Here is a 57671-nt window from a genome sequence, read left to right on the forward strand (position 1 = left end):
ATGCAGCCTTAGTTTTAAGCGATTATGATAAGCAAAAGACAATTAAAGAGATCGTTAAGGGTGCTTATAGTTATTCTGGACAAAGATGTACTGCGATTAAAAGAGTCTTTGTTAAGAATGAAGATGCAGACGAATTTGTTCAACTATTAAAAAAAGAAGTAGAAAAACTACATCTAGGTAATCCATTTAATAATCCATCATTAGTTCCAGTAATCGATCAGCATGCTGCTAATTTTATTAAGGAATTATTTGATGATGCGGTGACTAAAAAAGCTATTGTTTTAACTGGTGGTGACTTTGAGAAAAACTGTGTTGAAGCAATCTTATTAGATCACGTAACAACTGATATGCGTGTTGCTTGAGAAGAACCATTTGGTCCAATTTTACCGATTATTCGTGTGAAAAATGAAGCAGAAATGGTTAAATTACACAACCAATCTGAGTATGGTTTACAAGCAAGTATCTTCACAAGTGATCAAACTAAATTTGACGAGTTAGCTAACCAATTAGAAGCTGGAACAATTAACTGAAACCGTTCATCTTCAAGAGGACCTGATTTCTTCCCGTTCATGGGAGTTAAAGATTCAGGTGTAGGGGTTCAAGGAATTAGGGATACGATCCTATCTGTAACCCGGTACAAAGGTTTTGTTTATAATCGCTAATTTTAATATATAATATTAGGGACTATTTTTAAAGCTATATTATAATTAAGGTTCAAGAAAATAATAATGAAAAAAGATATCCATCCAACATTAAATAAGGTTAGTTTCTTATGCTCTTCTTGTAATAATAAGTTCATTTTATTATCAGTAATTAAAGCTAAAGAAGTTCACATGGACGTTTGCAGTAAATGTCATAGCTTTTATATTGGAGAAACTACTCAACAAGTAGTAAAAGGACGCGCTGAAAAACTGTCTAGCAAGTTCAACCAAGGTAAAGCTCACATTAGTAAAAAAGCTGAAGCAAACTCTTCTAAACCTCAAGCTAAGACTACCAAGAGATCTAACGATAAAGCTAAATCACTAAAAGATTTATAAGACCTTAATTATTTAAATAACAAACAATACCAAATTTAGGATTTGGGTTGTTTGTTTTTATTTTATTAACAAATAATAACCATGGAATATAACAAACAGATGTATGAAACATTAGTAGCTATACGAGCTACTGCACAAAAGTTAAACAAAGAGTTAGAAAGTTTAACTAATGATTTCAAGCGAATTCATGCAATTAACAAAGAATTAAAACAAAAAAAGCAGTTACTAGAAGTTTTTGAACTTTATGACAAATTAGTTGTTAGCGGTCTAGAAGCTGAAAAGATCATTAATGATAATGCGATGAAAGAATTTCATGAATTGGCAATTCTTGATCTAGATGCTGCTAAAGAACAGATCCCTGATTTAGAAGAAAAACTAAAAGTTTTATTATTACCAGCCGATCCTAATGACGATAAGGAAGTTATTGTTGAAATGCGTCCAGCTGCTGGTGGTGATGAATCTTCGATCTTTGTGGGAAATATGTTTGATCTTTATAAGGAATATTGTTCTAAACATAATTGAAAGATCAATGTTATTGAAATGTTACCTACTTCTGTAGGTTACAGTTTTATTTCTTTTGAAATTAACGGTGAAGACGTTTATTCAAAGATGAAGTTTGAATCAGGCGTTCATCGAGTACAAAGAGTTCCAGCTACCGAAGCAAAAGGCCGCGTTCATACATCAACGATAACCATAGCAGTATTACCTCAACAAGATGATGTAGAAATCGAAATTAACCCAGCAGATTTAAGAATTGATACTTATCGTGCTTCAGGTGCAGGTGGTCAGCACGTTAATCGAACTGAGAGTGCTGTAAGAATTACTCATATCCCAACTGGAATTGTAGCAGCTTGTCAAGAAGGGAAATCACAGATCGCTAATCGAGAAACTGCAATGAAAATGCTTCGTTCTAAATTATGAGAAGCAGCTGAAAAAGAAAAAAACGACGCTTTATCTGCATTAAGAAAGAATCAAGTTGGTTCTGGTGACCGTGCTGAGAAGATCAGAACATACAACTATCCACAGAACCGTGTAACTGATCATAGAATCAATATGTCATTAAATAGTTTAGATCGATTTATGATGGGAGAAATCGATGAAATGATTGATGCATTACGTTCTAAAGAACAAGAAGAAAAAATGAAATTAATTATGAACGAATAGTTTTATGACTTTCCACGAACTAATTAATTACTTAACAAACAATTATTCAAAATATCAAGAGAAATACTCTTGATCATTTTTTTTATTAATAAAACGCTATTCTGAAAAAATTGAGAATAAAACAGATCTGATTACTTTGCGTAATGAAGAGATAGATTTTAATTTTGATCAGTTTATCAAAGATTGTAATCGCATCTATAAAGATGAATATCCAGTTGAATACATTATTAATCAAATCGAAATTAATGGATTAAAACTGTTTGTTGATGAAACTGTTTTAATCCCTAGAATAGATACAAATGCAGTAATTGAAAAGTTTTTAGAAGTTATTAATTCACGCAAAGATATTGTTAACGTTTTAGATATTTGTACAGGCACTGGATTAATTGCGTTAACAATTAAAAAACAATTTCCAAAATATCAAGTATTTGGGTCAGATATTTCAAAATCAGCGGTAAAAATAGCTAATTTTAATGCTGTAAATAATTTGTTAGATGCAAGGTTTTATGTAGCAGATTATCTTGAAGTTTTTGAACAAGTGAGTGAAGAGATAGATGCATTAATTATTAATCCGCCTTACCTAGATGAAGAACTAAAATCGAATTACATTAAAGAAATAAATTACGAACCATTCAATGCTTTGTTTGCTAAGAACGGCGGCACGTTTTTTTACGAAGAAATATTTAGATATCTAACTACGAATAAAACTAAGATTAAAGTGCTGTGTATGGAGTTTTCTGAGCGAATATATGAAAAGACGGTGCAGTTGTTAAAGAAGTATGGTTTGTACGACAAAACCACTTTTTTTAATGATGCTAACGATAAGTTAAGAGGGTTTATTATTGAATGAAAGTTCTAGAATTTGAAAAAGATTTTGACGAAATAGTTAAAGCCATTAATGATGATAAGCTAGTTATCTTACCAACTGATACAGTCTTTGGGGTAATCTGCAAATCTAAAAATAAAATATACGACTTCAAAAAAAGAGATCTAAATAAAAAATTAATTTACTTTTGTTCAGATGTAGAGCAAACTAATATAAACGATAAGTTGTTTCTAGATCTAGCTAATCGTTTCTGACCAGGTAAATTGACACTTATTTATAACAAGGAAAGTTATCGCATTCCAAACAGTCCTTATATTTTAAAAATCGCTAAAATATGCGGTAAAATTTACTCTTCTAGTGCTAATATAAGTGATTTAAATCCTTATAAAACTTGAGAACAGTATTATAATGATCCGTACTTTAATCAGAATAACGACGTTGTTGTGATAAAAGGTGAAACTACGTCTGAACAAGGATCAACAATTTATGACTTAGATTCAAACAAAATTCTAAGAGAAGGAGAATTGAGCCAATCTCTTAAAGAATTTTTAGCTAATCGCTCAAAATAATACACCTTTTTTTATATGAGTTCTAACAAACATTCAAAGGATTTATTTAACTAACATATAAAAATATATAAGAATATAATTAAATAGCAATTATGGACAAGAGAAAAATCATATTCGTAGCTGATCATACAGGTGTTTTCTTAAAACAAGAACTTATCAGTATGCTTAAAACTGAATACCATAATCAATATGAAGTTATTGATTTAGGTTCAGATGATGAAAAAAGTGCAGATGATTATCCTGACTTTGCTTTTATGCTTGAAGATTACTTTAAGGATGAAAACACAAGAAATATCGGTGTAGCGATCTGTGGTACTGGTGTTGGGATCTGTATAGCAGCTAACAAGATTAAAAATGTTCGTGCAGGATTAGTAACTGATGTTCAATATGCAGAACTTGCGATTCAACATGATAACTGCAACGTTTTAGTTCTTGGAGCTAGAACAACATCAATTGATGTTAATAAAGAGATCCTAAGAAAGTTCTTATCAGCACAATTTGAAGGTGGTAGACACCAAAGAAGAGTGGATAAAATTAGTAACTATGAAAAAAAACAAGATTAAAGATCCATTAAAGGCTAATTATTTTAAATTAGATCTAGTTCCAGCTGAATTTAAACCATCAAGAAAAAAATCATATATTTATTTAGGGATAGCAATAGCTGTACTTTTATTATCTTTAGTCTTTGTTGGTTTATCAGCTGCGCCTTATGTGGAAATTTTAAATAGAGGTGTAACTCAAGCTGAATTTGTTAATGCAGTTGAAACTAATGGATTCTTTACAAGAATCTATACTCCTGATAACTCTACAACCATTCAACCAGGCACAGTAGGTTTAGATATTACCCCACTAGTTAGATCAAGTAATGATCCTAATATCGTTGCCACTATTAGAATAGCAATTGGAGCTGTCTCTATCTTCTTATTTGTCCTTTTCATTATCTTAATCATTGTTTCTTACATGTATTTTTTAGGTTCAATTAAAGCTATTGATAAGCCAACTAAACCATACGTAACTGAACCAACTACCCAAACTAAAAAAGTTTAACTTTTATAAAAAACCGACATATATTGAATAAAGGACTATTCAGTATATGCATCAAAATAGAGGAATGTTTCTTGAAACATTAATCAATAATACAATTAAGCATAACGAATTAGCCCACAAAGGGCTAATTTTTAAACGTCACTTACCAATCAATGTTTATAATTTTGCTAACAGAAGAGTTACTGGGTGATTAAAAGAAAAGACACAAACCGATTATTATGGGCTTTATAAGGGTTATTTCTTTGATTTCGATGCAAAACAAAGCTCTAAAATTAATTATTCGCTTAAGAATATCAAGCAACACCAACTAGATCATTTAAGAAAGATTCACGAACAAGGAGGGATTGCTTTTATCTTATTGTTAATCGTTCCCAAAGAAGAGTTTTATATGATTCCAATTAAAAAAATTGATTCTTGGTTAAAAAACCAAGAATCAAACACCTTAAAGTATGAATGGATTCAGAAAAGCTCTTTTAAATTGGAACTATTTTATCCCGGAGTAATTGGGATCTTTGAAGCTCTTCAAGAATGGATCGACTTAATTACTCTTCGTCGTTCTAGCGGTTCTTAAAGAATCCAGTGGCTTTTCTTTTAGGTTGAAGCAATTCATCGTCTTCGCTTACGTATTTCCACTTGATTGTAGCTGTTACTTCTTTAAGTGGTTTAGCAGCTCTAAATTTTACCTTTGGTTTAGGCGGAATTCTAGTTTGTGCTCCTGTAATCGGGTTAACTGAAATTCTTTCACGACCAATAGTAACTCTAAAAGTACCAAGTTCAGGTAATCTTACTTGACCTTGAGATTTAATTTCTTTTTTTACTAAATCACTATAAACTTGGAAACAAGCCTTAACAAGTTTTGGACTTACTCCAGTACATTCAGCGATAATTTTGCAAATTTCAGATTTAGTTAGCATTTTTTATATGTATTTTTTAATAGATATATTTTAATATTTTCTTAATTAAACATTAAAAATATTAAAAAAATATTCAACAGTTTAATTATAATCTGATAATATTAATAAGATTTTTTAAAAGTCGCCAAATTTATACAATATGTCTCACAAATTGTCTGAAGAACAAAAGAAAGAAACAGAATATCAAGCAAATGTTGAAAAAGCAATAACAGCCTTTAATACATTATTTACTAAAGAAGCTAATAAATTCGATTTTATTAAATCTGTTTATGAGAACGATGGCGTTGCCAACATGGAGTACCCTCGTCAAAAATTAAATGAATTAATGGATTTAATTATTAACGAACCAACTAAGCATTATGCTAGAAATTTCTTCATCAATACTTGTTTAACAAAGATTACTGCTTATGAAGAAATTGAAGACGTTTTAAGTTTATTTAAAAAAAACAAACAGATCTTAGATAAATTTTGTTTGTATTACTTATTATTTAAACAATCATTTAATTTTGACGATTCAGAAAGATTTAAAATCACCAAAATTTTATCAAATATTGCCCGAGAACTTATTGAGGTTTTAGATTTAAATTAATCATGGCTAGAAGAGATAAGGGAATTAATTTGATTATCCTAATCGTTTTATTAATTTTAGGAATCGTTCCAGGGATTTTATACGCTTTATTTAAGTTTTTTGTTCCCCCGTTTAGTTGAGTGATCTTTGCAATCTTACTATTACTATTCGTGTTTCCTGCGATTATCTACTTACTGACATGTTCAGATGTAGTGGTGTTTAGTAGAATTTAAGTGAAGATAGCTAATTCCATAAGAATACTTTAAAAATAAAGTAAAGAATGATATACTATTAAAGCAATAACCAAAGACCATAACTGGTAAATCACTTGATTTCCTTAATTCGTTATGTAGGTTAGATAACCATATCTAATAACAATCTTTGTTATTGTTTTCACTTTACTAATTGAATTTTAAATACACAATGAAAGCAATTATTCAAAAAAAGATTGAACATGTAAATAAGATTGCTGGATTGTTAAAAGAAGCAAAATCGTTTGTCGTATTTGAATATTCAACAATGACAGCAAAAGCTATTACAGCACTTAGAAGAAAAGTAAAAACTAGTGCTAATCAGATGTTTGTTTTAAAAAACAACATCTTAAAAAGAGCAATTAAAGAAGCTGGCATTGATGGATTTGACGATGATATCAAAAACCAAATCGCAGTTGTGATTGGGTTAGAAGACGCTTTTTTACCAATCAAAGCAGTTCATGAATATGTTACAGCTAATGAAAAAGTTAAGTATGTTTGCGGATATTTAGAAAACGAGAAATTATCTGCAGCAGAACTAAGCGAAATAGCTGTTCTTCCATCAAGAGATGAACTATACAGCATGTTCTTATCAGTGCTTCAAGCTCCAGTACGCAAATTTATGTACGCGCTTAAAGCTGTAGCTGATACAAAACAACAATAATCAATTAATTTTTATTAAAAATCATAGGTAGTACTTACAATGGCAAAATTAACAAAAGAACAATTTATTGAAAGTCTAAAAGAAATGACTATCGTTGAAATCAACGATGTAATTAAAGCAATCGAAGAAGCATTCGGTGTTTCAGCTGCTGCTCCTATAGCTGCTGCTGCAGCTGCTCCAGCGGCTGCTGCTCCAACTGAAGCAACAGTTGTTTTAGTATCAGCTGGTGATAAGAAAGTTGAAGTTATTAAACTAGTAAGAGAAGTAACTGGTTTAGGTTTAATGGATGCTAAGAAAGCAGTTGACACTCCTCCTGCAACTATTAAAGAAAATATGAATATTGAAGAAGCTAAAGCATTAAAAGCTAAGTTCGAAGCTGTTGGTGCTAAAGTTGATCTTAAATAATCATAATCATCCACATTTATTAAATTTTTTATAGAATAATTAAAACATCATGGCAGTACAACAAAGAAGATCTTCGAAACACAGAAGAGATAAAAGACGTTCACATGATGCTTTAGCAGTTAACTTAATTAACGTATGTAAGCATTGTGGGAAATTCAAAAGAGCTCACAGAGCTTGCTCTTGCGGAATGTATAACGAATTAAGAATTACCAAAGCAAAATAATGAACGATAACTTATCACACAAATCTAAAGATTTAAATTTAACTTCAGTTAGTGAGGTATCTAAATACCAAAACAGCAAGATTAAAGCTGGTTTGGATTGGTTTAGTGCGACAGCAATTATCTTATTAACAGTAATTGGAGTTTGTCTAGGGATTTGTATGGCTTGTTTAGTTATTATTCACGCATCTTAATTAATAAGCAAATAGTTATTAAAAATAATAAAAGACCTATCTTAATTGATAGGTCTTTTATTTTAGTTATTTAGCCAGATTAAGGATTTTATCTGATCGTGGGTAATAAAAAATGGGCTCTTACCCATTTTTAGTTTGGTTAGAGCTTTATTGCGAATCCTTATTATTAAGTTCTTTCTTCATTAAGGTTTCGTATAAGTTTACTTCCTTATTTGGTTTAATGAACTCTTTAAGTTTAGTAATCTCTTGTTTAGAGTATTCACTAGGTCTTGCATAGTTGATTACAACGATTAGATCACCTTTTTGGTTGTAATTAGCACCATAAACCCGTGAGTCTAGTTTTAAGTTAATTCCACCATTAGCAATCGTGATGATATCACCATTTTTAGTTCCGGCTTTTAGATTAATTTCTTTGATCTCTTTTAAAGTCGGAATTAAGATTGTTCCACCAGTGATAGCCACCAATGGATCAACTAAAACGTTAACCACCACGTGGTTATCGCGTAATTCAAACACCCTAGAAGGTTCGATCTTCACTCTTAAGAAAAGATCCCCCACTAGATTCTTATAAATGTGTCCTTCCCCGCGAACGATTACAACATCTTGATAAAAGACATTTGAATCGATTGAGACTTTTCTTTCAACGACTTCATCAACCATTCTACGTGATTTACATTTCTTACATTTATTTTTGATCGTTTGACCTTCACCTTTACAAGAAGGACAGGTCTTTTTGGTTTGGAACATTCCTAGTAATGTTCTTCTTTGTTCAACAAGAAACCCTTCGCCATTACAATCACTACATGTAATTACATCACCATCAGCTGAACCTGACCCGTTACAATCCGGACAAGTAACTTGTCTGGTATACTTAACGTTTTTAATACAACCATTGGCTGCTTCTAAGAAGTTGATCTTAATCTCATGAACTAAATTAACATCAACTTCTTCAATGTATTCTTGGTTGTGAAAACCACTGCCTCCACCACCAAAGAATTGTGAAAAAACATCACCAAACCCACCTTCGAAATCAAACCCGCTAAATACAGAGTTAAACACGTCATAAGGATTGAATCCACCTTGGTGGAATCCAGACGCGTTTAAACCTTCATGACCATAAGTGTCATAAAGTTTTCTTTTCTCTTCATCGCTTAGTACCTCGTAAGCTTCATTAACTTCTTTGAACTTCTCTTCAGCATCTGAATCTTTATTGCGATCAGGGTGATATTTCATAGCCAGTTTTCTAAAGGCTTTTTTAATATCTTGCTGTGTAGCTGAACGGGATACTTCTAATATTTCGTAATAATCTCTTTTTGAAGACATATAATATTTATTTAATTATTGATTGATTAGGTTTGGTAGTTAAAGCAATAATATTAATATTTTAGCACTCTAAGAGCTAAAGTGATAAAAAAGTTAAACAAATTAATTTCAGTATAAAAAAGAAATAAGCTCTTAATTGGTTACTGTTTGTGAAAAACTAATCGGATTTAACTTTGATCTGATCAAGCAGTTTTAACAAGAAGTTTTTGGTTTTTTTTGTTTGTAAACTGGTTTTTTGAGCAAATCAATTAGATATAACCCTATTATTACACTTACTTATTATAATTAAGTTATAATTAAGGTATAATTTTTATCGAGAATTCGATAGATTAACTTTTCTATAATAAGGACAGAATGCTTAAAAATAAGGACAGAATGCTTAAAAAAATATTGAAATGGTTTTTACTAGCTTCTTTTGTAGCGGTGCCATTATCTTCTTGTACAAACAAGAATAAGAAAGAGATGGTTAGTAATTCACCTCCTAATATGGATCCAGGTAATACCTCAGGTACTAATGAAAATAATAACCCAAGAGAACCTTTACCCCCTATAAATCGATCTGAAGGGATGAAGTCAGAAGATAAAAGTGGGAAGATGGAAGCAGATCGTTCTAGTGATAGTAGTAATGAAACAAAAAGTTTACAATTAAGTCTAAAGTCTAAAGCTGTTATAGCATCTGATCTAGTAACTCAAGCAAGCGGTGGTTATAGTCTTAACTGGTCAAAGTTTATGACCAATCTTAATTCAGAAGAACAGACAAACTCAAGATTGTTAAACTTAATTGTTGACGATCGTGAAGGGCAAATCTCATTTGATTTACAAGTAGGTGGAAATCAAAAGCTAAGCTTTAAAGAAAAAGTCGATTTTGATTTTCAGTTCTTAAAAGCTTTAACTTTAAATTGGACTGATACTAAACCCACAACAACCAATAGTTCATTAACCCAACTTCAAAAGGTGACTAACGCCCAAGGATTATCTGAATTTGCTACCCCCGTTTTATCAGTAGCATCTGATGATTCAACCAATTACTTCACTTATCTAAGTGATTGGTTCGATGTTAATCTAACATATGTAAGTGTTGATAAGAAATTAGAACAAAACGATCTTACTTTTGATTATCAACTAACAATAAATCCAAATAAAAGATCGTTTTATCAGATTGAGAATAATTCTAAACAACCTCAACTTTGACACAGCGATGAAGATAGAACAGTTTTAAGCTATCCGTCAGATTTATCTAAAGCTGCAGCTGATGTAATCATCAACAAGACAAGTGAATTGTTTGATAAACCAATCGATTATTTCTATGATATAACAAATCATACAGTTAAAACTGATCAATTAGAAGTAACTGCTAGAAACAATGGGCTAATTAAGTTTTCTAACAGTAAATACAATGATCAGTTTGCAATTACTTTAGTGCAAAACTCAGCTAGTTTCAATACTGATAGGAACGAACTAACATTTACTGTCGAAATCAAACCAAAAGATAGTAACGAATTTAATAGTATGGGGGGGATTGGAAGAACTTTCACAATAACAACCTACAGATGGACCATATCGACCTTACCAACGAACTAACATTTAGTGTCTGAATCAAACTAAAAGATAGTGACGAATCTAATAGTATGGGAATTGGACAAACTTTCACAATTCCACTTGGTAGATCAAACCAACAATAATTTTTAAGGGGAATAATTAATAACTAAATATTTGTGAATACAGGATATAGCCAAATTGATAAACAAGAAAAAGCTAATAAACTCTTTGGGAAAACAGCAATTGCTAAAGCAATTTGAATTGTTTGTTTACCAGGTTTATTAGCTGCTTTCTTTGCAGGTTTGTATAGTTTTTATGATCAGATCTTAATTCAAAAATTAGTGCCAGAAGTTTGGAAACTAAATGATGTTTACAACGGTTTGCACTTTTCAAATATTAACGTTTATCAACGGGTATTTGATCAGATCTTTGTTAATGACGCAATCGTTAGAGTTCCCAATATCTATTTTTTTGATAATGGTTATTATCAAGCTTCAGTTTCTCAACCCGTACCGATTGGTTATTTTAATAGTGACTTTATTAAGATTTTTGGTGAGCAAGTAAGATCTCAACCAATCATCACCTTAGATAAGAATGTACTTGCTCAATCAATTAATAATTACCAAATCTTAGATAATATCGTTTTATTATTTAAAAACGTTTATAATTCCCAGATCGGTGCTGTTGGTGATAATACATCACAGCTATCTAATGTTTCAATTATAGCTAGACAAGCAGTAAACTCGTTTCAAAATATCCTTTTAATTGGGAATGCAGCAATCTATTTAGTACCGATTGGGGCTGGGGTTTATTACACCAAATCAATTAGTTATAAATATGAAAAAACTGGTCGAGATATCTGAGTGATGTCATTTTGAACAACATTAATCTTATGTTTAATTGCTAGTTTAATCTGTTTTATTATTGTTGGTGCTGGAGTTCAACGTAGTTTAATTGGAACGGCCAATTTAAGTCCTAGAGTAATCAGCTTACTAGATCATAATAATGCTAACGAGATTGTTAGCCGGATTAATAATGTTGATCTTGATTCGCTTAATGGCGTTAATTTTGTCAACTACCCTAAAGTGATCTTAACTTATGATGATGCGATGGCTGATATCTCAGCCCTTTGAGCTGATCAATATAGTTGGATTTATGCTAGTGGGTTCTTTTTTATTGGTTTGTTTTCATTATTATCTTTCATGATTCGCTCTGAAGGAAGAAATATCTTTGTTACGGTTGCTTCAATCATAGCAAACGTAACTAATGTTTTATTAGACTTTATCTTTATTAAATACTTTAGTCTTGGTTTGATTGGTGGAGCAACGGCTTCTGTAATTAGCTGAGTTGTTAACTTAATTTTATACGTTGGCTTTGTCATGTATTTTAATAAGAAGCAAGCTACATGATTAAGTTTTCACGATCTCTTTAAGGTTAAATTTAATATCAAGATCATTATCCCGATCATGATCTTGGGGTTATCATCGTTCATTCGGATTGTGGGTTTAACTGTAATGTTCTTGGTTTACAATTTATTGTTAATCAGGGTCTCTGGACAAGATTTTCAAAACTACCACGCAGGGTCCACCCCGTTGTTGATCTTATTTTTTGTCGCCTTATTCGGGATCTCAGATGGTGGTCGACCATTAATTGGTTATAACTATACGAACCGTCATTACAAGCGAGTACACTCAGCTTTCTGATGATCGTTGTTTGTTACTTTCACGTATGCAATTATCTCCTATATCGTCGTCTTTTTTGTTGCCAAAACTGTTTTAGTTAACTTATTTAACTTTAAAGATCCAAGCACAACACCAATGGTGCAACCAATTGATAATGCTGATATGGCGACAAGTTATATCAGAATTACAATGTTAAGAATTGTGATGTTCTCAATTACGATCTGTGGAATGATGTTGTTCCAAGGAACAAATGATGTAATTCGTTCATACATCTCTTCAGCGATTGAAGGATCATTCATCTCTTATCTAGTGTTTGGTACGGTTTATGGTCTATCAACAGTTTTACCAAAAACTGATAATCTAAATATCTGGGTTTATGTTTCAGGCTATGCGATCTCACCATTTATTACTTCTGTGGTGGTATTGATCTTATCAATCTTGTTCTTAAGAAGAAATCTAAATGTTAAGAACGAAACAATCGAACGTAAGATGAACCGATTAGATTTAATGCAATATAATTTCTTTATTAATGAAGCAAAGAAATACAATCTCTTAACACCACAACAACAACACGAGTTGGTTAAATTAAAAAAAGAAAAACAAGAATTAAATACGAACCAAAATTAAGTTCTGGGATGAGAAAAAATGTAGCACTGGACCGTGCTACATTTTTATTTTTGTTTAACCAACTAATTATTTAGTTGGTTCTTTTGCTTGTTCCTTAGTGGGTTCTTTTGGTGATTGTTTAGATGATTCCTTAGCTTTTTTATCTTTAACCTCTTTTGTTTTTGTTTCTTGTTGTTCTAGAGGTTTTAGATTAACGTTTGGATCGGTCACATCAAGTTTTTGGAACAATTTTTTTGACTTATTAATCTTATGATTCAACAGTTGTTCAAAATTATTAATGTTTTTTAATTGTGTTTGTTCTGGTGTGAAATTCATCTGTTCATAAACTTCTTTTGATTTAGTCGTTAAGATTGGTTCAAGAAGAACAAAAACAGTTCTAATCGCACAAGTACCAGCAAACAAAACGTTAGCCAATTCTTGAGTTTTGTTATTTTTATAAAGTTCTCAAGGTTTTCTTACTTCAATAACGCTTGAATATTCTTTTGAAATATTAAGCACTAATTTAATCGCAGAACGAATGTCGTTTTCTTCAACTAGTTTCTCAAATTCAGCCGGTAGTTTTTGTAGATCAGCTAAATATTTATCTTCTACTTCATTACCCGCAAGATAAGGTAAGATCGTAGATTCTTGTCTTGATTCAAGCATCGGAATTAATCTGTGAACTAAATTACCCAGATTATTAATTAGATCAGAGTTAATCGTTTCTTGGATTAAGCGTTTACCATCTTCACTTAAACTCAACTCTTTAAGTAAATAATAATCAACGGTGTAGCTTCGATGATTTATCGCGTGACAGCAACCAATGGATCAACTAGAACGTTAACCAACATGTGGTTATCACCTAGTTCAAACACCCTAGAAGGTTGCATCTTCACTCTTAAGAAAAGATTTCCCACTAGATTCTTATAAATGTGTCCTTCCCCGCGAACGATTACAACATCTTGATAAAACACATTTGAATCGATTGAGACCTTTCTTTCAACCACTTCATCAACCATTCTACGTGATTTACATTTATTACATTTATTTTTGATCGTTTGACCTTCACCTTTACAAGAAGGACAGGTCTTTTTGGTTTGGAACATTCCTAGTAATGTTCTTCTTTGTTCAACAAGAAACCCTTCGCCATTACAATCACTACATGTAATTACATCACCATCAGCTGAACCTGACCCGTTACAATCAGGACAAGTAACTTGTCTGGTGTACTTAACGTTTTTAATACAACCATTGGTTGCTTCTAAGAAGCTGATCTTAATTTCATGAACTAAATTAACATCAACTCTTCAATGTATTCTTGGTTGTGAAAACCACTGCCTCCCCCACCAAAGAATTGTGAGAAGACATCACCAAACCCACCTTCAAAATCAAACCCGCTAAATACAGAGTTAAACACGTCATAAGGATTGAATCCACCTTGGTGGAATCCAGACGCGTTTAAACCTTCATGACCATAAGTGTCATAAAGTTTTCTTTTCTCTTCATCGCTTAGTACCTCGTAAGCTTCATTAACTTCTTTGAACTTCTCTTCAGCATCTGAATCTTTATTGCGATCAGGGTGATATTTCATAGCAAGTTTTCTAAAGGTTTTTTTAATATCTTGTTGGGTAGCTGATCGGGATACTCCTAATATTTCGTAATAATCTCTTTTTGAAGACATATAATATTTATTTAATTATTGATTAATCAGGTTTGGTAGTTAAAGCAATAATATTAATATTTTGGCACTCCAAGAGTCAAAGTGACAAAAAAAGCTAAACAAATTCCATTCATTGGGTTGTGAATTAAATTTTTTTTAATGACGTTTGAACCGTCATATCTTCATGAATTAATGGTCCAAAATCAATATTACTTACTAAATGTATAAAATAAATATAATTATTTTACTTATTTATTATAATTAAGGTATATTCTTATTTATATAAAATAAGATTTAATTAATAACTATTAGAGAATTTAAATAGATTATTCTGATAGTTTATTCTATTAATTTAAGCGAATGAGAAAAAAGATATTTAAATTGCTTGCACTAAGTTCAGTTTTAGCTGTGCCATTGAGTTCTTGTATGGATAAAGAGTCTAAAAGCGGAACAAAAGACGAAGGAAGTGAGTCTAATAATAAAAAAGAAGATGATTCATCATCTGATGATAAGAAGGATTCAGGAGGAGGTGAAACAGGTGACTCTGGTGATAAATCAGGTTCAGGCGATTCAAATTTAAATGAAGATCAAAAACCACCTGCTACAGATGAATCTAATGATAATGCAGCTATTGAATTAACTTTAAAATCTACAGCTGTTGTTGCTTCAGATTTAATTAATCAACAAAACGGAACTTACAGTCTTAATTGAACAAAGTTTAATACGAATATTAGCGAACAAAAACAAGCAAGCGCAACACTATCTAATTTAACGGTTAATGATAGGGAAGGCACGATATCTTTTAATTTAGCAACAAACGACAATAGAACATTTAGTTTCAACCAAACAGTAGATTTTAGTTTTGAAAATTTAAAAAGTTTGAATTTTAACTGAACTGATGTTAAACAAACGACTAATGATGCTTCGTTAGAACAGATTAAAGCAGTTACTAATAGCGAACAATTATCTGAATTTGCAATGCCAGCATTATACACTTCTTCAAATGATCACACCAATTATTTCCCTTATTTGAGTAAATGGTTTATTGTTAATTTAACCCATCAGAGGCACTCTAAGAAATTAGAAGAAAACGAAATTACTTTTCAGTATCAACTATCTAATCATCAAAAAACCGATTTCTACAATATAAAAAATGGTAATTCGGAAAGGCAAATTTGATTTAGTAACGAAAATACATCATTTTTAGTTTATCCTTCTGATTTATCTAGAGCTGCAAACAGTTTGGTTGTAAATACTAGTAGCGAATTGTTTAATAAACCAATAGATAATTTTTACGATACAACAGACGGCGCCGTTAAAACTGACGAATTGGAACGATCAGTTAAAAACGGCGGATTCGTTAAATTTACTAATAATGATTATGGAACTAAATTTGATATATCATTAGTTAATAGCACAGCTTCATACAATGCAGATACAAGAGAATTATCATTTACTGTTCAAGTAAGATCAGTAAATGATGATTATCACAATAGTCGTTCAATACAAAAGATATTTAGGGTAACATTAGGTAAAAACGCAGATGAATAATAATTTTTAGTGCGATAATAAATAATCATTAACAAATATGAATGCAGGCTATAGCCACGTTGATAAACAAGAAAAAGCTAATAAGCTATTTGGTAAAACAGCAATTGCAAAAGCAATTTGAATTGTTTGTTTACTTGGCTTATTGGCCGCTTTTTTGCGAGTCTATACAGTTTTTTTGATCAAATTTTAATTCAAAAATTAGTTCCAGAAGTTTGAAAACTAAACGATGTTTATAATGGTCAGCACTTTTCAAATATAAGTGTTTATCAAAGGGTTTTTAATGAAATCTTTATAAATGATAGTATTGTTAAAATTCCTAATATTTATTTCTTTGATAACCATTATTACCAAGCATCTGTTTCTCAGCCTGTACCGATTGGTTATTTTAATCCGGACTTTATCAAGATTTTTGGTGAACAAATTTGATCTGAAACAATAATCACTTTAGATCGCAATTTTTTATCTAACTCAATAAATAATTATCAGATTCTTGATAATATCGTTTTATTATTCAAAAACGTTTATAACGCTCAGATGAGTGGTTTAAGCGACAACACCTCGCAGCTATCTAATGTGTCGATTATTGCTAGACAAGCAGTTAATTCTCTTCAGAACGTTTTATTAATTGGTAATGCTGCTATATACTTGGTACCAATTGGTGCTGGTGTGTATTATACAAAAGCAATTAGTTATAAATACGAAAAAACTGGTCGAGATATCTGAGTAATGTCGTTTTGATCAACATTAATTTTGTGTTTAATAGCCAGTTTGGTTTGCTTTATTATTGTTGGTGCTGAATTTCAACGACACCTAATTGGTACAACCAATCTAAGTCCTAATATTATTAGTTTATTGCGAACTAATAACACTCAACAAATTGTTAGCAATATCAACAATGTTGACAATCAATCGCTTAATGGTATTAATTTTACGATTTATCCTAAAGTGATTTTAGCTTATGATAATGCAATGGCTGATATTTCAGCGCATTGAGCAGATCAGCATAGCTGAATTTATGCAAGCGGTTTCTTCATTATTGGTTTGTTTTCGTTGTTATCATTTATGATTCGTTCTGAAACGCGAAACATCTTTGTAACAGTTGCATCAATTGTTGCTAATCTAACAAACGTTTTATTGGACTTTATTTTTATTAAATATTTCAGTCTTCGTTTAATTGGTGGTGCAGCAGCTTCAGTTATTAGTTGAGTTGTCAACTTGTTGTTATATGTTGGTTTTCTAATGTATTTCAATAAGAAACAATCAACTTGATTAAGTTTTGCTGATCTATTTAAGGTTAAATTTAATATTAAGATTATCATTCAGATCATGATCTTAGGATTATCGTCATTTATTCGAATAGTTAGTTTAACCGTAATGTTCTTGGTTTATAACTTATTATTAATCAAGGTTTCAGGACAAGATTTCCAAAATTATCATGCGGGGTCTGTACCGTTAATTATTTTATTCTTTGTTGCGCTATTTGGGATATCAGACGGCGGTAGGCCGTTGATTGGTTATAACTATACCAATCGACATTACAAACGCGTTCATTCCGCGTTTTGGTGGTCGTTGTTTGTAACGTTTAGCTATGCTATTATTTCTTACATCATCGTCTTTTTTGTTGCCAAAACTGTTTTAGTTAACTTATTTAACTTTAAAGATCCAAGCACAACACCAATGGTGCAACCAATTGATAATGCTGATATGGCGCAAGTTATATCAGAATCACAATGTTAAGAATTGTGATGTTCTCAATTACGATCTGTGGAATGATGTTGTTCCAAGGAACAAATGATGTGATTCGCTCATACATCTCTTCAGCGATTGAAGGATCATTCATCTCTTATCTAGTGTTTGGTACGGTTTATGGTCTATCAACAGTTTTACTAAAAACTGATAATCTAAATATCTGGGTTTATGTTTCAGGTTATGCTATCCCACCATTTATTACTTCTATGGTGGTATTGATCTTATCAATCTTGTTCTTAAGAAGAAATCTAAATGTTAAGAAGGAAACAATCGAACGTAAGATGAACCGATTAGATTTAATGCAATACAATTTCTTTGTTAATGAAGCAAAGAAATACAATCTCTTAACACCACAACAACAACACGAGTTGGTTAAATTAGAAAAAGAAAAACAAGAATTAAATACGAACCAAAATTAAGTTGTGGGATGAAAAAAAGGTAGCACTAGATCGTGCTACATTTTTATATTTTTGTTTAACCAACTAATTATTTAGTTGGTTCTTTTGTTTGTTCCTTAGTGGGTTGTTTTGGCGATTGTTTAGATAATTCTTTATTAGCTTTTTTATCTTTAACCTCTTTTGTTTTTGTTTCTTGTTGTTCTAGAGGTTTTAGATTAACGTTTGGATCGGTAACATCAAGTTTTTGGAACAATTTTTTTGACTTATTAATCTTATGATTGAACAGTTGTTCAAAATTATTAATGTTTTTTAATTGTGTTTGTTCTGGTGTGAAATTCATCTGTTCATAAACTTCTTTTGATTTAGTCGTTAAGATTGGTTCAAGAAGAACAAAAACAGTTCTAATCGCACAAGCACCAGCAAACAAAATGTTAGCCAATTCTTGAGTTTTGTTATTTTTATAAAGTTCTCAAGGTTTTCTTACTTCAATAACGCTTGAATATTCTTTTGAAATATTAAGCACTAATTTAATCGCAGAACGAATGTCGTTTTCTTCAACTAGTTTCTCAAATTCAGCTGGTAATTTTTGTAGATCAGCTAAATACTTATCTTCTACTTCATTACCCGCAAGATAAGGTAAGATCGTAGATTCTTGTCTTGATTCAAGCATCGGAATTAATCTGTGAACTAAATTACCCAGATTATTAATTAGATCAGAGTTAATCGTTTCTTGGATTAAGCGTTTACCAACTTTACCATCTTCACTTAAACTTAACTCTTTAAGTAAATAATAACGTAATTGATCAACACCAAATAGTTCGGCTAACTCGATTGGGTCAATTATATTATTAAGTGATTTAGACATTTTATTGCCATTTTCATCCAAGATTCATCCGTGCGAGATCATTCTTGTGGGTTGTTTGATCCCTAGCATTTTTAAGAAGATAACCCAATAGATGCGGTGGAATCTAGTAATCTCTTTAGCTATCAGATGGATTCTTTCACTACTATCGTTGTTTCAAAACTCTTGATATAACTTATCATCTTCTGAACCAAAGCCCATTGATGTTAAATAAGAAAATAAAGCATCCAACCAAACATAGATCCTGTGACTCTTATTAAGAGGGGTTTCAATCCCCCAACTAATACTAGTTCGACTAATAGATAGATCTTTAAGTCCGACATTAACAAAGTTATTTAACATCTCTTTATTACGAGATGTCGGAAACACACTTGGGACATTATCAGTTAATGATTCTTTAATAAAATCACTAAACTCAGATAACTTAATAAAATAAGAAGGTTCGTTGATCGAACTAATCTTATGACCAACATGACAATATAGTTGGTCATCAGGATCCATTGATAGATCAAGATTAGTTTTTTCTACTAGATCAGCTTTTTTTAGCACACTTGAGGTTGTGTAATTTTCTTCACAATCAACACAATACAACCCTTGCCATTCATCTAGATAGATATATTTCTTAAGATAAAACAAACCAAAGATCTTTTTTACTACCTCTTGGTGTTTTGGTTCAGTTGTTCTAACAAATCTGGTTAGTTCAATATTTAAAAGATCAAACAGTTCCTTAAATTTACTTGAGTATTGATCAACCATCTTTTGCGGAGTTAAATTTAAGGATTTAGCTTTGGTTTCAATTTTTTTACCAAACTCATCAGTCCCTGATAAGAAGAAAACATCATAACCCCTTTGCTTCTTAAAACGGGCTAGGAAATCTCCAAGAATCGTCGTGTAAGCATGCCCAATGTGAGGGTTACCTGAAGCATAATAAATTGGAGTTGAAATATAACATTTTTTGTTCTTTAACATCGTTTGCTCATCCTTATTAATTTTATTCAAATAAAATTAGATTTTTTAGTTATTCAAGATCATAACCAGTTTGTTTAAACTTAACATCTTTAGATAGTTTTCTGTTTCTTGCATTCTTAGATTTGAAATATAAGGTAATTGGGACATAACTAAGCCCAAATGCTTCGCGAATCTTATTTTCCAAATACCTTGCATACGAGAAGTGTAAATAATCAGGGTTGTTACAAAATAAGACAAAGGTGGGAATCTGCCCTTGGGCTTGGGTGGTGTAGGTGATGGACAACCGGTTCCCATTAAAGATGGGTGGTTGGTTGATCATATGTGCTTTTTGAACAACATCATTCAATAATGATGTTGAGATCTTAATCTTAAGTTGGGCTTGAATTAGTTTAATCGTTTGAAAGATCGTGTCAATCCTTAAATTAGCTTTAGCACTAATAAAGATGATTGGCGATGATGGTAAGTATTTGAATTTAGATCGAATCTGTTTTTTAAACAGTTCCATCGTCTTATCATCTTTTTTAACTAGATCTCATTTATTAACCACAATGATCGTGGGAAGATTGGCTTCATAACACAATCCACCAATCACCTCATCTTGTTCGGATAGGTCCACCGAACCATCTAACATTAGCAAGATCATCTTTGATCTTGAGATTGCTTGTTGAGTTCTTTGGACTGAAAACTTCTCAATTCTAGTTGCGATCTTACCTTTTCTTCTGATCCCAGCAGTATCAATCACTTTATATAGTTCTTTGTTGTAACTAAAAGTGGCATCGATCGCATCACGGGTTGTTCCGGGGATATCTGAAACCAACACCCGTTCTTTTTTAAGTAGTTGGTTTAACAAACTTGATTTACCAACGTTTGGTTTACCAATGATACAAAATGTGGCTACTAACTCTTGTTCCTTTTTATTACCAAACTGGTCTTTAAGTCCAATTATCTCGTCTAAGAGATCCCCAATTCCGATCGCATGTTCAGCTGAGATGATCATTGGTTTACCAAAACCTAAACTGAAATAACTACTTAAATTTAATTGATCCTTGTTTTGATTCTCAATCTTATTAAGAACAAAAATGATCTTTTTGTTCTTATGTTTTTTTAAGAGTTTAGCCGCATAATGATCATCAGCATTGATTCCTTCTTTATAAGAACAGACAAATAAAATGATATCAGCCTCATCAATTGCGAATTGAACTTGTTGTTCAATTGCGCGTTGAAAAACATCACTCTCTGTGGTTAATCCACCTGTGTCAATGATCTGAAATCGTTTGGTTAATCATTCAACATCCCCAAAAATTCGGTCACGGGTGATCCCGGGTGTATCATCAACGATTGCGATTCTATTTTTAATCAAACGGTTAAAAAGTGTTGATTTGCCCACGTTTGGTTTCCCAACAATAGCAACCTTAAGCATAATTAACTCCTAACCGTTGTTTGTATAAACTAATGATTTTATCAACAACTTGTTCGATCGATAATTGATCAGAATCAATTACGATTGCATCTTTAACGATCATAAGTGGTGCTAATTTACGATTAGTATCATTATCATCACGTTGTTGGATCTCATTAGTAAATTGTTCTAAAGTAGCTTTGTTTAGTTCTAGATTTAATTGTTTGATTCTTCTGATTGCTCGTTGTTGAGCAGAAGCTGTTAAAAACACCTTTAAGATCGCATTAGGTAAAACTACACTAGTAATATCTCGACCATCCATTACTACTGGTTTTTTATTTGCATAATCTTGTTGCAAACTTAGAGCATACGCTCTAATCTTAGGATCTTGAGCGATCTCACTAGCACCTTTTGAGATTGTGGGATCATTAAGTAATTGTGAGATATTTTCTTTGTTGATTACAACCTGATCACCATTAAAAGCACATTCATACTTGTTAAAGTTGCTAATCAATTGATCAATTGATCAATTATTTTCTTTAATTAAATAATAAAAAGCTCGAAAGATCTTGCCAGTTGATAAATAATCAAAACCAAGACGTTGAGCTACTAGTTTTGCTACGGTTGATTTACCACTCCCAGCTGGTCCATCAATTGCGATCTGTTGGCTATTAATTTGTTTGGTCATGATTATGCAACTTTAAATATCCCTATGATGATAAATAAAAAAAATATACTGATACCGATCAAACCGATTAAAAAACCCAATAAGATCTTAAAGTGTTTGGCTTTTTTTCGGTTAGTGCCGATCTTAATTTTTTCAACAGGTTTGAAAAAATCAGGATCATTAATCTTTTCTTTGGCTAACTCGATGATCTTTTTAAGTTTGTCAAGATCAGTGTGAGAGTTAGTTACAAAGTTACTAGATAAAGCTTTAATATTTTCGAAGTTTTCTTCAATCTTGTTAATATCAGCTAACCCTGGGTCGTTAAGGATCCAACTTTTTTTTTGATTATTAGTAGTTAGATCGCTTGAGTAGTTGTTTAAAAACCGTGCTTGGTCAATAATGTTGATTAGGTCATTCGAATCAAATGAACTAAGAAGATCTTTTAGTTCATTAATATGTTTTAAATTCGTATCAGAATAATTTACTTTTAGATCTAATAGTCTTGGTTTATTAGTTTGATAATCAATCAGAATATTTGAGCTAATTTTATCTAGTTCTTGCTTGTATTTAACGATCGATTCATCTTCTTTATTAAAAATCTTATTTAATTGAGCTTGCTTCTTTTTAGTTTCGCGAATGATCTTATTTTGGGATAATCTGCTCATAATAAAAAAGTGTGTATTTTGCTACACGATACCTTATTTTAAAATAAAATAATTAGAGAATATTAAATATCAAAAAGAAAGGCTAAAACGTTGAAATTACTTGTATTAACTATTAAAGAATTCCAAGATATTGAATTAGTAAGCTTTGCTTCAATCTTAACTGCAAGTGGTAAGTTTAGTAAAATAGATTATTATTCACCAGAAGAAAAAGATAGTGTTGTGGGACAATTTAATGTAGCACACATTAAAACGATCAAATCATTTAATGTTAATGATTATGATGCGATCTACGTTCCAGGTGGGATGGGAGCAATCCACTTAAGAACTAACCAAAAAGGTCTTGCGGCTGTTCATGAATTTGTTAAAGCTAATAAGTGAGTGATTGCGATCTGTGACTCACCAAACGCGTTAAGTGAAAACAAGATTTTAAACCCAGAAGATAAGTACATTTCTTGAAGCGATGGGACAATGAATCATCCTAACCGAATCAAGGATTTCAACGTTCAATTAAATCGTTCTAATAAATTAATTACGGGAAGATGTTCACTAACTACTTTAGAATTAGCATTCTATACATTAGAAGTATTGTTCTCTAAAGAATTTAGTGAAGAGTTAAGAGCAAAACTAACAGGTGTTGCTTAATTAAGTGAATTAATAAGAATTTTTTTGGTATAATTTATAAGGTACTTGGTGCCTTAGTCAAGTGGTAAGGCTTGGAGCTGCAACCTCCACATCGTCAGTTCGATTCTGACAGGCACCTCCACGTGTGTCCGGGGTGGGAATTAAATCTTTTGGTTCGACTCCAAAAACATACACCAACCTAATAAATTATATCGATCGCGGGAAGTAGCTTAGCTTGGTAGAGCACTTGGTTTGGGACCAAGGGGTCGCAGGTTCAAATCCTGTCTTCCCGACCAGTTATGGCTGGATACCTCAGTTGGTTAGAGGGCTCGGTTCATACCCGAGTTGTCGTGAGTTCGAGTCTCACTCCAGCCACCATGTTGGATCTATAGCTCAATGGTTAGAGCCCCCGACTCATAATCGGTTGGTTACAGGTTCAAGTCCTGTTAGATCCACCAATAATAATTTAGAATTTTTTAGTATAGTACTTAATGTTTAAAATTTAATAAATAGCAAGTATTATTGCTAAATAAGTACTATCTAATATTTGAGGATGCTTACCCAAGTGGCTGAAGGGTTCGGTCTTGAAAACCGAGAGTGGCTTAACGGTCAGCGGGGGTTCGAATCCCTCAGCATCCGCCATTAATAATTTAATAAGACTAATGATTTTACACATTGTTATTATATGATAATAATGTGTAACACATCGCGGGATAGAGCAGTTCGGTAGCTCGTCAGGCTCATAATCTGAAGGTCGTTGGTTCAAATCCAGCTCCCGCAACCATGGTTCCTTGGTGTAGTGATAACATACCTCCCTGTCACGGAGGGGTTGCGGGTTTGATTCCCGTAGGAACCGCCACGGTCTTGTAGCTCAGTCGGTAGAGCAATGGTCTGAAGAACCATGTGTCGGCAGTTCGATTCTGCCCGAGACCACCATTATTATTTTCAATTCCCATTAGGTTGTTAATAGATTTTTAACAACCCTTACTTCTATAAAGTTTAAAAATTACGCAACTAATGCGTAATTTTTCTATACTTATAAATCATTCGCGTTGTCGGCATAGCTCAACTGGATAGAGAATCAGTTTGCGGAACTGAAGGTTACAGGTTCAAGTCCTGTTGTCGACGCCATTAGTTTTTTTGTAGTACATAACCCTTACGATACTCCGTAAGGGTTATCTTTAATCTTGTTTAATTCTTATGAATTTAAAACAAAAACTGAATCGCTAAAAGTTTAGCTCTAAGAATAGATTATTTAGCTTGTTATAATGCGTATTCTACTAATTGACAACGCTTATTTGAAAAAACTTGTTATTTATGCAAAATTGTTGTTAATAACTTTTTTAAAAAAATATAGCAATAATGATCAACTTGATCCTAATATATGTTAGATTAAAACTAAACAAACTTATTTAAAAATTAAAAGTATAGAAGATAAATAATTTGTTTGGGTTATGAGTCTTTTAGTTTATTCATAATTCTGAATAATTCTGAGAGTTTAGATAGCCGTTGAATTCATTGAATGAAGCGATCAGAGATGATAATTATTCAATTTTTCAAGGAGTAAAAAAGTGAGAATCAAAAATTTAATCAGTTTTATTTCATTAGGAATAATAACTACTGCTGTTCCGTTTTCTGCTATTTTAAATAACAATAAAAGTAAAGTGGATCATTCTAAGGATCTACCTAGCAATCAAAATTCTGTTTTAGTAAATAATAATGTAGAAATTGCTAAACAAGCTAAGGATGTTTCAGAAGAGTCTTTTGTTGAATCTAATAATTCGCTTTACGACTTTGAAAATAATGATTATTACGATGGTTTTATTACTTTTAATGGTAATGTGTCTATCTATGATAAAAACAGTATTCTAGAGCTTATTAAAAAACAACCTCAGGTTTTAGATGCTAAAAAAAGCTTAGCATTAGATAATTATTATTTAGTGAATTTCTTTTTTAGAAAAGGTTCTAACGACAAGGAGCGATTCGATAGCTTCTTAAAAAAATATGACCTTATAGGTGATTTTTATATTATAGACGAAAATAAAAATGATAAAAATGATCTAGAAAATAACGCTATATTTAACAGAAATCATACTATCAACAACTCATCAGAAAAATACGAAAATAAATATAATAGAAATTTTTCTTCTAACGGATATACCGACGATGAAAGAAACAAAGCGATTGCTTTTACTAGAAATCAAATAACATATGGTAGAGAAAAAAGAATAGGTGTGGCTGTATTAGAAGTTGGAGAGTCGTATGATATGAGAAAAGCATTAATTGATGCTAATGACTCTTATTACTTTAATCCAAAAGTTACTAACGTATGAAATCGTTTTGATCCTTATGTTTTTGCAATATTTCCAATTTGACCATTACACGGACAACACGCCACTGAAGTTGGTTCTGTAATTTCAGGTACTAATGGTGTTAATCCTTATCACGATTTATATGGTGTAAAGGTAAACACTGAAGATTTTCATGCAATTAATGGTCTAGGAGCTGCTCGTTCAGGATTGGAAAATGAAATAGCATATATTAAAGGTCTAAACAATGTAAAAGTTGTAAATAATTCATGAGCTAAAAAAGTTTCATGAAATAATAACCCAAATTTGTTTAAATACAATTACTATTCAAGATATCTAGACCTATTAACCGCAAATGAAAATGAAATGATATATGTATTTGCAGCTGGTAATGAAGGAAACAATAAAAACGAAAAATTCAGACATTTATATGCATATCAACTTTCATATAACAGCATAATTGTAGGTTCTAATACAAATTATGGTTACAGAAGCAGTTTTACAACGCTTGGCTCAGATACTCATTCACCATTTATTTTAGCTAACGGTAGTGAATATCCTTTCTATAAAGGTACAGGGTACGGAACTAGCTTTGCTTCTCCTTTCGTTTCAGGAGTTTTGGCCAACACTTTACACCAATATAGAGAAAAATACAAATTAGGAATTAACTCTATAATTGCTAAAGCAGTTCTTGGTGTATCTTCTTCAGATGTTTCAGGTTATCCAAACACAAATCAAGCAGGATTACATCGTGATTATGGTGTTGGTTTATTAGACTATAAGAAAATAAACTCTGCATTTAACAATCTTAATTATATTAGATGAAATCACTCGAGCCAGGTTATTCTTAATAATCGATGAACTCATAAAAACGGTGGAGATGGTTCTTTAATAGTAAAAAGTGTTCCTCTCAAAAAAGGTGATAAATTACGAATCGGATTATCTTGATTATTTAAACCATCTAATTCAATTTCTTATAATAATAACAATAAAGAAAACGCTGATTTAACAACCACTATAGACTTTACCGATCAGGATTTTAATTTGTATCTGAAAAAAGATGGAAAAGTTATCTACTTTTCAAAAACAAAAAATAATTTTGAATTTATAAAATATGGGGTTGTTGAAGATGGTAATTATGAAATTGTTGTATCTAAATACACTCAAATTTTACCGAATTATTCTGACACACAATTAGCTTTATCTTGAACGGTGGAATAAAAATAATCACAATAACTTAATATGAAAAAATACTTAAAAATTATCAATGTAACTAGAAGGCAATTGTCTCTATTCATAGCTTATTTACTAACAACCATATTTGCTAGTATTGGAATTTTGACTTTGATGAACCAATCGGTCTTAAATAATGGATATTGATACATAATTTATGATCAAACAAAATTTAATATTTCATTAATTTTGCCGTTAGTTTTCTTTATCCTATTTTTTGCAATTACTCTGGTTATTTTATTAACTGGTAAGGAACGTTACTGGTTTGAAGAAAAGTTATTAAACAAACCTAAAAGAGTAAAAGCAATTTTCTCACTTGCTGAAACTATTCAATTAATTCTGTGAGCGTTTTTCCTTATAATTTTAATCACTTATTTTTATCCGATTAATCAATCTACCGATCAAATTTATCAAACCAAAATATCGACAGCTGATTTTAATAACGACCAAATTCATTCAGGGTTATTATCATTTGTAAAGATCAACAATAACTTCTTTGCTGATCTTAAAGTATCAATTATTAACTATGCTGTTATCGTTCCTTATTTTTATAACAAGAGTGCGTTAATTTTTTGAAACGTTGTTTATTTAGTTTCATACTTAAGTTTGTTTTTAGTTTATCTAAAGCTAAGTGTGTTTAAACAAAAACAAAGAGTGTTAGCATTGATTCCTTTTATAGGGTTATTTTCTTATCTAAGATCAAATCTAAGATCAACCAATAAATTAATTCAACAACCATTATTTAATCAAGAAGAAGCCAACCTAAAATGATACCAAAAGATCTTACAATCGAATGAGACTGTATTTCAGATTAAATTAACTTCAACCATAACTTACTTATCATTAGTTTATTTATTTTCTATCTTAGGTTTTGCTATTTTTGCAATATCAACTGCGTTTATTGATGCAAACGGTTATCAACTTAGATCAACAAACGATAATAACGCTTATGTAATTGATTTAAGTTCTACAGCTTCTGCGAATGAAGAATCATGAGTAAGAATTATTGGAACTAGTTTATTACTAATACCAATAGTAACACTAATTGGATTTACTATTGGGATTTTATTAGATAAAAGCCCATATCTTCTAAGCCAAAAAGTTAGAAGAAATAAATTGATTTTATCATTAACTTTAATAATTATTGAGATCACTCAATTACTATCTTTGATAGTATTACTTTATTTCTTTATTTTTATTCCTAATATCTTATTTGTTTCTAGTGTTAGTTCTGCTGTTGTTCAAGTTGAAGCTAGAGGGATAATGCTTTCAAAACTAGATCTATTTATGATCGGCATTTCGTTTATGCTTGTCTTGTATCTAAGTTGATTCTTAATCTATGTTAAAGCAGGAATCTTTTCAAAAGAGTCAAGAATCTTAGCACTTATTCCTTTTTCTTCTTTATTTTTCATAAAAAAGAAAGTTGTTGAAAGTCAAGAAAAGATCAATGGCACTTACAAATCCAATATTGCTTAATCAGAACGATTAAATAAATAATCAACATGAAATTTGAGCTTATCATCATTTCATGTTGATTTTTTTGTTCAGTTAACGATTCTAAATGCGTAATTTTTATATGATGATACAATTATATGCGATGTCGGCATAGCTCAACTGGATAGAGCATCAGTTTGCGGAACTGAAGGTTACAGGTTCAAGTCCTGTTGTCGACGCCATTAGTTTCTTTGTAGTATGTAACCCTTACGAGATTTCGTAAGGGTTTTTTCTTGTTTGTTTTATGAAAAACGCTAAGTGGAGCTATTAAAAACACTTAAGATCTGATTCACGTTGTTCTTAAATTTACTAAACGACTTTATCATTTTTACCAAAGAAGATTATCTGACTAAGATCTTTGCGCCATAACTATTAAAATATCAATAAAAAATTATTGACGATGTAAAAGTTTTGAGTTATAAATAACCATTAAGAAGATGCTTTATTTAAAAGCAAATTTTACCTTTATAAATAAAGGGGTTCTTAATAAGTATGATTGAAAATTAAGTAGTTGAAGTGCTTAACTAATTGTTAATCGATTATTCAATTATTAGAAATTTTGAATTTAGTTAAATTTATTTAATTTTTTAGAGGAGAATTAATGATGGATCAAAAACGATATTTCAAAATCATTAATGTTTCTAGAAGACAGTTAGCACTCTTTCTAGTTTATCTAGCAACGATTCTTTTTGCAACAGCTGGAATCGTTAGTGTGATGTCTTATGCACTTGTATCTCCTGGAGGAAATAACTTCACGGTTTATAGTGAAAAGCTATTTAAGACCTCGCTAGTTTTACCGCTAATTTTCTTTATTTCATTTGCAATCAGTGGTTTGGTTATTCTACTAACTGGTAAAGAAGGATATAGATTTAGTGATCAACTACTTAGACAAAGATTTAAATTTAGAATCTTATTAACTTTGATCGAAATTATTCAAGTAGTTGCGTGAGCATTTTTCTTGGTAATTCTAATCGGTTACTTTTATCCGATTAATAAATCTCTTAGTCAAGTTTACCAAGACCAACTAGCTAGTCTAAACTTTGGTAATGGCAGCATCAAAACTGGTCTATTACCATACATTCATATTAATAATAATTTCTTTGCTGACCTTAAGTTATCAATTTTAAACTACGCAGCAACAGTTCCTTTCTTCTTTAATAAGGATATGTTTAGTTTTGCAAATATTATTTACTTTGCTTTATACATTGCTTTATTCATTCCTTATTTAAAACTGAGTTTATTTAAAAAAGAGGTAACGAAGCTAATTTTGTGTAATTGGATTTTTTCGAACTTTTAGTTTTTCTTAAGTAAGTTCGGAAATACATCCATTAACTCTTCATATATTCTATATCAATTTCTCACTCTATTACTTTTCTGATTTAGTTTTTTATATCTTGGATTGTAACCAAAATGTACATATAGGTCTAATAACAGCTGGTTTATGTTATTAAAAGACTTTTTAGCAGCTAGGAAACTCCCAATTACTGAATTATAGTTTTCAACTATGTTGCTGGTATAAACTAATGTCCGTAAAGCTTTAGAAAAGCTAAAGAGTTTTTCTATGTTGTCCATCGCTCTTTCCACAACTTCAACTGCGCGCTTGTTAGAACCGCCTCACTTATTTTTTAAATATTCAAAGTTGTGTTTTGCACTTTCTCAATTGTCTGCTCCATATATGTTTTTTAAGTCTCTTAAAAAATCGGACTTCATAGAATGAGATACATATTTTGCAGCATTTCTAATCATATGAACCGTGCAAGTAATATGCATTGCTTTTGGATAAACGTTTTCAATCGCTTCTTTCAAACCCTTTAAACCATCTGAAACAATAATATATGTTTCAGACAAGCCGCGTTCTTTCAAATTATCAAGAATGTTAATTCATTCTGTAGCAGATTCGGTGTTGCTTACGTATAGCGCTATAAGCTCTTTTTGACCATCCGCATTGATTCCTACCACGACATAAAGCGTTTTATTTACGTACTTTGACCGTCCGCTTTCTTCAGTTTTGATCTTAAAGACTTTACCGTCAATCATTATGATTGGGTAGTTGTTTTCTAGCGGTCTTTCGTGCCAATCGCGCATCTCATCTTGAACAGTTTGGATACAATTTGAAATTACGCTAGGACTTACTTTGAATCCATATATTGACGTTATTTGATCAGCGATTTCATTGTTTGACAAACGAGTAGAAGCTAAAGAAAGAACATCTAAGATAAACTTATCATGGATAATTCTTTGATATTTCGGGATAATTTGAGAGTCTTGATTTTCACCACGAATTCTTTTCATTTTTATGGGAATTTCTTCTTGCCCTCACTTAACATTTCTAGTGTATGAGCCGTTTTGATACACATTCTCATCATTATCAGCATTTTCTCTCAATAATTCTAGTTTGCCAACATGTTCACCATCAACCAGAGCCTGTAAAACAGGCTTAGCAATATAATCAGTGATGTTTAATAGTTGTTTTCCACTACTAGGACCAAATTGTTTTACAAATTCAACAATTAATTTTTGAATCTGTTTCATTTGTTCGTCTTTTGAATTCATTTTTATTACCGTTTATAAAATTATATTAACCTTTCTTTTTTTGAGTTAATTAATTGTTTTACACAAAATTGAATTCGGTGCCAAAAAAGAAGAAAGAATTTTATCATTAGTTCCTTTTAGTGGTCTATTAATTAGTTTGAGATTATTTTATTCAGAAAATGGTGATGAGACGTTATTAAAGCATAACGATGCAGGATTAAGATGATACCAAAAGATCTTATTGTCTAATAGAACAGTATTTCAGATTAAATTAACTTCAACAGTTGTTTATTTATCATTCTTCTTTTTAATTGCTGTTTTAGCATTTGTGGCTACAGCAATAACCCTTATTATAAGAACTAACGAAAACGGATACACGCTGATCTTATCTGAGAGATTTATTAATGCTTATTCAATTAATTTTTTAGCAATTCCTAGCTCAGAAGAATATTTACTAAGATATTTTAGATTATCATCTTTCATCATAATGATGATCATTTTCATCGTATTCAGTATGGGAATCATTCTAGATGATAATCCTTATGTCTTTCCTAAAACAATTAGAAAAAGTAAGATCGGATTATCATTAAGTTTAATAGGTATTGAAATAGCACAATGATCGTTCCTAATCTTATTTTGAGGATTTTTCGTTGCAAACGCTGAACTACAACTTGTAGACCTAAGAGATGGGTATCGCATTCTGCCAGCGATATTCCCATATCCAATAAGAACTAATCCAGATTACACTTATTTATTGTATTCAAGTTCTGATCTGTTCTCAACTACAAATTTATTCTTTTTAGCTTTATATTTTAGTTGATTCTTAATTTATGCAAAAGCTGGTATGTTTTCTAAGAAAACGCGTTTATTAATGTACATTCCTTTTGCTTCGTTGTTTTTTGTTAAACATCACGCACTTAATACAGAAACAGAAACAAAAAATTCTTATAGATGTCAGATGCTTTAATTAAATAAAAATCTTTTTAAACAATAACACAAGGTTTAATCAATAGTCTTGTGTTTTTTTTTATTTAAGAAAGCTTAAGATGATCTAAGAAAGAATTGCTTAGCTTTCATTGCTCTAATGGTGAATGATCTTTTTGCAGAAATTTACTTCTAATATTGTTTGAACAACATTAGAAAAAATGAACAAGAGATTTGAACTTTTATCCAAATCTTTTGTTCATGTTTATGCTTTTTATAAGCTGCGTTTTAGAGTCTACGACTTAAGGTAGATATATAAATATATAGTAATTAGTTTCTTGTATAGATACCAGCTAGGAATGTTGAAAAACTATCATCGATAGTTAAATCATGATTACTAGGTTGGCTGTTATCAATAGAAGCTGATTTTAATGCTAAAGATTGTCTAACGCTGCTTGCAGTGCTAGGGGTAGCTGGAGTTGGTGAGGCGCTTGTAGAACCCATGTAAAAATGAGGAGTAATTTTACCAGTACCGTCATTGCTGAACGCAATGTTAATTATTTTAGTTGTACCGTCTGTACGATTTAATCATCCACTTGTTTCAGTCGGGTATGTTTTAATAATAAAGTCAACAATATCACGGTATTGGACAGCTGATTGATCGTTTCTAGCGAATCCAGTCCCGCTTGTAGCTCTAGAAAAAGGGTTTAATTGATTTGAAGGTGCTCTTTGGTTATCAAACAGATCTCAATACAATAAGAAAAGAATACCTGTATCATAATTAGGGTTAGTTCTGTCTTGCTGTCATCTTTCAACGGCTCTAGCATAAGGACCGTTTCAATTTGCTCCAGTACTTAAATCACCACCATTAATAAAGTAGTTTTGTTCTGGATCAGTGTTTGTTAATACAGTAAGTACGTAATTTCCGTTATTAACTAAATTAGTACCATAAATAGCAGTTTGGATCGGAGATGTTAATTCATCTGTAATTGTTGAATATGCTTTTTTACTGCTAACATCAGCAGCTGTAATAACTTTAAATAACCCTGAATTAGTAATTACTGTACAACTTGTTAAAGCAAAACTAATACCAAAGCCTAGCGATGCTAGACCGGTTAGTTTTGAAACAATTTTGTTTTTATTCATATATATTTATTTAGTACACAGTTTATATTATATAAAAAGATAATAATAATGTCTTTCGTATGATTTATTCAAAACGATTAATTTTAGTTGTAGGTCCTACCGGAACTAAAAAATCATATTTAGCAAACATGTTGGCCAAGAAATTAAATGTGCCAATAATTTCTGCTGATGCTTATCAGGTTTACAAGGAGTTAAACGCTGGAGTGAATAAACCATCAGAAAAAACATTATCAGAGATTAAATATCATTTCATATCCAATATTTCGATTTTTGATGAATGATCAATTGCACACTTTAACAAAAGAGCCAAAGAAATTTTAGAACAAGCTCCTGATTGAACAATTGTGTGTGGAGGTAGTCATCTTTATGTTAATAGTTTGATAAACGATTATCAGTTAGAAAAACAAGAGCTAGATACTGACTTGTTTGATGCACTAGATAAATTAGATAATCAAGAGATCTTTAATCAATTATGTGAATACGATTTTCAAGAAGCAATTAAGATTGGTAAAAACAATCGAAAAAGATTATTACGAGCGTTATATTTGTTTAAAAAATACGGTAAAAAAGCGAAAAATGATAGTAAAAAATTTGATTACGTAGTAGTTAAATGTATGTCAGATAAAGAAAAACTTTTTCCTTATTTAAGTAAGCGTTTAGACGAAATGATTCACGACTTAAATTGAACTAAAGAAATTGAGTATCTGGATAAGATAATTACTGATAAGAAACTAGATAAAGAACTGATTGCAATGAAGGCGCTAGGCTATAAAGAAATTTATGATGCCTGAAAAAATAACCAACCCATTGATAAAGAGATAATTAACAAGAAATTCAAAAGACTAGTAAAACATCAATTAACTTGAACTAGGAATAAATTTAACGATGGTATGAAGCAGTTTACTTTTAATTTCTTTGAAGACGATGCAAACAGAACTTGTGATGAAATAATTGAATACATAAAAAGCAACCATGACTAAACATTTATATATCCACCTTCCCCTTTGTCAAAAGATCTGTACCTTTTGTGATTTTAAACGAGAACTAATTGATCGACACAATCCCAAAAAAGTTGTTCAAGATTTAATTGATGAAATCGAAAGAAAACAATTTAGTGATGAACAATTTTCGAGTATTTATTTAGGAGGTGGAACACCTAATGTTTTTGATGATGAACTTTTGGATTATTTTTTATCAAAAATTAAAAAATATGCGGCAAAAAAGTGTGAATTTACTATTGAATGCAATCCAGATTTAGTAACTAAATCACAAGCGCAAATACTAAAGAAAAATTTAGTAAATCGTGCATCAGTTGGTATTCAAATCGTTAATAATAAAATTCTCAAATACCTTAATAGAACTCATGATATAAATCACTGCTATGAAGCAATGCAAAACTTATATGATGCTGGCATTACTAACATTAATATAGATCTAATGTATGCGTTGCCTCATATGAAAAAAGAAGACGTTCTAGAAAATATCAAATTTATTAAAAAAACAAAACCTAACCACATTTCTTTTTATGGCTTAGATCTAAAACCAGGAGCTTATCTAACCAAAACGCCTTATAAGATTGATTTAGATCAAGAAGCTATGCAACTAAGAGTGATGAAAGCTGAATTAAATAAGATTAATTATAAGCGTTATGAAGTTGCTAATTGATGTAGATTAAAGAAATATCAATCTGTTCACAATAAAGCATATTGATTAACTAAAGATTATGCAGCAATAGGTTGGGGTGCTCATGGTTTTGAAAACAAAGTGGAATACTATTATGACGGATCAATTCAGAACTGACAAATCAAAAAAAATCGATTAACTGACGATCAATTTTATCAACGTGTTTTAATCATGGGTTTAAGATTAAAAGACGGTGTTGATATCACTAAAGAACCATACAAAACTGCTTATGAAAAATACCAAAATAAATTGAAGTTTATAACGGTTAAAAATAACCATTTAAGAGCTGATAATATCGACCTTTTAAACAATTCAATCATCGACATCTTGGAATAAAATATTAGTAATAATACTAATAAAAAGAAAGAGACTTTTTGGCTGTTTATTTTCTATATAATTTTTATACTTACTAACTTTGTGAGATATTTAAAGGTCATATGATATGTTATTTCTAAAAAAATTTCATGCCCAAGGGTTCAAATCTTATGCTGATAACATTAGTTTCACATTTGATGAACATGTAACAGGAATTGTCGGTCCTAATGGGTCTGGTAAATCTAATGTTGTTGACGCCTTAAAGTGAGTGCTTGGGGAGCGTTCAATGAAGAACTTAAGAGGGAAAACGAGTGATGACGTTATCTTTTTTGGTTCCCAAGAAAAACCAGCATCTAAGTTTGCTGAAGTCAGCTTAACATTTGATAACTCTCAAGGTTATTTACATGATAAGCGCAAAGAGATTACAGTTACTAGAAGGGTGTATCGTGGTAGCGGGGTATCTGAATACTTAATTAATAACGAACCATCATCACTTAAAGAAATTAACGATATTTTTCTTGATTCAGGTCTAACTAAAGGTTCGTTATGTATTATTTCACAAAACACCGTTTCTAGTTTTATTGAAGCTAAACCAGAAGACCGAAGACAGATCTTTGAAGATGCTGCAGGGATTGGGCGTTATGCTAAGAAAAAACAAGACGCAATCAGACAAATTGCACGAACCAACGATAATTTAAAAGAAATAACAACAATCGTTAACGAATTAAATCGTGATCTGAAAAAATTAAATCAACAAGCAGAAAAAGCCATACTATATGCTGAAACAAAAGAAAAACTAAAAGATCTTGAAATAACACTATCAGTTAACGAATATTTAATCTCACAAAAAGAGATTGAAGCACTATCAGAACAGATTGCAGAAATAGATGAACGCTTACTAAAAAACGATCCCCAATTACAGATCAATCAAGAAAAGTTAGAAGCATTTAAAAAACGCTACAACAGTGCAGACCAAAATGTACAAAAAATACAAGATGAATTACAAAAAATTTATGACGAAATCGTCCTATTAGAAAAACGTAATGTCTTTAATGATTTACAACTAAAATCAGATTTAGATTCTAATGATAAAAATAAGAAGATTAATGCGTTAGAACAACTACTAAAATCATCAGAAGAGCAATTAAAAAAATACTTTGAATTAATCTCGACTTGAGAAGAAGAATTAAAAGAAAAAGATGTCGATAAAACTGATCTAGCTAACGAATTAGAAAATCTAAAAAAATCATTAGCCACTTTTCAAGTTAAGCGCTACGAAGCTAACTTGCAAGTTCAGTTTTATCAAAATCAAAAGATTAACCAGTTTGCCCAAGATGCTGGTGTGCGTACAGTATTAAATAATAAGGATGCCATTGGTGGTGTGCATGGGATTGTACAAGACTTCATTAAGGTTGAACCTGAATATGAGTTGGCAATCTCAACTGCTTTAAATAAAGCTGCTAAAAACATTATTGTAGATTCAAATCAAGATGCTATTAATGCTGTTAATTTCTTAAAAGCAAATAAAGCTGGAAGAGCAACATTTTTACCACTAGCTAACCTAAAAGATCGTGATGTTAAACCAGAACATTTAGAAGTGTTAGAGCAAGTGGAAGGTTATCTAGGGATTGCTGCTAACTTAGTTAACTACCACGATCAATATGATCCAGCAATCCGCGCTTTATTAGGTCAGATTATTATTGCTAGTGATCTTGAAGCTGCTACCAAAATCTCTAAATTTACATACCAACTTTATCGGGTGATCTCACTTGGTGGGGATATTGTTAATGCTGGTGGGGCGATTACTGGTGGCGCTGAATCAAAACAAACACATAGTTTATTTAATCTTGATGAAAAGATTGATACGCTTAAAAACGAACTTTTAGTTGCCGAAAAAAATATTAATGAACTAAATAAAAAACTTGAATTCTTAACAGCTGATTACACTAAGAAAGATAAAGAATTTAACGAACAAAAGATCGCAATCCAACGTTACCAAGACTTAATTGTGATCGAACAAAAAAAGCTTGACGATTACAAGATTCAATACGAACAATTAACTGATAAAACCTTTGATGGTGAAGATGTTAAATGAGATGATAAAAAGATCAAAGATAAACTGTTTAGTTTAGAAACTAAGAAAGCTACTTTAGTTCAAGATCTTAAGATCAATCAAGAAGCTAAAGATATGTATCAAAAACAAGTTAACCAACTTGAAAAAGACGTTACGCTCTTTTATAAAGAGATCGATGAAGATAAGAACGATAAATTAAAACGTCGTGAACAACTAACTAAACATGAAAACACGATCTATTTAGCCAAATCAAAGATTAATGAATCTTATAATATGGCAATTGAGTTTGCAATTGAAAACTACAATAAGCCATTACCGATCTCTTTATCTCAAGCAAGAAGTGAAGTGGTAAAACTTCAAAGCACCCTAAATAATTTAGGGGCAATTAATATGGAAGCAATCCAAGAGCTTGATATTAAAAAAGAGCGTTATGAAAAGCTTTATAGCCAACAACAAGAATTAATTAATGCTCGTGAACGGATTAATCAAGCAATAATTAGATTAGATGAAAAAGCAATCTTTGAATTTGATCAATTAATTAATAACCTTAATAAGGAGTTACCTAAGACATTCTATTACCTATTTGGTGGTGGTAATTGTGAGATTAGATATTCTAATCCTGAAGAAAAACTAACCAGTGGGATTGAAGTGTTTGCTTCACCTCCTGGTAAGAATATTGGAAACTTAAATTTACTATCAGGTGGTGAAAAAGCTTTAGTTGCTTTATCAGTTTTATTTAGTATTCTTAAAGTGTCTTCATTCCCACTGGTTGTTTTAGATGAAGCTGAGAGTGCTTTAGATTTAGCTAACGTAGAACGATTTGCTAATATCATTAAGAATTCATCTGATCAGACCCAATTCTTAATCATCACCCACCGTGAAGGAACGATGGTTAAATGTGATAAGTTAATTGGGGCAACGATGCAAACTAAGGGTGTGACTAAGATGTTATCAGTATCTTTACACCAAGCTAAAGATATGGCTGAAGAGATTGAGAGTCAATAATGAGCTTTATTAAAAGATTATTTAGTAAGTTTAAGAAAAAGCCTGACACTGTTGAAGAGATCAAAAAGAAGAATCAAGAGAATTCTTTATTTGAAACAACCCAAGAAAAGTTTGATGATGGTTTGAAAAAGAGCTCGAACTCTTTTTCAGATATCATCAACCAACTATCCACTAAATACGTTAGTTTAAACGAAGCATTTTATGAAGATCTGTTTGATGCATTTGTCCAATTAGATATTGGCTATAATGCGACTAAAAAAATCGTTGATGCGATCGTAGAAGAGATCAAATACCAAAAGGTAGTTGATCCAACTTTAATCAAACAGATCATTATTGATAAACTGTTTGTTTATTACATTCAAGATAGTGAAGTTAATATTGATCTGAACTATCAAGATCATCGTCAAAATGTCTTTTTAGTTGTTGGGGTGAATGGGGTTGGTAAAACCACATCGATTGCTAAATTAGCTAACTATTATAAAAAGCTTAATAAGAAGGTTTTGTTAATAGCAGCTGACACATTTAGAGCAGGAGCAATCCAACAACTAAATATCTGAGCTGAACGACTGGAAGTTGATATCTATAAAGATGAATCCAAGAAAGACCCAGCAGCAGTAATCTATGAAGGGTTAAACTTTGCTAAACAACGTGATTATGATCTAGTGATCTGTGACACTTCAGGACGGTTACAAAATAAAGTTAACCTAATGAACGAACTAAAAAAGATTAACAATGTGATTGAAAAGTTCATTGGTCGTAATGTTGATGAAACATTATTAGTATTAGATGCTACTACTGGTCAATCAGGTCTGATCCAAGCTAAGGTCTTTCATGAAGTTAGTAAGATTACAGGGATCATCTTAAGTAAGATGGATTCATCTTCTAAAGGGGGGATTATTCTTGGGATTAAAGATCTGTTTAATATCCCTGTCAAACTAATTGGTTTGGGAGAACAATTAGATGATCTAGTTAGTTTTGATCTACAAAAATACCTAATCTCGTTAACTGCCAACCTAAATCTTGATTATGAAAAAACAAGTAATTAGTTTTGAACAGTGAAATCTGTTAAATGAACTGTTCTCTTATTATCACAAGTTGTTGTCAGATAAGATTAAACTTTATTTGGAAGAGTTTTTAATTAACAACTTGTCATATAACGAGATTGCTACTAACTATCAGATCTCAAAATATGCTGTTTATGATCAGATCCAAAAAGGGATCGAACAACTAAAAAACTATGAACAGTTATTATTGTTAAACCAACTATCAAAACAAAGACTTAAACTGTACGAACAGATTAGTGATCCTAACTTAAAACAAGCATTACTAATTCTTGAACAAAAATAACTTATTTAAAAATATTAAAATTAATAAATTAAATAGCAACATTAAGGTAAACAAACAAAGATATGTCATCAAAATTAAAATTAATTAAACCAATCGATTACTCAAAAGAAATAAAGATTACCCAATTTTTCATTGATCCAGCAATGATGGAACAACAACGCCAAAGAATTAAGGCGGCGCTTCCTAAAGAAATGAACGATGAAACGATGATGCAATATGAGTTATTGCAACTAAGTATTAAGGATAATGTGTTTTCAGCTATCATGAACTATTTAGCTGAACATTTTGAGTTTGAAATCGACCAAGCTGAAGTAAAAAAACTAATCGAACAACTAAAAGCAAGTGGGCTTGGTGCACAAAGAGAAGAGTTGTTAGCAAACATGGCTGATAAGATCATTAAAAAAGGCTTAATGTTTGATTACTTATCTGAACAATGAAAAGTTAAAGTGTCAGATAACGAAGTTAAAAACATGTTGGATATCTATTATGAAAAAACTAACCAATCAATCCATGATGTTTTAAACGACCGACAAAAATTTGAATCAGTACGTTCATCAATCTTTGAAGAAAAGATGGTACTAAAAACAATTAGTATGTTCTTGATTCGGTTTAATATGCAAAATCCCAACTACGTGGAAGAATCAGAAACAGATAAATCATCAGAATCAAAGAGTGTTAATTAATGCTTAATACTGTTTTATTGGAAGGTTTAATTGATAGCTATAAGTGATCTAAGAATAAAACAGGTTTTTATGTAACAATCACACAAAAACGGAAATTTGGTAACCAAACCTTTACTGATTATTATGTTATTTATGCTAATGATCAACTTGGTTTGGAATTAGAAAAGTACGTACTTGAACACGAATATCTTGCAGTTAAAGGTTCTTTAACTACTTACCAAGATAAGAAAAGTAAAGTTTGAAAAACACAAATCTTAGCTGAGAAAATTTTAGTCAGAAAATAACAATATCAATATATGCTTAACTATTTTAATACTGCTTTATTAATGGTCCAAATGATCTTGAAAAAACAAGATCCTTCAATCAAGTTTGGTCAGATGTCAGTTAACGATCAAGGGTTTTATCTTGATTATTTATCACAAACACTAAATATTAACCCTGAAGATTTTAATAAGCTAATTAAATCATTAGCTAAACTGTGTTCATCAGCTCAACCAATCTCACTTAAAACAGTTGATCTAAAGATAGCTAATCAACTATTAAGTGATCAACCATACTTATTAGAACTAATTAATGAAGCTAAAGAAAAAACAGTTAACTTAGCAACTGTAGATAACCATCATTATTATCTACCAATGGCTCAACTAGTTGATAATACTAAACTAGTTAAAGCTTTTAACTTTCAATCAGTTGGTGGTGCATATTTTAAGGGTGATAAAGATAATCTAGTGATGGTGCGACTAAACGGGTTTGGGTTTGAGAATGATAAGGTGATGCAAGACTATTTGGAGATCATTGAAGAACAAAAACAACGTGATCACCGTCGTATCAATAAGATCTTAGAACTATTTACTTTTAACCAATTAGCTGGACCTGGGATGCCGATCTGATTACCTAATGGTCAGATCGTACGCCAACTAATTGGGGATTATGTGCACAGTGTGCAAAAGAAGTTTGGCTTTATGGCGGTCAACACCCCAATTTTAGGTAATGTTGATCTTTATAAAAAATCAGGACATTACAATCACTATGCTAAAGATATGTTCCCTGAGTTAGCTTTACTTGATGGGGACAAGATGATGTTAAGACCAATGACATGTCCACATCACTGTTTAGTTTACCTTAATAAACCACGTAATTATTACGATCTACCAATGCGTTTATCTGAAGACGCATTGTTACACCGTTATGAAGCTAGTGGGGGTTTAACTGGGCTTGAACGGGTTAGAGCCATGACCTTATTGGACAATCATATCTTTTGTCGATTAGATCAGATTAAAACTGAGATCTTAAATGCTTATCAAGTAATTAAGGAAGTGATTGGCACTTTTAATCTCAAGTTTCACCGAATTGACTTATCATTACATGATCCTAATGATAAACAATCGTTTATTGATAATGAACAGATGTGAGCTAGATCTGAAAACCAATTAGAAGATGCGTTAAAAGATCTTGGGTTAGAATACACCAAACAAGTTGGTGAAGCAGCCTTTTATGGTCCTAAGATCGACTTCCAAGTAAAAACCGCTTTAAATAAGATTATTACGGTTTCAACGATCCAATTAGATTTCTCATTACCAAGTGAAGAAAAATTCGACATTAAATATAAAACTAAGGATAACACCTATGAACAAGGGGTGATTATCCACTTAGGGATCATTGGTACGTATGAACGATTTGTGGCAACCTTATTAGAACAAACTAAGGGCGCTCTTGATCTATGGTTAGCGCCCAAACAAGCAGTAATTATCCCAGTGAATAACTCAGTTCACTTAGAAGGTTGTAACCAGTTACTAGAAAAACTACTAGCTAGAGATCTAAGAGTAACTGTTGATAGTCGTGATGAACGACTAAATAAAAAGATCCGTGATCACCAAGTTAACAAGATCCCTGTTCAAATCATTATCGGGGACAATGAATTAAAAAACCCTGATCTGATCACGTATCGCTTATATGGTCAAGAAGATTCTAACCAACTAGAGCTAACTAAGTTCATTGAGTTATTTAAAAAACCTTAATTAGTTATTCAATGGGTAAAAATAAACTATTGATTATTGATGTTGACCAACACCTTGTTTATGATCAAGGTTATGATATCGATCAATTAACCAAAACGATCCAAGAATTAAAAGCACATTTTGAGATCTTAATTAGCTCATCTAGTTGGTTTGAAAACATAATTAACTTTAATAACCTAATTAAATTAGGTTTAAATGATATTAGTTATCTAGCAGCTAATGGGGCTTGCTTAAGAAAAAAGAGTGATCGTAAGTTTTATTATGAATCGTTCTTTAAGAAGAACGATTATGACTTAATTAACCATTTAGCTTTAATTAAGCAATCTGGGATATTACTTAAGGGCGCATCCAGTATTGATAGTTATGACAACTTACTAGCCACCTACTTTTTAAACTACAACACGATCAAACAAGCACGGATGCGCTGGAAAGATCAGATCTATTGGAACAACGACTATAAGAGTTTTAATCAAGCAATCCAAAAGATGTTAATTAACCAGATCTATCTCTTTAATATCAAAGAATGGATTAACTCTTCATATTTTAACCAAACGATCCTAAATCATGATCGGTTTAACTTTATCCAACTAAATGAAACTGATGGACTGTTTATTAATAAAGAAGTAAACAAGTTTGTCACGATTAAAAAACACTTTCCCAACACCTTTTTAATCTACTTGTCCTTACATAATCAAATTGATCCTAAAGCTAACGAACGATTTGATTATCTTGTTGTTCCAGATAATGTAAATGAAGCCGTTTTACAAAGCGCCCATTTTGTCTTTAAACCAAACGAACTAAATCTTTTAATTGACAACTTAAAATCGATTATTTAGCAATTTTTTTATTATTTAATAATAAGTAAAACTCTTTAACCTTAATCCTTAAAAATAATTTAATATAAAGATATATATTGAATTTAAAACTTGTGTTTAAATAAATGAGTGACAAATGATAATGAATCCAAAGATACATAACAAAATCCTGAAGAATTTAGCAAAGTTAAAAAAGAAAGTATTCACTAAATATGCGGCTTATGATTTTAACTTTGCTTATGATAAGAACGGTAACGTCTATCTTGTTGGGGTAGATAATGTTACCAACCAAACGTTTAATCTGATTAAACCAGTCTTTAAATTCTTAAAAAAACCATTACCAGCTGAGCTGTATGGGATGGATCAACAACCCTTTTATTTTGTTAATAACCATCATTATATTGATGCGCTTAATAGTGATACGGGTGAACAAGAACTATTAAGATATAATGTGATCGACCAATCATTAGTTAACGCTCAAACTAATGATCTTGTTGATCCGGCTTTTTATACTGATCTAGAAGGTTATGAACTAGATCTAAGTCAGTATACTGGTTCATTATTAGATTTAAGTAATGAAGTGATTTCAGTTGAACAACAACCTGTTGAACAAGAAGTAAATCTTACACCAGAACAAGTTGAAGAAGCTGAACAAGTAGAACAACAACCAGTTGATCAACAACAAGTTCAACAGGTTGATCCTAATCTTAATGAACAACCAGTAGAAGGAGATAATCAAAACTTCACTCAACAGTATTATGATCAACAGCTAGGTTATGCTGATCAAAATGTTGATTATGGTTATGATCCACAACAGTACACTCAAGAACAAGATTATGTTGATAACACCCAACAATATGACCAAGTACAAGATTATGTTGATCCTAACCAACAATACTATGATGATCAACAGCAATACGACCAACAGGGTTATGATCAAGGATACGATCAACAATATGACCAACAAGGATACGACCAACAGGGTTATGATCAAGGGTATGACCAACAATATGATCAACAATATTATGATGATCAACAACAATATGATGAACAACCAGATCAACAGGTAAAAGCTGTTGTTGAACAAGTTGTTGATGAAGTTGTAGAAGAACAACAACCAGTTGAAGTAGCTAAACCAGCGCCTACTAAACCAGTTGGACCAAAACCACAACCTGGTAAGAAAGCTACTAAGTATGTGATTAAAAAACCAGAACCTAAACCAAAAGTGGTTAAGGAAGAACCAATTGAACCAGCTGTAGAAAAAGAAGAAGTTGTAACTGTTGTAGAACAAGTAGTTGATCAACCTGTTCAAGTAGCTGAAGTTCAACCAGAACCAGTTGTTGTAGCTGATGATGAGATCAAACTAGCTAGTGAACAACCTGTTAAAAAGAAGATCAACTTAGATGATTTACAACAGATCCCAGTTGTAATCAAATTACCTAAGTTTGAAACTCCTAAACTACCTGAACCTAAAGCTGACTCTGAACAAAAAGAAGAAATAGCTGTTAAGGTTGTTGAGCAACCAGTTGAAAATCCTCAAGTTCAAGAAACTAAACACCACCACGCACTACCTAAGGTTAAGATTGAAAAACGTCAAGAAGTTGAATTAGTTCCATCTAAACTAGATGATCACTATGATCTAATTGAAGAAGAAGATGACTTCTTCGTAGATAAATTTAAATTTGAAGATATTAAATTAAGTGATCTACTAGTTGAACAAAAACCAATTGAAGTTAATCAACCTGTTCAACAACCAGTTGTACTAGAACAATCAACACCTTCAGTTCAAGCTCAACCACAATCTGTTGAACCAAAATTAGAGATTACTAAACTAGAAGAACTGGTTGAGATCAAAACAGATAATACAGAATCATTAAATAAATTAGAAACGTTGATTGATGAAAATAAAAAGATCATTGATCAATTCAAACAACTTAAAGAAGAAGCTAAAAAATCTAACAGTAATATCAACCTAGAAAAAGTTGCTAAACAACTAGTTGATTATTTAACTAATAAGTTAAATGAAAAAACAGCTGCTTTAAATAAACCTGAACCTAGTACAGTTGAACTAAATAAGGTAGAGCAAGCTAAACAAAAAGCAGTTGAAAAATTAGTTCATGAACAAGTTGTTTTTCAACCTAGAGAAAAAGTAGTTCAACAACCTAAAGAAGTAGTAGCTAAACCATACTTTGAAGAATCAGATGATCTATTAACATCTGTAAGCAACAAACCAAAACAACCAACATCTGAACTGTTAGACTTCTTAGTTCAACAAGTTGTTGATGGTGAAGAAGACGATCTACCGCCACCGACTAATTTTGATAAATGACCAAACCAAAACGTTCGTCAAAAATTAGATGAGATTAACCAAGTTGAAGCTCAAAGGTTTAATCAAACTCAGTTTGTTCCACCACAAAGTTTAAATCAAGTTGAAACTCCTAACCAAAGATTGTTCTTAGAACCTGAGATCCAAGTTCAACCACAAGCTTTATACACAGCTTCAAGAGAACACGAACAAGTTCAACCTAAAGCTCAACACCAACAACCAACTACTAGAATTGAACGTGAAGAAGTGGTTAATAAATTTCAACGTGAACCACTTGTATCACCTAATAGACTGGCTTATCATTCAAACAAAGAGTTTGATGATCTTTATCAAAACCACTACGAACAAAGAACCGCTAGAATCAACCCACAAGATTCTTATTATGATCAAGGTTATGAACAACCTGATCCATATCAAGAACAACAACCATACCCACAAGAACAATATCTAGATCCTAGATACCAACAACAAGTTGATCCTAGATATCAAAAAGAAACTTATCAAGAATATAACCGTCCATTTCCACCTAATCAAGAGTATGATTACTACCCACCAGCTTATGAATCTAGAAGGGATTATCAACCTTACCAACCAAGAAGAGTAAACTACGAAGTTCGTAAACCTCTAGCTTATGAGTTTAGTAAGCAACCAGCACCACGAAGATACCAACAGCTTCCTAACCGCTATAACGAGTCTGATCAGTCTAGACAACTAGCTTATCCAGTTCATAAAGGCACTTTAAGAACTGAAGCTGACTTCTTAAGATTTAGAGAAGGTTATGGGTATGATTATGATCGTCCATCGACCCAGTATTATCGTTCTAACTATGACACTTATGTGAGAGAAGTAAGAAGACCAATTAGACAACTAGGTATGATTGAACCGGTTGCTGAATTTAGAAGTAGAACTTTAGCACCTAGAAGAGTCGCTAGACCAACTTATGGACTAAGAAGGGTATCAAGAATCCCTTCATTAGCACCTAGAGGTTATAACCAACAACCAAGAGTGCGAAGAGTACCAGTATCAAGAGGCTACTGATAATGGACAGATCAAAAAATCATGCCTTAGATTTTTTTATCAAGCATACGAACTATTCACCTAACCAGGTTAGTAGAATTGAACCAATTCACAACGGGTTTACCAACCTGTCTTATTTAATTGAAACTAGTGACCAACAAAAGTACCAAGTCAGGTTTGCTTTAAACAGCGAACTAGTTAACCGAGTTAATGAGTATCAAGTAATCACCTTATTAAAAAACGACTTATTCATCTATTTTGACCAAGCAACAGGTGATTGCATTAAAAAATGAATCGTTGGTCACGAAGTTGATTATTTTGACCAAACCAGGTTAGAAAAATTGGCTAAAGCAATTAAAAAAATTCACCAAGTTCAAGTTGGTAATTGTTCAATCTTACCAATTGATTATTATAAGGGGATTGAAAATGCCAAATTAGCAACGAGGCATAAACGACTTTATCTATCCCTAATTAATAAATATCGTGATCTACCAAAACACCTAACCCATTCAGATCTGAATGCTCATAATATTTTGGTAGATGAATATAATCAGATCCACCTGATTGATTTTGAATGATCAAGGATCAATAATGCTTACTTTGATCTAGCTAATATGGCTAGAGAATCATTAAGTTTAGAACAAGCATATTATCTAGTTGATTGCTATGGTGGGCTTGATCTTAAGATCTTTAATGAGTTCTTAATCATTAGCTGTTTATTTGCTTTAATCTGAACTTATAATATGCAACAAACAGATAAGATCATAGCCTACCGTAAGGATGTTGAAAAGCGCTTAGCTTATTATTTAGAATCTTTTGTAGTGAACTTATAAAGATTCCGATTTTAAAATCGTATAATATATATAATGTGTAAATATACAAAATTGATAAATAACAATTATGTTTAGTCTTAAAAAGTTAAAGTCCAAACTTGTTGGAGTTAGCTTTGTGTTCTCGGGTGTTATTGCGCTTGGAACTGGAGTTGGTCTAACCAGTGAACACAAATACGAACATTCACCCACACTTGTTTTACATGAAGGTGAAACTAACTCCGTTGGTCCAAGAAAGATTACCTCCGAACCCTGATTTTATCCAGTAGTGGGTGCAGGTGCTGGGTTGATTGTTGTTTCTTTACTCTTGGGTTTAGGGATTGGGATTCCGATCGCTAAGAAAAAAGAAAGAATGATGATCCAAGAACGTGAAGAACACCAAAAGATGGTTGAATCCCTTGGAATAATTGAAGAACAAAATAAAACAGAAGCGATTGAGCCAACTGCAGCAGTGCCAACTGAAGAAGTTAATACTCAAGAACCAACTCAACCAGCTGGTGTTAATGTAGCTAATAACCCTCAGATGGGGATCAATCAACCTCAGATTAATCCGCAATTTGGTCCTAATCCCCAACAAAGAATTAACCCACAGTGCTTTGGTGGCCCAATGCAACCTAACCAAATGGGAATGCGACCAGGGTTTAACCAAATGCCCCCACAAATGGGAGGAATGCCACCTAACCAAATGGGAATGCGACCAGGGTTTAACCAAATGCCCCCACAAATGGGAGGAATGCCACCAAGACCAAACTTCCCTAACCAAATGCCTAATATGAACCAACCTAGACCAGGTTTCAGACCACAACCTGGTGGTGGGGTGCCGATGGGAAATAAAGCTGGAGGTGGGTTTAATCACCCAGGTACACCAATGGGTCCAAACCGCATGAACTTCCCTAATCAAGGAATGAATCAGCCCCCACACATGGCAGGACCAAGAGCTGGTTTTCCACCACAAAATGGACCTAGATAAGACTTTAGAAAACTAAAACTTAATCTTTATCAACTAAAAAAAAATATTTAAACCAAAAATATTATTATTAAATCTTTTAAACTTTTTATATATTTATATAATAATAATTAAATCTTTAAATAACCTAATGTTTGTTAACATAGTAGAAGAATTTAAATCGTGAAAAAACTTATTTTTAAATTATCAGTCGGAATAACTCCTCTTGCCTTAATCGGTTTAGGTAGTTTTGGATTAGCAGTTTCTGGAGCTAAGCCAAATAACCTTAAACCTGTTAACCAAGTTGGGGAAATGAATTCACAAGGCCAATCTAATCTTTTAGAGAAAGCTCGTAGATGAAGAAACTCTAACTTCACATCACTTTCAATTGACGGTACCAACCCAGGTGCATTAGTTTTAACTGGATCAAAATCAATTAGCCGGATTGATTTGTATGGTAACGTGATTTGAACGTTTGATCCAGGTAACACAAACGATCTAACTGGTAAGGTTGGATTTTATGATGCTAACAATAGATTGACTGCATTTTCTGGAGACGTTCCTTTTAATGTAAGTGATCTAAGCTCTAAAACAGTTGTAGAAGCTACTCAAGATCAAGAAGATCCTAATGTTTTCTACTTATTATTAATTCCAGATGCAGCGGTTCAACAAGAACAAAAGACTAAAGATCAAGTGTTTGAAAACTACTTTATGTCTGATGCAACTGCTACTGGTGATACTAGCGCTGAAGGTTCTGCAACTCCTGCTGGTGGTGGTTCAAGTAGTAGTGCTGCTGGAGGAGGTGCTGTTGCTCCTGCTGCTGCGAGTTCGACTGCTAGACTTGTTGAAGAAGGGAATAGTGCTGGTATGGGAACGATGACTCCTACTGCTTCTACTTCTGAAACAGTTATAGATTATAATAGCGATCAAAATAAAATTCCTAAACCTAAAACACTATTAGACAGTAGCGAAAGTTCTGAAAGTATCAATGGTGGAAGAACATATGCGAACATTAACACTCAGAATAATTTACAAGGTGTTATTGTAAAAGTTAACGAAAATTTATTTAATTCGGAAAATCCCTTTGCAGTAGAAAATATGGCGTTCATTAAGCCGAAGGATATGGTTGATAATTATCCTTCTACTTGAACACAAGGTTCTGCTAACGGTAAAATGACTAACGTTCTTCAATTCTACAAACATGATAATCCTAATGCTGTTAACAATAGATTCTATAGAGCAAAATACTATCCTAAACGTTTAGAAACTCAAACAACTACTCCTCTAATTGATAGTTCTTTCTCTCCATATGAGCATCCAGAATGATATGAAGATAATCAATTTGTAATGCCGTGAATGCAGTACATAACAAATTTAGGTGGTTTATATGCTAAAGATGGAATGGTGTACCTATTTGGTGGTAACGGTACATGAGTTAACAACGAAAGTGCATTAAGTATTGGTGTTTTCAGAACTAAATTTGAAAACAGAACTGCTGAAGCTCCAGGAAACACTAAAACTGTTGGTTATCCATACGGTATTTTATTATCAGCGATTTCTTTTGATGCTACTAGAAATGGATTAGCGCTTGCTCCTGCAAGTCTTGGTCAAGATGTTGGTTATCACTTTGTTCCTCGTCTTGCAGTGGGTGGTGTAAGTTCACCTAGAGGAGCTAACGGTAATATTTTCTTAGGTTCAGCTATTACTTGAGGAACAAACGGTGGTAATTTCTTAGATACTAAATGACACAGTCCTGCTGTCATTGAAGATGCACCTACTACTTTTGTGACTGTTAATAGTAGTGGTGCGCTTCAGAATAGTGGAAATCCACAACCAACTTCTACTCCGATGCCTAATAGTAACGGTAATGAAAGCATCCCTTATAGATGAACGAATTCTTATGATTACAACTCTGTAAGATTTGCAGCTCTAATTAGTAAGCCAGCTGGTGGAAACACAAAACAAGTTGAATCATTATTTACAACCGCTTTAAAATTAGATACATTAAATTCTTTACCAAATAAATTTACTCAAGAAAATAATATCTTCTTTAGTTATGCTATGTTAGATGGTCGTCAATGAAGTTTAGGTACACGAAAAGACAGCGCATGATTAACAACTAATACTATTAATAACTTCACTTATAATACTCAACAACAATTAGCGTCTACAGTAGCAGGAGAAAACGCTAATCCAAGAAATATCTTAAACGCTTTAACAACTGCAAAAGGGTTTGATCGAAGAGATATTGGTAATGTAGTATATACTTATTCTAATAATACTAATAAGTTTACTTATTACTATCAAGTTGGTGGCGCGATTACAACTTGACCAGAAGTTCAAGTAAATTACAAAACTTCGGCTAATATTACTTACTACAATTTAACTAGAACTGATTTTGGAAGTACTACTCCTGCAACTCAAGATGCAAATACCGTATCATCTAAATTAAACGGCGCTTACTTATCATCAACTGGCGATCAACAAGGATGATACAACGGTTCAATCTATGTTAAAAAAGCGAGCTTTACACCAAGTAGCCAAGGTTATACTTGACAAGATTTCAAAGGTTTAACAACTACAGCAAGTAACGCAGTTATTTCTAACTGAACAAAAGCTGGATACAGTATTAGACCAGATGATGATACAGTATTCAACGTTTCTAAGATTCCTTTTGAAAAAGAAATCACCGCTGCTGTTAATGTAAGATCATTAGATAGTTACTATGTACAATTAAATGGTGAAACTTCAGTTAATACTGTAGCTAGAGTAAGTCCTGATTCTAGCGCTTTAGCCCTAAACCCTAACAGAATTACTAACCCATTGATGAATAGAGATAACGTAATCGGTCAAGGTGCGTTCATTAGTAGAAATGATATTCCATCATCATTCTTTGAAAACAAAATTAATGATATTGTAACTACAGAAGCTGATGGTAAAGAAGTATTAGATAGTAAATACATTAATTCGATCTATAGATATACTCCACCTCAAAACAATCCTGATATTAGATTAAGATTATTAGTAATTGATCGTTCTAGAGCAACCAATGACTTCATTAAGTTATTACCTCAAGTATTAGTTGATGGCGAATACGTTGCTGTTCCACAAGCTAATAGTGTGTTTGTGTCTGACCAAGAATTTACTGGTTTTGATGCGCTTCCAGGTTATGTATTACCAGTAGCGATCTCGATTCCGATCATCATAATTGCCTTGGCATTAGCTTTAGGTCTAGGTATTGGTATTCCAATGTCTCAAAACCGTAAGATGTTGAAACAAGGATTTGCGATTTCAAACAAAAAAGTTGATATTCTGACAACAGCCGTTGGTAGTGTGTTCAAACAAATTATTAATCGAACATCTGTGACAAATATTAAGAAGACTCCACAAATGCTTCAAGCCAACAAGAAAGATGGAGCATCTTCACCAAGCAAGCCATCAGCTCCAGCTGCTAAGAAACCAGCAGGACCAACTAAACCATCTGCTCCAGGGGCAAAACCAACAGCACCAGCTAAACCAAAAGCTCCAGCACCAACTAAGAAAATTGAATAATTAAGGTAATATATTAAAGATATGAATATTTCTAAAAAACTTAAAAGTTATACATTGATAGGTGGATTAGCTGTATTTGGAGCTCTTGGTTCTGCAAGCTTTGGCTTTAAGCAATCAGATAAGAGTAACGATAACACGCAATTAGTTAATCAAGCAAGAACGCTAGATGCTAATTCTGTTAGACTTGCAGGTCTTGGACAAAATGGTTCGTTGTTCAATACAGTTCTTAGAGATGTTGATGATAACTTTATAACAGCAGCTAATGGAACAATTATCAAATTAGATAGTTTTACTAAACCATTATATGGTTTAGATCTAAGTGATGATTTTGCTGGATACAAAGTAAAACAAATAGTTTCAGATTACACAACTAGCAGAAATAGATTTGATCAAAGACAAACAAGAGCATATTATGCTCTGTTGGTTAATGATGAAGCTAACGTTCATTTAAAAAGAATTAATACTAACTCAAATAGAATTGGTAATAGAAACAACAATTCTAAGTTTGTAATTGGTGGTGTTGATAATCCAGCTCACGTAATTAGATTTACTGATGATGGGACTAAATTTAATTTTACAAAGCAAACTCAAGGTGAAATTGTTAATGACTTCATTTTAGATGCGCCAATCTTACCTAAAGATTTACACCCAGATTGATATAACTTATACATTCAAAGAAAGATCTTACCAAATGACGTAAACACTGCAGTTGTTCCTTGACCAGTAGGTAGAGTTAGTGGAACAAATGCTGATGATGGGATGTTTGATTTTGGGAATGGTCAAATAACTAATACAGATCCTATTGCTCAAACTAAAACCACTACTGATAATCAAAATCCTTCAACTTTTAATTCAGGAGCAATGCCTGGTGCAAACAATAGATACGATTCTCAATTGAATGTCAAGCATAGAATTAAAACATCTTTCCAATTAGATGAAAAATTTGTTTATCCAGAATGAACTGGTTCTGAAGAGAATAAAAATATTACAAGATTAGCTACTGGAAGTTTGCCAAGCAACGAAAGATATTGAATTCTTGACATACCAGGGACTCCACAAGTTACTTTAAAAGAAGATTCAGTTAACGTATTTTCAAGACTATACTTAAACTCAGTTAATTCTTTATCATTCATTGGTGATAGTATTTATATTTTTGGTACTTCTGAATTACCATCATTATGATACTATTCATTCCCAACTAGATTATCTGATCTAACCGCTTTGAATCAAGTTAAAACAGATGATATTGAAGCTTCAAGCACTGATAACGGTACAACAACAAACGGAACAACGACAACAACTGATACATCTAGTGGTTCAACAGGTGCTGGAACAGGAAATACTACTAACACTTCTCAAACAGTTTCTAATCCTACTTTAAATACTTATCGTAGTTTTGGAATTGATAGTAAACCAACTTCTGCAAACAAAATAGATGAAACTAATTGAGCAGATCCTAATGTTATTGAAGCAAGAATATATGCTGAATACAGATTAGGTATTCAAAATGAAATTCCAATAACTAATGCAGGAAACTTTATCCGAAACACAATTGGTGGTGTTGGTTTTACTTCAACAGGTTCAAGAGTAGTTTTAAGAGCTTCTTATAACGGTGATCAACGTCCAACTGGAAACTTCCAACCTTTCTTATACGTATTTGGTTATTTAGGATACCAACAAACTAGAACAGGAACTTTCTGATACGGAACATATAAACTATTAAACAACAGCCCTTACGACGTATTAGATGCTGCAAGAGTAGGTACTGAAACCAATCAATTTAGAAGAACTTCATTAACATACCCTGTTATGGGTGGATATCTAACTGAAGAAGGTGCTAGAAGTTTCTCTAATACTCCATATATAAGAGCACAAGGTGACACACCAGAAAGCCGAAGCATCTTCCAATCTGGCTATTCTGATAATACTTATGAGTACATTCAATCAGTTTTAGGATTTGATGGAATTAGAAATAACTTAAATGTTGGGGTTAAAGCATCAAGCTTCTTAAACTCAAATAGACCAAATCCAAACGGTCTAGAAATGATTGCTGCAACAACATACTTAAGATCACAAATTGGATTAGCTAGAACATCTGGATTACCAAACCAACAACCATTCGGAACAACTCACCAAGTTATTTCAGTATCACCTGGTGATCAGTTCTCATCAATTAAGAATATTAGAACAATCTTCCCTGGTAACCAGTTATGATACTTCTTATTCACAAATGAAAATAATAAATCTAGTGTTTATACATTAAGATTAGCTGACTCAAGTAACCCTGATGCGTCAAGCTCATTCAGTCCAACAAGTTTAATTGACGTTAATGAAATTGGTGTAATCTTACCTTTATTAGACAATTCATTCTATACAGTAAATGCTGCTGGTAATGTTGCATTGTTCTCATCAAACCCTGGTTCTCCTGGATCATATACTGCTGTAAATACATTTAATCAGAACTTATCTGATATTGCTTTTGAAGGTTCTGGTGCTAAATATACATCTGATTTCTGAGGAACAATCCAATTCAAACCCGATGAGTACTTAATTCAAAATGGGTTCACTAGTCAAGTGGCTAGAAACTTCGTTACAAACCAAAGCTTCTTAAACAGTTTAGTTGACTTCACTCCTGCTAATGCTGGTACTAACTACCGTGTAGTGGTTGATCCTGATGGTAATTTAACAAACCAAAACCTACCTCTAAAAGTTCAGATCCAATACTTAGATGGTAAGTATTATGATGCTAAATTAAAGAACAATAATTTAGTAACATTCTCTTATAACAACTTTGCTGCTTTACCTTCATGAGTAGTGCCTACAGCAATTGGTAGTACATTAGGTATTCTTGCAATTATGATCATCTTAGGATTAGCTATCGGTATTCCTTTAAGAGCTCAAAGAAAATTACAAGACAAAGGGTTCAAAACAACATTCAAAAAAGTTGATACCTTGACTGCTGCTGTTGGTTCAGTTTACAAGAAGATTATTACCCAAACTGCTAACGTTAAGAAAAAACCTGCTGCTTTAGGTGCTGGTAAATCTGGTGATAAGAAACCTGCTGCTGCTGCTAAACCTGGTGCTCCAGCTAAACCATCTGCACCAAAAGCTAGCTCACCAGCTAAACCAACTGCGCCTAAATCTGGTGCGCCTACAAAACCAACTGCTCCTAAGCCAGCTGCTCCAAAACCAACCGCTCCCAAAGAATAAAAATAAAACTTCTTAGTTTTAAAAAATAACCTCCCTTCTCTACGATAAGGTAATCATTACCTCTATCAAAAAAGGGTGGTTGTTTTATGTATAATAATTACATACTAAATTTAGTTAGATTAACCAAGTAAATAATCAATTTAGTTATCATCAAAAAGATAATGTTAAAAGCTCACATCAAAAGATCGCTTATTCTTTTTATTATCTTACTAATAGCTGCGATTAGTTTAATTTTTATCGGTTTGTTTGGTTTTAAAAAACCAAACATTAATCAAGTTAAACTAAACAACCAATCAAGTAGTTTAATTACCAACCAACCCTCTGACCAGATCATTAGAAAATATTCTTTAGATTCGATTAGATGAAATGCTAATGCTAATTTTTCATCATCACCGACAAAAGATGGTGGATTGTTGGTAATTACGACTGATGGGAGATTGGAACGAATTGATAGCTTTGGTTATTTAAAATGGGAGTTAAATTTAAGAAATATTAATGCGTTAGCTACTGTTGATGAAGAGCAAAACTTAGTTTATAGTGACAATCGGATTGTCACTAAACCATTAGATGCTGTTTTTATTAATAATGTGTCTAAAAAAGTGGTAGCTGAAGCGATTCAATCACAAGAAGATCCAACGATTTATTACCTTTTAGCAGTTAGTGATCAGATCTTAACTAACGATCTTAAGGACCAGTTACTTAGTTTTCAACAATTAGCAACTGATCTGACTTCACAAGGTGTGGTTTTAAAAGTTAAAGAGAATCCCACTCAGATTAGTGATCCTGTGGGGATCATTGATTATGCAATGATCTCACCAACTGACTTAACACAAAACTATCCCGCTAGTTGGAAAACTAACACCTTATCATTATATGGTGATAATGGTAGTTTTCGTAAAGCTGATCATCCTTCATGGTTTAATAATGATTCTAATTTTATCTCATTACCATGATTACAATATATTACTAATTTAGCTAATCTTTATGAATATAAAGATAACGTTTTTCTTTTTGGTGGGAATGGTAATTGGGTTAATGACGATCAGAGTGTTCGTCAGCAAGCAACCAAATACCTTTCTATTGGGGTGTTTAGAATCAGGTTTTATAAAGATCTTAGTACTAGACCAACTGTCACAGGTTATCCTTATGCTTACTTATTAAGTTCATTAACTTCAAACGATCCTGATACCCAAAAATTATTATTAGGACAAAACACCAACTACACCCTTGTTCCAAGGATAGCAGTTGGTGGGGTAAAACAAGGCTTAGGTGAGAATAAGAATAGTGTGTTCTTATTTGGTAGTATCACCACTGGCTTAAATAATACGGATAATCCTAATCAAGTAGTTTTAGATTCAGCTAACTATACAAACGAACAGTTAGCTAAGCTTAACACCTTAAGTTCGGTCCCACTTAGTGCTAAGAATGCCCTAAAAAACTCAGTTGGTCCAAGAGCGCTAATTGGTTTATTCTTTAATTTAGATGATCTAATTAGTTTACCTGATCAGATTGATCAAGCTAATATTAGTAGTACGTATTATCTTAATCAAAACTCATATCCGTTTCGCTTAATTGCACCTTGAACAACAACTTTAGCCCAACCTAATATTGATGCTTTAAACGTTGCCAGTGAGAACAAATCAATTACGGGAACATTATATAACCTAACGATTCGTCACGGTTTTAAAGAAAACGATTTAGGGGGCTTAATCCAGCTTGATGATTCAAGCTATGGGGTTGCTGTTGGCCCATACATCTTAAGAATCTATCTCCCTTCATTAAACCGTTCAATCGCTAATAAACCTAACTGGTTGTATCGTTTATCTAATATTGATTTTATTAACTATGATATTAATAGTCCCTTAAACTTTAATCCGATCTTTGAGTTTAAAGATTTTCGAGGGATTGGGGTTATACATAGCAATAAGTCTTATCTGTTTAGTTTATTTGCTCCCAGTTCATTAATTACCACTACCCCTAAGTTGTACTATTCAGCGTTTGGTGATCAGATTAATCGTAATGTCAACTTTAATGTGCTCACGATCCCTAGAACTAATGGGATCTTGCAGTTTAATAACCGTGATGGGTTAGCATTACAAAATAACGACTTTTCTTTTCACCTTTATTCGGTTAATAATGATGATCTACAAGATAATGGGATTATCAATCCCGTTGTTCAACGAGTTAAGTTTTTAGGTAGTGGTAATTTTAACCAACCTAATCGGCTTGATCTGATTGGTACAAGTCTAAATGATCTATTTGAGTTACAGAACAATGAAACGATCTTAAAACCAGATCGGATTAAAGCGATCTATAACTATTTCCCAGTTAATAATAATCAAGATTATCAATTAAAACTCAAAGTAATTAATCTTGATTATGATCAAGGAACCTTTAGGTTGGTTCCATACGTGTTTAGTAAAGTTACTAACGATTATCAGATCATCCCTGATCATAATGATGGATTAACAACTAATAATAGTTTTTTAAGTTTTAAAAGATCAATTGGGATCGATGATATCTATCTTTATGTTGGGATCGGTGTGCCAGTTCTAATCTTATTAGTTAGTACTGGATTAATGGCATTAGTGGGGATGGCACTAGTTAGAGAAAGAAAACGTTTAATCAGGTCGTTTAGAATGAACAATTTAAAAGTTGATCA

At 32.0% G+C, this 57671-nt stretch carries 47 protein-coding genes, 10 tRNA genes and 3 pseudogenes (2 of these 60 only partly in view); 49 read left to right on the forward strand and 11 right to left on the reverse strand.

Features of this window, described 5'->3' with window-relative positions:
• From D2833_RS00755 to D2833_RS00790, 8 genes are all read left to right on the forward strand, one after another.
• Window positions 1-662, forward strand: the 3' portion of a protein-coding gene (locus tag D2833_RS00755; RefSeq protein WP_011113365.1) for an NADP-dependent glyceraldehyde-3-phosphate dehydrogenase. The gene continues 826 nt to the left of window position 1, outside the view; 662 of the gene's 1488 nt are visible here — the last part of the coding sequence; its start codon lies off the left edge, out of view; its stop codon occupies window positions 660-662.
• 66 nt (window positions 663-728) lie between these two features.
• Window positions 729-1037, forward strand: a complete 309-nt coding sequence (rpmE, locus tag D2833_RS00760) for a 50S ribosomal protein L31 (RefSeq protein WP_011113366.1) — start codon at window positions 729-731, stop codon at window positions 1035-1037.
• Window positions 1038-1118: 81 nt separating this feature from the next.
• Window positions 1119-2201 carry a peptide chain release factor 1 gene (gene prfA, locus D2833_RS00765; RefSeq protein ID WP_011113367.1) on the forward strand — a complete coding sequence of 361 codons (1083 nt, stop codon included), beginning with the start codon at window positions 1119-1121 and terminating at the stop codon, window positions 2199-2201.
• Window positions 2202-2205: 4 nt separating this feature from the next.
• Complete coding sequence (prmC, locus tag D2833_RS00770; RefSeq protein WP_011113368.1) at window positions 2206-3060, forward strand: peptide chain release factor N(5)-glutamine methyltransferase; 855 nt, start codon at window positions 2206-2208, stop codon at window positions 3058-3060.
• Entirely contained in the window at window positions 3048-3596 is a 549-nt protein-coding gene (locus D2833_RS00775) for an L-threonylcarbamoyladenylate synthase (RefSeq protein WP_011113369.1), read from the forward strand. The genes prmC and D2833_RS00775 overlap by 13 nt, the downstream gene beginning before the upstream one ends.
• Window positions 3597-3688: 92 nt before the next feature.
• Window positions 3689-4159 carry an RpiB/LacA/LacB family sugar-phosphate isomerase gene (locus D2833_RS00780; RefSeq protein ID WP_011113370.1) on the forward strand — a complete coding sequence of 157 codons (471 nt, stop codon included), beginning with the start codon at window positions 3689-3691 and terminating at the stop codon, window positions 4157-4159.
• Entirely contained in the window at window positions 4095-4643 is a 549-nt protein-coding gene (locus D2833_RS00785; protein ID WP_011113371.1) for a hypothetical protein, read from the forward strand. Before D2833_RS00780 ends, D2833_RS00785 begins: the two co-directional genes overlap by 65 nt.
• 46 nt (window positions 4644-4689) lie before the next feature.
• Complete coding sequence (locus D2833_RS00790) at window positions 4690-5214, forward strand: Holliday junction resolvase RecU (RefSeq protein ID WP_011113372.1); 525 nt, start codon at window positions 4690-4692, stop codon at window positions 5212-5214.
• On the opposite strand, the gene D2833_RS00795 is transcribed toward D2833_RS00790, so the two are convergent.
• A complete protein-coding gene (locus D2833_RS00795) occupies window positions 5201-5557 on the reverse strand; it encodes an HU family DNA-binding protein (RefSeq protein ID WP_027333231.1) in 357 nt (118 codons plus the stop codon). The genes D2833_RS00790 and D2833_RS00795 overlap by 14 nt on opposite strands.
• 139 nt (window positions 5558-5696) lie before the next feature.
• Between D2833_RS00795 and D2833_RS00800 the strand changes: the two genes are divergently transcribed.
• From D2833_RS00800 to D2833_RS00825, 6 genes are all read left to right on the forward strand, one after another.
• Entirely contained in the window at window positions 5697-6146 is a 450-nt protein-coding gene (locus tag D2833_RS00800) for a DUF1951 domain-containing protein (protein WP_011113374.1), read from the forward strand.
• Window positions 6147-6148: 2 nt separating this feature from the next.
• A complete protein-coding gene (locus D2833_RS00805) occupies window positions 6149-6358 on the forward strand; it encodes a hypothetical protein (protein ID WP_011113375.1) in 210 nt (69 codons plus the stop codon).
• A gap of 172 nt (window positions 6359-6530) precedes the next feature.
• On the forward strand, window positions 6531-7040 hold the full coding sequence (gene rplJ / locus D2833_RS00810) for a 50S ribosomal protein L10 (RefSeq protein WP_011113376.1): 510 nt from the start codon (window positions 6531-6533) through the stop codon (window positions 7038-7040).
• A gap of 39 nt (window positions 7041-7079) precedes the next feature.
• Window positions 7080-7445 carry a 50S ribosomal protein L7/L12 gene (gene rplL / locus D2833_RS00815; protein ID WP_011113377.1) on the forward strand — a complete coding sequence of 122 codons (366 nt, stop codon included), beginning with the start codon at window positions 7080-7082 and terminating at the stop codon, window positions 7443-7445.
• A gap of 49 nt (window positions 7446-7494) precedes the next feature.
• Complete coding sequence (rpmF, locus tag D2833_RS00820; protein ID WP_011113378.1) at window positions 7495-7668, forward strand: 50S ribosomal protein L32; 174 nt, start codon at window positions 7495-7497, stop codon at window positions 7666-7668.
• The gene (locus D2833_RS00825; RefSeq protein ID WP_011113379.1) at window positions 7668-7859 is read left to right on the forward strand and encodes a hypothetical protein; all 192 of its coding nucleotides are present in this window, start codon (window positions 7668-7670) and stop codon (window positions 7857-7859) included. The genes rpmF and D2833_RS00825 overlap by 1 nt, the downstream gene beginning before the upstream one ends.
• Window positions 7860-8006: 147 nt before the next feature.
• On the opposite strand, the gene D2833_RS00830 is transcribed toward D2833_RS00825, so the two are convergent.
• Entirely contained in the window at window positions 8007-9182 is a 1176-nt protein-coding gene (locus tag D2833_RS00830) for a DnaJ domain-containing protein (RefSeq protein WP_011113380.1), read from the reverse strand.
• A 375-nt stretch (window positions 9183-9557) separates the two neighbouring features.
• On the opposite strand from D2833_RS00830, the gene D2833_RS00835 reads away from it, so the two are divergent.
• From D2833_RS00835 to D2833_RS00840, 3 genes are read left to right on the forward strand one after another with little or no spacing between them, the layout of a single operon-like run.
• A complete protein-coding gene (locus D2833_RS00835; RefSeq protein WP_117273930.1) occupies window positions 9558-10763 on the forward strand; it encodes a hypothetical protein in 1206 nt (401 codons plus the stop codon).
• Complete coding sequence (locus D2833_RS04340) at window positions 10733-10864, forward strand: hypothetical protein (RefSeq protein WP_265736590.1); 132 nt, start codon at window positions 10733-10735, stop codon at window positions 10862-10864. Before D2833_RS00835 ends, D2833_RS04340 begins: the two co-directional genes overlap by 31 nt.
• 33 nt (window positions 10865-10897) lie before the next feature.
• Window positions 10898-13030, forward strand: a complete 2133-nt coding sequence (locus tag D2833_RS00840) for an MATE family efflux transporter (protein ID WP_117273932.1) — start codon at window positions 10898-10900, stop codon at window positions 13028-13030.
• 66 nt (window positions 13031-13096) lie between these two features.
• Here the strand turns inward: D2833_RS00840 and D2833_RS00845 are convergent, their stop codons facing one another.
• From D2833_RS00845 to D2833_RS04195, 3 genes are read right to left on the reverse strand one after another with little or no spacing between them, the layout of a single operon-like run.
• Complete coding sequence (locus tag D2833_RS00845; RefSeq protein ID WP_011113383.1) at window positions 13097-13771, reverse strand: methionine--tRNA ligase; 675 nt, start codon at window positions 13769-13771, stop codon at window positions 13097-13099.
• A gap of 41 nt (window positions 13772-13812) precedes the next feature.
• The gene (locus tag D2833_RS04190) at window positions 13813-14364 is read right to left on the reverse strand and encodes a zinc finger domain-containing protein (protein ID WP_318025954.1); all 552 of its coding nucleotides are present in this window, start codon (window positions 14362-14364) and stop codon (window positions 13813-13815) included.
• Window positions 14298-14690, reverse strand: a complete 393-nt coding sequence (locus D2833_RS04195) for a DnaJ domain-containing protein (RefSeq protein WP_011113385.1) — start codon at window positions 14688-14690, stop codon at window positions 14298-14300. Before D2833_RS04195 ends, D2833_RS04190 begins: the two co-directional genes overlap by 67 nt.
• Window positions 14691-15029: 339 nt before the next feature.
• Here D2833_RS04195 and D2833_RS00860 point away from each other — a divergent pair, with 339 nt between their 5' ends.
• Entirely contained in the window at window positions 15030-16220 is a 1191-nt protein-coding gene (locus tag D2833_RS00860; protein WP_117273937.1) for a hypothetical protein, read from the forward strand.
• 37 nt (window positions 16221-16257) lie between these two features.
• Window positions 16258-18388: pseudogene (locus D2833_RS00865) on the forward strand (MATE family efflux transporter).
• Between the two features lie 67 nt (window positions 18389-18455).
• Here the strand turns inward: D2833_RS00865 and metG are convergent.
• The 4 genes from metG to D2833_RS00885 are packed head-to-tail and all read right to left on the reverse strand — an operon-like array spanning window position 18456 to window position 22929.
• On the reverse strand, window positions 18456-20198 hold the full coding sequence (gene metG, locus D2833_RS00870; protein ID WP_231992480.1) for a methionine--tRNA ligase: 1743 nt from the start codon (window positions 20196-20198) through the stop codon (window positions 18456-18458).
• Between the two features lie 49 nt (window positions 20199-20247).
• Window positions 20248-21618 (reverse strand): ribosome biogenesis GTPase Der, encoded by a 1371-nt coding sequence (gene der, locus D2833_RS00875; RefSeq protein ID WP_027333296.1) that lies wholly within the window; start codon window positions 21616-21618, stop codon window positions 20248-20250.
• A complete protein-coding gene (gene cmk / locus D2833_RS00880) occupies window positions 21611-22285 on the reverse strand; it encodes a (d)CMP kinase (RefSeq protein WP_011113391.1) in 675 nt (224 codons plus the stop codon). The genes der and cmk overlap by 8 nt, the downstream gene beginning before the upstream one ends.
• Before the next feature lie 2 nt (window positions 22286-22287).
• Window positions 22288-22929: a hypothetical protein gene (locus tag D2833_RS00885; protein WP_011113392.1), complete on the reverse strand. Its 642-nt coding sequence runs from the start codon at window positions 22927-22929 to the stop codon at window positions 22288-22290.
• A 90-nt stretch (window positions 22930-23019) separates the two neighbouring features.
• On the opposite strand from D2833_RS00885, the gene D2833_RS00890 reads away from it, so the two are divergent.
• The 14 genes and pseudogenes from D2833_RS00890 to D2833_RS00955 form a co-directional block, all read left to right on the forward strand.
• Window positions 23020-23571: a DJ-1/PfpI family protein gene (locus tag D2833_RS00890; RefSeq protein ID WP_011113393.1), complete on the forward strand. Its 552-nt coding sequence runs from the start codon at window positions 23020-23022 to the stop codon at window positions 23569-23571.
• Window positions 23572-23618: 47 nt separating this feature from the next.
• A tRNA-Cys gene (locus tag D2833_RS00895) sits at window positions 23619-23692 on the forward strand.
• A 77-nt stretch (window positions 23693-23769) separates the two neighbouring features.
• Window positions 23770-23846 (forward strand) — tRNA-Pro (locus tag D2833_RS00900).
• Between the two features lie 5 nt (window positions 23847-23851).
• Window positions 23852-23928: transfer RNA gene (locus tag D2833_RS00905), tRNA-Met, on the forward strand.
• Between the two features lie 4 nt (window positions 23929-23932).
• A tRNA-Ile gene (locus tag D2833_RS00910) sits at window positions 23933-24008 on the forward strand.
• A 93-nt stretch (window positions 24009-24101) separates the two neighbouring features.
• Window positions 24102-24192: transfer RNA gene (locus D2833_RS00915), tRNA-Ser, on the forward strand.
• 65 nt (window positions 24193-24257) lie between these two features.
• Window positions 24258-24334, forward strand: a tRNA-Met gene (locus D2833_RS00920).
• A 1-nt stretch (window position 24335) separates the two neighbouring features.
• Window positions 24336-24409: transfer RNA gene (locus D2833_RS00925), tRNA-Asp, on the forward strand.
• Window position 24410: 1 nt separating this feature from the next.
• Window positions 24411-24486: transfer RNA gene (locus D2833_RS00930), tRNA-Phe, on the forward strand.
• Between the two features lie 118 nt (window positions 24487-24604).
• A tRNA-Arg gene (locus D2833_RS00935) sits at window positions 24605-24681 on the forward strand.
• A gap of 440 nt (window positions 24682-25121) precedes the next feature.
• A complete protein-coding gene (locus tag D2833_RS00940; RefSeq protein ID WP_011883911.1) occupies window positions 25122-27080 on the forward strand; it encodes a S8 family serine peptidase in 1959 nt (652 codons plus the stop codon).
• Between the two features lie 21 nt (window positions 27081-27101).
• The gene (locus tag D2833_RS00945; RefSeq protein ID WP_011113395.1) at window positions 27102-28568 is read left to right on the forward strand and encodes a hypothetical protein; all 1467 of its coding nucleotides are present in this window, start codon (window positions 27102-27104) and stop codon (window positions 28566-28568) included.
• 123 nt (window positions 28569-28691) lie between these two features.
• Window positions 28692-28768 (forward strand) — tRNA-Arg (locus D2833_RS00950).
• 419 nt (window positions 28769-29187) lie between these two features.
• Window positions 29188-29838 (forward strand): annotated as a pseudogene (locus D2833_RS00955) (hypothetical protein); the annotation flags it as partial.
• A 41-nt stretch (window positions 29839-29879) separates the two neighbouring features.
• Here D2833_RS00955 and D2833_RS00965 read toward each other — a convergent pair.
• Window positions 29880-31139, reverse strand: a complete 1260-nt coding sequence (locus D2833_RS00965; protein ID WP_117273920.1) for an IS256 family transposase — start codon at window positions 31137-31139, stop codon at window positions 29880-29882.
• 82 nt (window positions 31140-31221) lie between these two features.
• On the opposite strand from D2833_RS00965, the pseudogene D2833_RS00970 reads away from it, so the two are divergent.
• Window positions 31222-32085, forward strand: a pseudogene (locus D2833_RS00970) (hypothetical protein); the annotation flags it as partial.
• A 287-nt stretch (window positions 32086-32372) separates the two neighbouring features.
• Here the strand turns inward: D2833_RS00970 and D2833_RS00975 are convergent.
• The gene (locus D2833_RS00975) at window positions 32373-33188 is read right to left on the reverse strand and encodes a DUF6856 family protein (protein WP_011113399.1); all 816 of its coding nucleotides are present in this window, start codon (window positions 33186-33188) and stop codon (window positions 32373-32375) included.
• Between the two features lie 59 nt (window positions 33189-33247).
• On the opposite strand from D2833_RS00975, the gene D2833_RS00980 reads away from it, so the two are divergent.
• From D2833_RS00980 to D2833_RS01050, 15 genes are all read left to right on the forward strand, one after another.
• Window positions 33248-34168 carry a tRNA (adenosine(37)-N6)-dimethylallyltransferase gene (locus D2833_RS00980; protein ID WP_011113400.1) on the forward strand — a complete coding sequence of 307 codons (921 nt, stop codon included), beginning with the start codon at window positions 33248-33250 and terminating at the stop codon, window positions 34166-34168.
• Window positions 34161-35207 (forward strand): radical SAM family heme chaperone HemW, encoded by a 1047-nt coding sequence (hemW, locus tag D2833_RS00985; RefSeq protein WP_011113401.1) that lies wholly within the window; start codon window positions 34161-34163, stop codon window positions 35205-35207. The genes D2833_RS00980 and hemW overlap by 8 nt, the downstream gene beginning before the upstream one ends.
• A 106-nt stretch (window positions 35208-35313) precedes the next feature.
• A complete protein-coding gene (locus D2833_RS00990) occupies window positions 35314-38265 on the forward strand; it encodes an AAA family ATPase (protein ID WP_027333200.1) in 2952 nt (983 codons plus the stop codon).
• Window positions 38265-39311: a signal recognition particle-docking protein FtsY gene (gene ftsY, locus D2833_RS00995; RefSeq protein ID WP_014574453.1), complete on the forward strand. Its 1047-nt coding sequence runs from the start codon at window positions 38265-38267 to the stop codon at window positions 39309-39311. Before D2833_RS00990 ends, ftsY begins: the two co-directional genes overlap by 1 nt.
• On the forward strand, window positions 39292-39612 hold the full coding sequence (locus tag D2833_RS01000) for a DNA-binding protein (RefSeq protein ID WP_225306196.1): 321 nt from the start codon (window positions 39292-39294) through the stop codon (window positions 39610-39612). The genes ftsY and D2833_RS01000 overlap by 20 nt, the downstream gene beginning before the upstream one ends.
• 62 nt (window positions 39613-39674) lie before the next feature.
• Window positions 39675-40295 (forward strand): MPN555 family protein chaperone, encoded by a 621-nt coding sequence (locus D2833_RS01005; protein WP_011113405.1) that lies wholly within the window; start codon window positions 39675-39677, stop codon window positions 40293-40295.
• Window positions 40295-40579 carry a DUF3217 domain-containing protein gene (locus D2833_RS01010; RefSeq protein ID WP_011113406.1) on the forward strand — a complete coding sequence of 95 codons (285 nt, stop codon included), beginning with the start codon at window positions 40295-40297 and terminating at the stop codon, window positions 40577-40579. The genes D2833_RS01005 and D2833_RS01010 overlap by 1 nt, the downstream gene beginning before the upstream one ends.
• Before the next feature lie 51 nt (window positions 40580-40630).
• Complete coding sequence (gene thrS / locus D2833_RS01015) at window positions 40631-42313, forward strand: threonine--tRNA ligase (protein ID WP_231992481.1); 1683 nt, start codon at window positions 40631-40633, stop codon at window positions 42311-42313.
• 11 nt (window positions 42314-42324) lie between these two features.
• Entirely contained in the window at window positions 42325-43149 is an 825-nt protein-coding gene (locus D2833_RS01020; protein WP_011113408.1) for a hypothetical protein, read from the forward strand.
• A 115-nt stretch (window positions 43150-43264) separates the two neighbouring features.
• The gene (gene hlp3, locus D2833_RS01025) at window positions 43265-46495 is read left to right on the forward strand and encodes a cytadherence protein Hlp3 (protein ID WP_011113409.1); all 3231 of its coding nucleotides are present in this window, start codon (window positions 43265-43267) and stop codon (window positions 46493-46495) included.
• Window positions 46495-47304, forward strand: a complete 810-nt coding sequence (locus D2833_RS01030; protein WP_011113410.1) for a phosphotransferase — start codon at window positions 46495-46497, stop codon at window positions 47302-47304. The genes hlp3 and D2833_RS01030 overlap by 1 nt, the downstream gene beginning before the upstream one ends.
• 67 nt (window positions 47305-47371) lie before the next feature.
• Window positions 47372-48271, forward strand: coding sequence for a P30/P32 family tip organella adhesin (locus D2833_RS01035; RefSeq protein WP_027333201.1), 900 nt, complete (start codon window positions 47372-47374; stop codon window positions 48269-48271).
• 159 nt (window positions 48272-48430) lie between these two features.
• Window positions 48431-51799, forward strand: a complete 3369-nt coding sequence (mgpA, locus tag D2833_RS01040; RefSeq protein WP_027333202.1) for an adhesin P1 — start codon at window positions 48431-48433, stop codon at window positions 51797-51799.
• 21 nt (window positions 51800-51820) lie between these two features.
• The gene (locus D2833_RS01045) at window positions 51821-55009 is read left to right on the forward strand and encodes a hypothetical protein (protein ID WP_027333203.1); all 3189 of its coding nucleotides are present in this window, start codon (window positions 51821-51823) and stop codon (window positions 55007-55009) included.
• 161 nt (window positions 55010-55170) lie between these two features.
• A protein-coding gene (locus D2833_RS01050) for a cytadherence protein B (RefSeq protein WP_011113414.1) crosses the window boundary here: on the forward strand, window positions 55171-57671 show its 5' portion. 265 nt of this gene lie beyond the right edge of the window; only the first 2501 of its 2766 coding nucleotides appear in the window; the start codon lies at window positions 55171-55173; its stop codon lies off the right edge, out of view.

The organism is Mycoplasmoides gallisepticum (assembly GCF_900476085.1).
GTDB lineage: Bacteria > Bacillota_I > Bacilli_A > Mycoplasmatales > Mycoplasmoidaceae > Mycoplasmoides > Mycoplasmoides gallisepticum.